Origin of the sequence: Mesorhizobium sp. BAC0120, from assembly GCF_033542235.1 — a bacterium.
Lineage (GTDB): Bacteria > Pseudomonadota > Alphaproteobacteria > Rhizobiales > Rhizobiaceae > JAWRCU01.
Window position 1 is genome coordinate 1 of the sequence record NZ_JAWRCU010000009.1, and the last position, 56,686, is coordinate 56,686.

The following is a 56,686-nucleotide window of genomic DNA, read 5'->3' on the forward strand; positions in this document are numbered from 1 at the left end:
GATTTTCCGTCTACCTTCTGGTTGTCGAGACTCAGAAAGGGGACGGGGCATGCGCTTTTCACCTAGCATTCTTGGCAAGCTGGTTGAACCGATCAATCGCCGTCGCTTCCAGGCGATTGTGGATAGCCATGACGGGAACGCCTACGACAAGGCGTTCAAGAGCTGGGACCATCTGATGGCGCTCATCTATGCCCAGTTCAGCGGTGCGGGGAGCCTGCGCGGCCTTGTCGCCGGCTGGAACGCCAACTGCCAGCATCACTATCATCTGGGCAGCGGCCGACTGGCGCGCTCGACGTTGTCGGATGCCAACCTGCGCCGCCCCGTCGCGGTCTTTGCCGATCTCTTCAGCCTGCTTGCCGACCAGCTTGATCGGCTGACACGGCGCGAGAGCACACAAATGGTGCAGCTGATCGATTCCACCCCGATCCCGCTCGGCAAGCTGTGCGAGTGGGCCAAGTCGAACGGCCGCATCCGCGGCATGAAGATGCACGTCGTCTATGACCCCGACAGCGACTGCCCGCGCATCCTCGACATCACCGATGCCAACGTCAACGACGCCCAGGTCGGCCGCACGGTGACGATCAAGAAAGGCGCCACCTATGTCTTCGACAAGGGCTACTGCCACTACGGCTGGTGGACGGCGATGGCCAATGCCGAAGCCTTCTTCGTCACCCGGCCCAAGTTGAACATGGGCCTCGACGTGCTGAACAGGCGCAGCCTCGCAACGGCCGAAGGTGACGGCTTCACCGTTGTCGAGGATGCCGAGGTGAAGCTCGCCAGCAAAGGCCATGCCAAGCTGCCGATCCCCTTGCGCCGCATCATCGTGAAGCGAGACAACGGCGACACCATCACGCTCTTGACCAACGATCTCCAGCGAACGGCCGTCGAGATCGCAGCCCTCTACAAGGGCCGCTGGCTGATCGAGCTGTTGTTCCGCTGGATCAAGCAGCATCTGAAGATCCGCAAGTTCATCGGCAACAACGACAACGCCATCCGCCTGCAGCTCCTGGCTGCCATGATCGCCTATGTGTTGCTCAGGATTGCCGCCCGCCTTCATCGCGTCGCCTTGCCGATCCTGCGCTTCACCGACCTCGTCGCCTGCTGTCTCTTCGAGCGCCGCCACATCGGCGCAATCGAACGCCCACCGCCCGTCAATCCAAGCAAAAGGAAGCCGACTTGCTCCCCGCATCAGATGAGCTTCGCATATGCATAATTTTCCCCGGACAGCCCTGCGCAAGCGGGGAGAGAGACGCCGGCCGCGATGAAGGCGCTCGTTCTGCAGCGTCGGCGATTGGCGAAATGAAGGCGGCAGTCGTGCCTCTCCCCGTTTACGGGGAGAGGATGCCGGCAGGCAGGTGAGGGGCAGCGCCAACGAGGCGGTAGAATCCCCCCGGTCCAGATGGCCAGCGATATGAAGCGCTGCGCCTTGCGACCAGCAGAACCCTCTACGCAGCGCGGGGAGCCCGCTTCATATGCTCGGCGTTTACGCAGTTCATCAGGACGCCTTCGCGCAGATAGCTGACGATCACCTCGATCGCCTTGCGCTGCATATCTTCCAGGGCGGAGGGGCTATAGAAGGCCGAGTGCGGCGACAGCATCAGCCGTCCTTCAGTCCAAGCCTCGCGCTGCCTGTAGGCCTTGATCAGCGGGTGGTCCGAATCGGCTGGTTCTTTCGGCAGCACGTCCAGACCGGCACCGGCGATGCGAGCCGTCTTCAATGCTTCGCCCAATGCGTCCAGATCCACAATCGGTCCGCGGGCGGTGTTGATCACGATCAGCCCCGGCTTGGCCTTGGCCAGCAGATCTACACCGACCATGCCCCGGGTCTCGTCGTTGAGGGGCGTATGAATCGACAGGATGTCGGCGCGGGCCATGACCTCCTCGATCCTGCGCACGCGCTCGTAGCCCGCGGCGAGCTCTGCGCCATTCGGCAGATAGGGATCGTAGAAGATGACCTTCATGTCGAAGGCAGCGGCACGCCGGGCCGCTGCAAGCCCGATGCGGCCGAGGCCGAGCACTGCGAAAGTCTGACCGCGCAAACGCCGCACCAGGGGGGCTGCGTCATAGCGCCAGCCGTCGGAGCGGTCCCGCACGGCCTCCTGATAGCTGCTGGTACCGCGCGTCAGGGCAAGAAGCAGGGCCAGCGCATGGTCGGCCACCTCCGTGGTGCCGTAGTCAGGCACGTTGCAGACCGGAACGCCACGCGCTCCCCAGCCGGCGAGGTCCATCGTGTCATAGCCGACGCCTTCGCGAACGGCGATCCTGCAACGCTCGAAATGCTCGGCGCCAACGCCGATCGGCAGCGTCGCTGAGCAGTTGATGACGGCATCGGCGGCGCGGCATCGGTCGAGCGAGGGAGGCTCCGAAGGGTCGCGATGGATATCGAACACGACGTCAGGACCGAACGCCTGGTACAGCGCCGTATCGGGAGCGTAAGTGTTAACTTTCAGAATGCGCATTGATCCTCTCTTCTCTCGCAGGCCTCTGCCGGGACTGGCGAACTTCTTTCGTTGACTGTATCCAAATGACAATGAGCGACGATGCCTTCGACTTCGAACCCAAGCCGCGCCGGGTTCTCACAGATGACGTGGTTGACGCCATCCGTGGCGCGATCCTCGCCGGCAAGATCAAACCGGGCGCGCGGCTCATCGAGGAGGACCTCGCCGCTTCGCTGAAGGTGAGCCGCGGACCAGTCCGGCAAGCCATCTTCCGCTTGCAGCAGGAAGGTTTGGTCGTTCACGAGACGCATCGCGGCGCAACCGTGGCGCAAATCTCCGAGGACGATGTATCCGAGATCTACAGCCTCAGACTTGCGCTGGAGCGGCTTGCCATCGAGCAGGCAATCCGCAAAGCCGGCGCCCGGGAACTGGCGGAGATCGAGGCCGTGCTCACCCGCTTTAGCGGTATGCCGCGCGCGACCGTGACGCGACGGCTGGTGGCGGAGCTCGACGTCGAATTCCACGACGCCATTTTCCGCGCTGCCGGCAGCTCGCGGCTCTATCGGGCCTGGGAGACGCTGCGCTCGCAACTCATGATGTTCCTGATGCTGCGCGATGCGCTGCCGGAGGACTATCTCGACAGCTGGCATCGCGACCACCTGCGTCTGGTGGAGGTCATCCGCGCCGGCGATCCGGCAGCTGCACAGGCCATGATCGAGGAGCACATCAACGGCGCCCGCGCACGCCTGCTTGCGATTCTGCAAGCGAGCGGACGGCTGTCGTCGATTTCCTGATAGCTGTTGCCTTGACACTGGGCAGTTCCAGACTCTACTCTTCGATTGTAAACAATAAACAGTTCCCGGTGCAACCCGCTGTCTAGGGAAACCGGCGCCGGGGGAGGAGACGGAGGAGTGGCATGCCGCAAGACCGGCGCAATGACCGCAGGACGTCAGCATTGATCTCGAAGGCAACCGTTTCACGCCGCGGCTTCATGGCCGGCGCCGCTGCGCTCGGCGCCGCGGCAGCCGTGCCGACCACGGCGAGGCGCGGCTTTGCGCAGGATCGCGTGACGCTTAAGGTTATGAGTTGGGAGCAGTTCCAGCCCGGCGAAAAGGATGGCTGGAACGCACTGTTCGACAAGTTCAACCAATCGCAATCGAAGTACAAGCTCGAGTGGACCGGCTGGCCAGTTGCACAATATGCAGCCAACGTCGTGATCCAGGCACAGGCCGGCGGCATCGATGCCGACGTCCTGATGGGCCTGCCCGATCTCGCTGCCCAGATGATCCGCAAGTTCAAGGTCGTGGAGCCGCTCGATCCGATCGTGGCCGATCTCGGCATCACGCTGAGCGGCGGCCACGAGTTCCTCAAGCAGGACGGCAAGCTCTATGGCCTGTCGGCGATCGATGTGAATTTCGCGCTGGTTTACAACAAGAAGCTCTTCGGCGATGCCGGGCTCAAGCCTCCCACGACGGCCGACGAGTGGGTCGATGCGACGGGCAAGCTTACCAAACGTCCCGATCAATTCGGCATCGCCCTCCTCAATACCATCGCGGACGGCGGGGAGTGGTGGTTCCAGCTGCAGAATTTCTGTCTGCCCTTCGACGGCAAATGGGCGGAGGGCAAGACGCCGCTCGCCAATTCGCCGGAAACTGTGAAGGGAATGGAGCTCTGGAAACAGCTCTATGATGCGGGCGCACCGCAGGGCACGGCGATGGGTGCCATCATGAAGCTCGCAGCCGATGGCCGCATCGCCCAGGCGTTTGGCGTCAACCCGACCGTGGTGGTGTTGCGCGCGACGAACCCGGAGATCTATCCGAACCTGCTGTCGGCTGCGCCGCCATGGGCGAGCAAGCGCTCGCTTGACCGCATCCATCCGCTGATGGCGCTGAGCACGAGCAAGAATGTCGACGGCGCGATGGAATTCATCAAATTCGCCATGACGCCCGAGGTGATGGCCGATCTGATGGAGACAAACCTCTACGTGATCCCGCCTTACGACCTTGCAGCCAAGTCTGACAAGTTCAAGAACTTCCTGGCCGACAAGCCATGGGTGACGGGCTACAATGAGGCCAAGCAGGTCTCGCCGATCGACGTGATGGGCGATTTTGCTTTTGTCGACGATCAGTTCGGCCGCATCATCATGCAGAATTTCCAGAGCGCACTGCAGCCCGGCGGCCGCTCGGTCAAGGAAGCCATGGACGCGGCGCAGCGGCAGCTCGAGGCGCTGGCCGCGAGGATTTGAGACTTAGTTTCGAGCGGCAAGTACAGGATTGGAAATGTTGGCGCTGCCCCTCACTGTCCTGCCGGACATCTCTCCCCGCAAGCGGGGAGAGAGACGCCTGCCGATATGAAAGCGTCGATTTCTGCAATGTCGGCGGTTGGCGAAATCGTCGATGAAGGCGTCCTTCTCCCCGCTCTGCGGGGAGAAGATGGCGGCAGCCAGATGAGGGGCGGCGCCTACGGTGAGCCGCTATCGTGGTCGTCGAGGCAGCCTTGACCTCCGCCGCAATCGCTCACGACGCCCCCGCCCGACCATTACGCCGCGGCCTGATCGACGGCGCTGCGCTGCCTTATCTGCTGATCCTGCCGGCGCTGCTGCTGGAATGCGTCTTCGTCCTCTATCCGATCCTGCGTGGCAGCTTGGTAAGCCTCGAGAATTTCGACGGCAGCCTGGGCCTCGACAACTACCGCTTCATGTGGAGCGATCCGGACTTCTGGCGGATGCTCGGCCACACGCTGATCTATACGCTGACGGTCGATGTTCTCGTCCTGGTCGTGGCTCTGGCGGTGGCGCTCTTGATGAACTGGAGCTTTCCCGGCCGGGGCGTGGTCCGCAGCATCCTGACCGTGCCTTGGGCTATCCCCGACGTGCCGGTGGCGATCGCCTTCGTGTTCATGCTCGACCCGAGCTTCGGGGTCTTCAACCGGCTCGTGCGCTTGCTGCCGTTCGTCGATCAGAATCAGAACTGGCTGCTTGACCCGACGCTTGCCATGGCCGCGGTCATCATCGTCACCGTGTGGAAGGGCTTTCCGTTCTATTCACTGGTTCTGCTCGCCGCGCTTCAGAACGTGCCGGATGAACTCTACGACGCGGCGCGCGTGGACGGGGCAGGCCCGATCGGTCAGTTCCTCCATGTCACCATACCCGGCATTCGCGACACCATCGCACTGCTGGCGGTGCTGGCGTTCATTTTCGCCACCCAGCAGTTCACGCTGATCTGGCTGATCACAGGTGGCGGCCCGGTCGACGCGACGACGACGCTTGCGCCGGCGATCTATATGCAGGCCTTCCGCTTCTACAATTTCGGCTATGCCGGCGCGATCGCGGTCGTCGGCTTCTTCATCTCGGCGCTGGCGACGATCGCCTTCATCTTCATTCAGCGCCGGCTGGCGAGGGAGACATGAGGGTAGCCGACAGTTCGGCGTCGCAGAGTGCTGGCGGCGTCCATTGGGCCAGGCTGCTCAGGGTGTGTGCCATCATTGTCGTATGCCTGGTCGTCTTCTTTCCCGTCTACTGGATGCTCCTCTCCTCCATCCAGCCGACGCAATATTCGCTGTCCTTCCCGCCGCCTCTCTACCCGAAGGGCTTGAACCTGGCGGCCTATGCGCAGCTCTTCCGTGAAAAGCCGATCGGGCATTGGCTGGCCGTTTCGACCTTCGTCGCTGCAATCACCGTGATCGCAACTCTGATATTCGTGATTCCGGCCGCCTATGCGCTGTCCGGGCTGCACTGGCATGGCCGCTCGGCATTCGGGTTGCTGCTCCTGTTCACGCAGATCATGCCGGCCGCAATCGTAGTGGCCCCGGTGCTGGCGCTCTATCGCAGCTTCGGATGGACCAACAATCTCACAGCCCTTGCCGTTCTGCACACGGCCTTCGTCGTTCCGCTATGCGCCTGGGTGCTCAAAAGCGCCTTCGACGCCGTTCCGAAGGAGGTGGTCGAGGCTGCCCTCATCGACGGCTGCAACCGACTTTCCGTGTTGCCGCGCGTCTACCTGCCGCTGGCGAAGCCCGGCCTTGTCGCGGTGAGCGTGATCGCCTTCTTTGCCAGCTGGAACGAGTTCCTCTTCGCCTCGACGCTGATCATCGACAGCGACCTCTACACGGCCTCGCTCGGTATCGCCACGCTGATGACCCAGCTCGACACGCCGCTCTTCCAGCTGATGGCTGCGGGGGTAGTGTTCTCGGTGCTTCCGGTGCTGTTCTACATGGCCATCCAGCGCCACGTGCTGCGCGGCCTGACCGCCGGCTCGGTAAAGGGATAGGGGAGTAAAATGCGGATCACGAAGATCGAGACGATCTGGTTCGAGGCGGTCCCGGCAGCCGTTTGGGAGCAAGATAATCCGAAGGCGCGGCAGGCGCTGCCCAACAATCTCTGGGTACGGGTGCATACCGACACCGGACTGTCCGGCATCGGCGAGACCTATTACCTGCCACGGGCGGTCGCCGCCATCATTCATGACGTCTATGCACCGCTCCTCATCGGCCGCGATCCACGCGACATCGAGAACCACTGGCAGAACATGTTCGCGCTGACGAATTTCTGCGGCGTCATGGGCGCCGAGATGCGTGCCATCTCGGCCCTCGACGTGGCGCTCTGGGATCTGGTCGGGCAGATCTCCGGGCTGCCGATCTATGCTCTGCTCGGCGGCCGCAGCCGCGACCGCATCCGCGTCTACAACACTTGCGTTGGCTTCGGAAAATATCCCGACCTCGACGCATGGCTGAACGGCAGGGCAGGAGAGCTTGCGCAGGACCTGCTCGATCAGGGCATCACGGCCATGAAGATCTGGCCGTTCGACCAGTTCGGACCCGGCATTGCGGGGCCCGAGAACGAACGCGGCCAGACCAAGGTCTGGGGCGCCGTGACCGCGGCCGGCACGCGTGGCCTTGGCATCTCCAATGACGACCTTAGGGCTGGCGTGGCGATCGTGGAGGACATCCGCCGAGCCGTGGGCGACAAGATGCAGATCGCCATCGAAGGCCATTGCCGCTGGGACCTGCCGTCATCGGTGAAGATCGCCAAGGCGCTCGAGCCACTTGACGTCATGTGGCTCGAAGAGATCATGCCACCCGACAATGTCGACGCCTTTGTGCGGCTGAAGGCCGAAACGACTGTGCCGATCTGCCAGAGCGAGCGCGTCTTCACGCGCTTCGGCTTCCGGCCGTGGATCGAAAGGGGCGCGATGGACATCGCGATGATGGATCTTTCCTGGGGCGGCGGGCTGACGGAGGGGCGCAAGGTCGCTGCCATGGCCGACACGGCATTCCTGCCCTTTACCTGCCACGACACGATCGGCCCGGTGGCGCTCTGGGCCGCCACCCACATGATGCTTAACGCGCCGAACGGGCTGATCATGGAGATCGTCCGCGGCTATGTCGACGGCTGGTACAATGATGTGCTGGAAGATCGCATGCAGCTTGCCGATGGCAGGCTGACGCTGGCCGACCGGCCTGGACTGGGAACACGTCTTCGCGAGGATCTCTTCAGCCGGCCCAATGCGCGCATCGAAACCACCACCGAAGAGAGCCTGAAGGTGTGGTGATGCCCCCCTTCACCGTGAACTACACGGGCGACTACCTGGACGAGAGCGGCCGGCTCGCCGTGCCGGACATCGCGCTCGACCTTTATGAGGATCTGCCCTTCATTCGGCAGGACTATCTGAGGGACCAGAGCCCTCGGCCGGGCGACACCGGCTATTGGGACAGACTTTATTCGCTGGAGATCACGCCTGCGCAGGTCGAGCAATCGGATGCGATCGTCATCTTCCGGCCATGGGTGAGGGCGTCCGCCTTCGCTGGCAGCGCCGAGCGGCTGACGGTGATCGGCAGGGCCGGCGCGGGATACGACAAGATCGACCTTGCCGCCTGCACCGAGAACGATGTCGCCGTCTTCAACGCCCCCGACACGCTCACCCATGCCACCGCCTCATCGGCCTTCCTGCTGATCCTGGCGCTCGCCAAGCGGCTCAAAGAGCAGGAGGGCCTCGTGCGCCGCGGCCGCTGGGACTTGCAGGCCGCAACAATGGGCGTCGACCTGCCCGGCAAGGTGTTGGGCATTGTCGGGCTTGGCGCCAGCGGCCGCGAGCTGGCGCGCCTTGCCCAGCCCTGGGGCATGCAGGTGATCGCCTTTTCGCCACGCGCCAGGGCTGACGACGCAGCGGCGCTCGGCGTTCGGCTGGTGCCGACGTTGGCGGAGCTGCTGGAAGCTTCGGACTTCGTCAGCCTGCACAATCGGCTCGATGCCACCACACGTGCGATGATCGGAGCGAGCGATTTCCGGCGCATGAAGCGCAGCGCCTATTTCGTCAACGTGGCGCGCGGTGAGATCGTGCGCGAGGCCGAGCTCATAGAGGCGCTCCAGGATGGCACGATCGCCGGCGCGGGCCTTGACGTGTTCGAGCATGAGCCGATCCCCTCCGATCACCCGCTGACGAAGCTCGACAATGTCATCCTGACGCCGCACTGGCTGCCCTCGACGCGCGATGCCGCGCGGATGACGATGGTCTCCGTCGCCGAAGGCATTATCAGCGCGAGCCAGGGGCTGGTGCCGGACAATGTCGTCAACCCTGACGTGCTCGAACGCCCGGGCTTCCGCGCGAAGCTCGCTCGCTTCGCCGCCAACCGCAATTCGTAACCATCCAATCAGGACAGACGATGTTTCGCCCCAATCGACTGAAAGCGCGCATTCGTGCCGGCCAGAAGAGCTTCGGCACATGGTTGCAAAGTGCTTCGCCGGCATTTGCCGAGATGGCCGCTGTCGCCGGCTTCGATTTCATCATCATGGACGAAGAACACGGTATGGGCGGATTGCAGCATGCGGTCGACATGATGCGGGCTGCCGCTTGCACGGACGCGACTTTCATCGTGCGCGTTCCCTCGTCCGATCCGACCTATCTGCGCCGGCTGGTCGATGCCGGCGTGGAAGGGCTGTTGGTGCCGATGGTGGAGACGGCCGAGCAGGCCAGCGCGATCGTCGAAGCCGTACGCTTTCCGCCGCGGGGCAGGCGCGGCAACGCCTTCGATATCACTCGCTCGTCGAGCTTCGGCCTGGTGCCCGATTACTACGGCCGCGCCGACGACAATCTGCTGATCATCGTGCAGATCGAGACTGCGCTCGGCGTCGAGAACGCCCGGGCCATAGCCGAAGTCGACGGCGTCGATGTTGTCTTCATCGGGCCGACCGACCTTTCCGGCAGCCTCGGCATGCCGGGGCAGACCGGCGCGCCGGAGGTGAATGCCGCGATCGAGAAGGCGACGGCGGCGACCCGCGCCGCCGGCAAGCCGCTCGCCACCGTGCCGCGGATCGGCCGCACGGCGAACCAGCTGTTCGACGAAGGCTTTCTCCTCGTGGCGACCGGGAGCGAGATCTATTTCTACCGACTCGGGATCACCGAGTTGATGAAGGAATGGCGGGCTTATAGCGCCCAGCAGGCTGCGCGAGAGGCGGGGAAGTCTGCTTATGGGCGGTAGACCGTTAGGTTGACGCAGGCTTTATGCCACATGACCATTTGGACTGGCGGAGGGGATTTCCAGCGGCCGCAAGGTTGGCTGTTGGCGCTGCCCCTCATCCCCCTGCCGGGGACTTCTCCCCGTAAACGGGGAGAAGAACGACTGCCGTTTTGATTTCGCCAATCGCCGACGTTGCAGAACGAGCGCCTTCATTGCGGCCGGCGTCCTTCTCCCCGTTCTACGGGGAGAAGTCCCCGGCAGGGGGATGAGGGGCAGCGCCAACGCTCCGAGTCTACCATCAGGGCTGCCGCGCCTGAGTCAAGCGTATTGCAGAACGCTCTGGGCTAATGGCCGCTGCCAGCTCCAGACCTCCTCAAAACATGAACCCCGCTGTCCAGCCGCCGTCGACCATCAGCAGGTGGCCCGTCATGTAGGAGTTGGACGGCTCGCAGAGGAATAGGATCCCTTCGGCGATCTCCTCGACATCCGCCGGCCGGCCGAGCGGAACATGCTGCATGAAGCCCGCCATCTGGGCGCGGAACGTGCCGTCTTCACCGTAAAACAGCTTCTTGGTGCCTTCCGTGAGCACGGAGCCGGGCGCGAGCGAATTGACGAGGATGCCTTTCGGTCCAAGCTCCAGCGCCATCGAGCGGGTCAAATGGATCACGCCGGCCTTGGCCGCCACGAAGGCGCTTTGCAGCCGCATGGCGGTGACGCCCACCACGGAGGCGATGTTGACGATACGGCCCCGTCCGCGCTCGATCATCGGCCGGACGACCGCGCGGCTCACGACATAGAGACCGTCCAGGTCGATGGAGACCACGCGGTGCCACTCCTCCTCCGGGAAGGCATCGATGTCGACGCGGTCCTTGAAGGTGTTGACCCCCGCATTGTTGACCAGCACGTCGATCCGGCCGAAGCGCTCAAGCGTTGCTTCGACCGCCCGCTCGGCGTCGGCCGCCTTGCGCACGTCGAGCGAGACCGCCAGCGCGGAGGGCAGCTCGGCAGCGACGCGCTCGGCCCCAGCCTTGTCGATGTCGGCAACCACGATCGAGGCGCCCTCGCGCGCCAGCCGGCGCGCCGTTGCACTGCCGATGCCGCCCGCGGCGCCCGTGATGAAGATGACCTGGCCGGTGAGATCAGTGCGCATGGTTCGTCCCCGCAGCGCCTTCGGATTCAGAAATTGCGCGCATAGCCAGCCGCCCAGCCGCCATCGACATTGATCGTATGGCCGGTCATGTAGCTGTTGTCGGGATCGGCCAGAAACAGAACCGCCGCGGTGACCTCGCTCAGCGAAGCAGGCCGCTTCACAGCCGTATGGCTCAGCAACCGGCCGCTTTGCGCACCGCCTTCGGCATCGAAGGCGCCCACCGACACCGCATTCACCACCGTTGACGGCCCGAGCTCCATGCCCAGCGTGCGCGTCAGCGAAGCAAGGCCTGCCTGTTCGGCCGAGAAATCGGCCAGACCTCTCACCGGCACCAGCCCCGCTGAGGAGAACAGGATGACGACACGCTTCAGCTTCGGCGCAAGGCGCCTGGCTATACGCGTAAACTCCGCCTGTTCGGTTCCGAACGCCTGGTCCGTGCCCGGCAGGCCATTGGCGCCTTTGCTGATAAGGATGAGCAGGAATGGCTCGTCGTCGACGGAGCGACCCAACGCTTCTGCGTCTGCAACGAGATCGATATGCACGACCTCAGCGCCATTTTCAGTAAGCGCATTCCTCACCGCCTCACCGAGTGAACCTTCTCCGCCTGCCATAAGCGCGAGCTTGCCGTTCAGGTCTATGTTCACGCTGTGGCCTCCTTCCCGCTGGACGTCGGCCTGGAAGGGGGCACGGTGCAACCGTACCGCTCGGCCGTTTCGGCCAGGGAAGCCCAGGTCGTGCGATCGATCGGGATGCCGTTGGCGGCCCTGCGCGCTGCTTCGGCCTTCTCCACATCGCCCGGCGCCATCACCTTCTGCCCGGGCTGCGCCGGCTGGCGGCGAAGGTCGGCCAGGAAGGCGCCTACACGAGCGTCGAACGTAGCGAGGGCTTGGAAGATGGCCGGGTTGAGGATCAGGAAGAAATGGCCGATCGGGATGGTTTTGGTGTAGTCGGTGCCCGCCAGCGGATCGATCGTGAAGCCATGGCCCATGCCGGAAAAGGCTGAGCAAAGAATGTCGACCATGGCGGCGAGCCCGGCGCCCTTGTAGCCGAAGCCGGCGCCGCCGACGGGCAGCACGGCCGTCGCCTTGAAGGGATCGGTGGTGACTTCTCCCTGGGGTGTTACAGCGACGTCGGGGGGAAGCGGCGTGCCTGTGGAGCGGCGCAGGAAGATGCGATTATAGGGTATGGAGCTGGTCGCCATGTCGAGCAGCATCGGCTCCTCGCCGGGCGCGGGAACTGCGAAACTGATCGGATTGGTGCCGTAGAACGGCTTCGTTCCCCCGAACGGTACGACTGCGGGATCGGCATGCGTCATACTGATGGCCGCAAAGCCGGCGCGCGCCGCAGCGAGCGCATAGACGCCGGACGCGCCGTGATGCGTGGACCGGCCTGCGGTGACGGCCGCAACGCCGCATTCGCGAGCCAGCGCGATTCCTTCCTCGATGGCGCGGAAGCTGGCCAGATGGCCGAAGCCATTGTCGGCATCGACATGGCCGACCGCAGCCGCCTTCTTCGTAAAGGTGACGTTCGGCGTCTTGTTGACGCGGCCGCCCTCCAGCATCTGAATATACCAGGGGACGAGCCGGACCCCGTGAGTGTCGACGCCACGCGAGGATGCGTCGACGACGGCCCTGGCTACGGCTTCCGCGCTCTCCGAGCTTGCTCCGCCTGCCTGGAGGAGGGCCGCGATATATTCGGACAGGTCCGCCGCGGAGCTCAGAAACCCTTCGATCGGCTCGATCGCCATTGCTCCTCCAATCCTGCTGTTCCGGCCTGGTCGAACCCTCTAGACCAAAAGTCGGAACGGCGCCTCAACAAGATCCCTGAAATTTGCCAGGCACGATTCGGCATCCTGGTCGCTGATTCTTGCAGGATCGTAAGTCAGCAGGCAATCGGCAGTGCCGTGCTTGTCCGGCGCTCCCACGACCAATCGCGCCGGGGCGCTGTCGATCAGTCGCGCCGCCACAGGACGGATGCCGGGCTTGCCGACGAACGATATGGCGAGCCCCGCCGGGCCCTCGTCCTGCGTGCCTGATCGCATGGCCGCAATGGCGCTTAGAGAGGCATCCGCAAGCCCAGTAAGGAATCGCCTCTGGTCGCCGGCGAGCAGGATGACGGTGTCTTTCGGCTCTGGTGAAGGCAAGGCCTGCAGCAGAAACCCTGCTGCCTTGAGGCAAATGTCCTCGCGCGCAACCTCCGCCCGCACCTCGGCGATACGGGCAAGCAAGGCCTCCGCCGCCCCGAATTCGACGGAGACGACGATAGCAGCCGGAACGGGCGCTGTCGCCGATGCCAAGCGCTCGGAACTCTGCGGTTGCACGACGGCCGATCGGATCTCGGCCGGCTCGGTCGTCTTAGCTTCTGGCCGATAAACGGCGATGTCATCGCCGGTGATGCGACCGTTCGGGCCGCTGCCCGAGATGGCCGACAGGGGAACGCCGCGTTCGCGGGCCAGCCGTCTGGCATACGGGGTAGCGACAATGCGCGGCGCAAGCGCGGCGGGGAGGGCAGCCGATGGGGCGGTCATGGCGGCGTCAGTATACGGCACCGATACGGCCGCCCATGGGCACGACAGTGCCCTCGGGCTTCTCGATCGCGAGCCTCCCGGCAACGGGCGCCTCGATTTCGACGACTGCCTTGTCGGTCTCGATCTCTGCGACGAGGTCCCCGCTCTTCACGGCTTCGCCGTCGGTCTTGACCCAGCGCACGATCGTACCTTCGCTGACCGTGAGATCGCCGAACGGCATGGTGATCGCCTCACCCTCTGCCGCGTCGGTGGTGGGAGGAGGGGGATTTGCTGCCGAAGCGGCAGTGGCAGGCGCGTTGGTGTTGGCTGCCGCGGGGGCTGGCGAGGGGACCGCTGCAACAGGGGCTGCCTCGACGCCGGGGAAGCGCCAGTGCCACGGCACCGGTGCGCGCCCCTCTACAACGCCTTTGGCCGCAGCCACGATCTTGTCCGTGCTGACCAGCATCATGCGCTCCAGCGAAGGGGCAAGCGGATGTGATACCGGCTCCGTGTGCAGTCGGCCGACAGGCGCGTCGAGATCGTCGAAGGCGATCTCGTTCATGGCCTGGCCGAGCTCGGCGCCGACCCCGCACATCGCCCACCCTTCATCGACGATCAGAAGCCTGTGCGTCTTGGCAACGCTCTCGGCAACCGTCTTCACGTCGAGCGGCACGATCGTCCTCAGATCGATCACCTCGCAGTCGATGCCCTGTCCGGCAAGCGTCTCCGCCGCTTCCAGGCTGCGATGCACGAGCTGGCCAGCGGAGACGATCGTCAGGTCCTTGCCGGATCTCGCGATACGCGCCACGCCGAATGGCACCAGATGTTCGCCTTCCGGCACTTCGCCTTTCGTCGCGAAAAGTGCCTTCATCTCGAGCATCAGCACTGGATCTGAACTGCGCAACGCGGTTTTCATCAGGCCCTTGGCGTCGGCCGGCGTCGAGGGCAGGCAGACGATCAGGCCGGGCACATGCGCCCAGACAGGATGATAGGCGCCGGAGTGGTGAGGACCGGCGCTACGAACGGCGCCGGCACCGACACGCACGACCATCGGCGCGTTCATCTGATTGTTAGACATATAGCGGAGCTTGGCTGCCTGAAGCACGATCTGGCCGGCGGCCTCGAACATGAAATCGGCAAACATCAGGTCAGCGATCGTCCGCGCGCCAGTCGCGGAGGCGCCGAGCGCGGCACCTGTGAAGCCCTGCTCCGAAATCGGCGTGTCGACCATGCGCTGCGCCCCGAACTCTGCCCACAGGCCTTTGGTATGCGCAAAGGTGCCGCCGCGCTCGCCGGTGCCCTCGCCGAAATAGAGGATCGCCGAATTGCGACGCATTTCTTCGGCGATGCCGTCACGAACGGCGTCGAGCCAGCTCGTGACCGGCCCGCCGGTCCTGGGCCGGTGAGCCAGGGCTTCCGAAGGATTGAGCGGCTCGGCGAAGACATGGTGGAAGGCGGTGGAGGAGTCCGGCTCGGGCGACTTCCGGGCGAACTCCAAAGCTTCCTGCACGATCTGTTCGACACGGCCGTCTATCTTGTCGATCTCGCCGGCGGCAACGGCTTCGAAATCCTCGATCAGCTTCTTGCGGAAGGTCGCAACCGGATCCTTCCTAGCCCATTCGTCGACCTCGGCCTGGGTGCGGTAGGTGCCGGTGACCGGGTCGCCTTCGTGGTGGCCGACGGTGCGGTAGGTCTTTGCCTCGATCAGGGTAGGGCCGTCGCCGCGGCGGGCGCGGTGCACGGCCTCGCCCATTGCCTCGTACATGGCGAGCACGTCGTTGCCGTCGACCGCCACGCCAGGGATGCCGTAGGCGGCCGCTCGGGTCGCGATCTCCGGGTTCAGCGTCGCGGTCTTCAGCGGCGTGGCCGTGGCGTAGAGGTTGTTTTCGCAGACGAACACGACCGGCGCGCGCTGTATCCCCGCGAAGTTGATCCCTTCATGGAAACCGGCATGGTTCGTTGCACCGTCACCGAAGAAAGCGACCCCGATATCGTCGCGGCCCTGGGCGCGGGCGCTCATCCCGACCCCGACGGCATGGCTGATGCCGGCCGCGACAATGCCGTTGGTACCAAACAGGCCGATCGAGCGGTCGTAGAGATGCATGGTGCCGCCGCGTCCGCCGCAGCATCCGTCGCGCTTGCCGAACAACTCGGCCATGAGGATCTTCGGATCCATCCCCTTGGCCAAGGCATGACCGTGGCCACGATGGGTCGAGGTGATCCAGTCGGTAGGCCTCAGATGTGCGCAGACTCCGACGGCGGTCGCTTCCTCGCCGATATAGAGATGGAGGAAGCCGGGCGTCTCGCCCTTGCGGCAGGCGATTTGCGCGACCGATTCGAACCGTCGCAGCAACTGCATCTGCTCGTAGAGCTTGAGGAGCAACGGAACATCGAGATTGCGCTTCGCGCGGCTGGAAGTTTTGCCGGCAAGGGCGCTGTTTGATCGGGCCATTTCCCACCTTCTGCGTGCCAACCATCAACCGGATCGGGGCACATGCTCTTATAATAGTATTATACCGTTATCGGGCTACGCGCAAACGTCACACATGCCGTGGACGCGTCTCTTCCACTTCTTTCCCGGATCAGCTTCGCGGTTTTGTAAACAGTTTCCAATCCGTGGACAACGCCAAATTATTATAATAGCATCACTGATGAATCAGGAGGTCGCTTGCGCTCTGCTGTCTGTAAAGCGCCTTCGATATTTGAGCAGAAGCGCGCCGCGGCACCGGAGGGGCGCGGACGTTTCACATCGATTGCATGGGAGGAGAAAAATGCGAATACGTACAGGTTTCACAAAGATCGGTGTCATGTTCGGGGCATGGCTGCTCGTCGCAGCCGCCGCTCTGCTGTCACCCGCCAACGCGCAGACCGTCGACGAGATCATCTCGCGCGGCAAGCTCATCGTGGCGATCGACACGACGACACCGCCCTATGGTTTCCTCGACGCCGACCTGAAGCCCACCGGCTTCGACATCGAAGTCGCGCAGAAAATGGGTGAGGCGCTCGGCGTGCCCGTCGAGTTCGTCACCGTGACATCGCCCGGCCGCATTCCGGCGCTGCTGACAAAGCAGGTCGATGCCGTGATCTCGATTTTCTCGATCACGCCGCAGCGCGCCATCCAGATCGACTACTCGATCCCCTATGCGGGCCAGTCGTCGGTCGTGATTGCCCCCAAGGGCACGGTCATCAAGGGGCCTGAGGATCTGGTCGGCAAGAAGGTCGGCGTCACGCGCGGCACCGGCGAAGATGGGCTGGTGACCAAAGCTGCCGAACAGCACCCCGGCATCGAGATACTGCGCTTCGACGATTATTCGTCGCTGATGCAGGCGGTGCTTTCGGGTCAGCTCGATGCGGTGGGCGGCGGCGACTATGGCGAAATCTATCTGAAGAAAAGCGCATCCGGCGACGAGTTCGAGCAGAAATATGTGCTCAAATCGTTCTATTTCGGGATCGGCGTGGCGAAGGGCAACGACGACCTGCGCCAATGGATCAACACCTGGCTGATGACGGTCAAGGCAGACGGCACACTCGAGGGGCTGTCGCAGAAATACAGACACCAGCCACTGCCGCCGCTTCCGGTGTTCTAGCGCATCGGACCGAAAAGTGCGCAGCGGTTTTCGGACAAATCCGATGCGTAAACAAAGAGATAGAGCGGCGTGGCGATCCAATTGAACGCACGCCGCTCTAGTCGAAACAGGCTAGGCAGCAACCGATAGCCGGGACCGCCAGCAGTCCCGGCTATCATCGTACGGACGGGAGCTCCATGACAACCGCCCTGCAATTCGGCCCGGTTCTCGTGCATCTCGACAGGTTGCTCTGGGGCCTGTCGCAGACCATCGTCTACGCGGCGCTGTCCATCGTCTTCGGCACGATTGTCGGAATATTCGGAGCCGTTGGTCGCAGCTATGGCCCGCGCTGGCTGTCGCGGCTGATCGGCCTCTATGTCGAGCTCATCCGCAACACGCCGTTGCTCATCCAGCTCTACATCGTTTTCTTCTCGCTTCCGCTGATCGGAATGAAGTTCACGCCGGGGACCTCGGCCGTGATCGCGCTGTCGATCCATCTTGGCGCCTATGCCACCGAGATCCTGCGCGCCGGCGTCGAATCCATTCCTGCTGGCCAGGTCGAGGCGGCCAAATCGCTGGGCTTGAGCCCTTATCGGATTGTGCGCCATGTCGTCCTCGCCCCCGCAGTGCGGGCGGTTTACCCGTCACTATCGGCGCAGTTCATCCTGCAGCTGATGGGTACATCGATTGTCGGCGCCATCGCCGCGGAGGAGCTCACGGCCATCGCCAACAATCTGGTCATGCAGACCTTCCGGAGCTTCGAGGTCTACATCGTGGTGGCTGTCATCTATTTCGTGGCCGTGCAGCTCGCGAGCCTGCTGTTTGCGGGGGTCGGGCGGTTTCTGTTCCGGTGGAAGCAATGAGCCTGCGTGATTTTGGCCCCAATGAGCTGATGTTCATCTTGCTCGCCGCACGCTGGACCATCGTGCTTGCACTGATCGCCTTCATCGGCGGCGGCGTGCTTGGCATGGTGATCGCCGCGCTCCGCGTCGCGCCGGTGGGGGCGCTGCGCTGGCTGGCTGCTGTCTACATCCAGTTCTTCATGGGAACGCCGCTGCTCATCCAGCTCTTCATGGCCTATTACGGCTCGTCGCTGCTCGGCTATCGGCCTGATGTCTGGACCGCCGCCGCGCTCACCTTCTGCCTGAACGGCGGGGCGTTCTTCGGCGAGATCTTTCGGGGTGCCATCGAGGCGATCCCGAAGGGACAGTGGGAGGCTTCCACGGCGCTCGGCTTCCGCTTCCTGCGCACTCTGCGGCTGGTGATCGTCCCGCAGGCGGTGCGGCTGATGCTACCGCCGGCAGTCGGATTCATGGTGCAGATCGTGAAGTCGACATCCGTCGCTTCGCTGATCGGCTTCACGGAGGTCGCCCGCGCCTCGGTGCAGATCAACACCGTCACATTCGAGCCGGTGCTGGTGTTCGGCACTGCCTCGGCGATCTATTTCGCGTTGTGCTGGCCGCTCTCGCTCCTGTCCACCCGGCTTGAAAGGCGGTTCGCCGTCGGTGTCGCGCGCAAGCTCGAGCAGCCGCTCGTGATGTCCGCGTGAGGCGAGGGGCTCAGGCAGCTACGCTCGGACTTTCGCTCCGCTCGCCCAATTTCTTGCAGCTATTGTGACTGCTTTGCAGCTCCCTGCCGTGTGCCGAGCCGCTTCTCCCATCCCTTCGCATGCACGTTGAGATAGGCGTCCGGATCGTAAGGGTGAGCCTCGATGGCCTCGATATTGAGATCGATGCCGAGCCCTGGAGCGTCCGGCAACGACAGATGGCCATTCGCCGGTTCGATCGTCGGATGCCAGGTGACGAGATCACGCGTCCAAGGGTCGTTGAAGGCGTCGAAATGCTCCTGGATCAGGAAGTTGGGAACCGCCGCGGCGAGTTGCAGGCAGACCGCGGTCGCCACAGGTCCGCCGCTCTGGTGGGGGGCGATGTAGCTGCCATGCGCAAGGGCGAGATTTGCGACCTGCAACGTAGGCCCTATGCCCCCAAGCGACATCGGCTCCGGCTGGAATATGTTGACGCCGCCGCCGGCCGCCAGCGTGTAGAACTGGCCGACCGTATCGTACATCTCGCCCGTGGCGACAGGGATTGGCGAGCGGTGCGCAACTTCATGCACGGTCTCCTGACGATCGCGCGACGTCGGCTCCTCCCACCAGTAGATGTCGAGGTCGGCAAACCTCTGCGCGGCTTGCAGCGCCGCTATCTCGGTGAAGCGCGCATGCACGTCGATAAGGATCAGCGTGTCGGCGGGCAGTCGTTCGCGCAACGTCCGGCAGATCTCGTAGGACAGATCGAGCTCCTCGCGGGAAATAAATCCCTGGGCCGTGCCGAACGGATCGAGCTTGAACGCCTTGAAGCCCTTGGCCAGCACAGCCCGGGCTGCTTCCAGGAACGCCTCCGGCGTCCGCTCCGTACGGTACCAGCCGTTCGCATAGCCGAGGACCGAGCCGCGCACGCGGCCGCCCAGCAGCTGATGAATCGGCACGCCGAGGCTCTTGCCGAGAATGTCCCAGCAAGCGACTTCGATTGCGGCAATCACCGTCCTGTGGATGTGGCCGCCGTCGAGCGAGACGCTGTCCAGCAGGCGCTTGGCCAACTCCGTGATGCGGAGCGGATCCTGCCCGACGGCCAGATGCCTCAGCTCGTGAACGCCCGCTTCGGTTGTTCTGATGAAGCCGTTGAGCGTGCCTTCTCCGATGCCGTGGATCCCCTGATCCGTATGGACTTTGACGAAGAGCCAGTTCTTCCAGCCGGCCCCGACGGTAAAGGTCTCGATGTCGGTGATCTTCATGGCAGACGACTCATGTGAGTTCGGCGATACTGGCCACGACCGCCTCGGTCGTCAGGCCATAGCGCGCCTGCAGGGTTGGGACAGCGCCGCATTCGATATACCGGTCAGGCAGCCCGATGCGCGTGACCTTGCGAGCGATGCCGGCATCGAACAGGGTCTCTACCACCAGGCTCGCCAGGCCGCCGACCGCAACATGGTTCTCGGCGGTGACGACGCGATCGACTCCTGCGGCGAATGCTGCCACTGCCTCGGCATCGAAGGGCTTGATGGTCGGCACGTGCAGGACCGCGACCGAGGCCACCTCTTTTGCCAGGATCTCGGCCGCATCCAGCGCACGTTCGGTCATGAAACCGGTCGAGATGATGCCGACATCCTTGCCCTCGCGCAGCTGCCGTGCCTTGCCGATCTCGAACCTGTAGCCCGGATCGAAGACCGCCGGCACGGCGCCGCGCAGGAGGCGCATGTAGACCGGGCCGTGATAGGCGGCGATCGCTTCCGTAGCCGCCTCGATCTCGATGGCATCACACGGGTCGATGATCGTCAGGCCGGGAATCATCCGCATCAATGCGAGATCTTCGATCGCCTGGTGGGTGCCGCCATAGCCGGTGGTGAGGCCCGGCAGGCCGGCGATGATCTTGACGTTGAGGTTCGAATGGGCGAGCGCGATCGCGACGAAGTCGAAGGCGCGCCGGCTGGCGAACACGCCGTAAGTCGTCGCAAACGGAACCAGCCCGGTGCGGGCTAGGCCGGCGGCGACCGCGACAAGGTTCTGTTCCGCCATGCCGATATTGAAGAAGCGCTCAGGGAAGGCATCCCGGAACGGGAGGATATCGGTGTATTTGCCAAGGTCGGCCGTGAGCCCGACAATCTCGGGGCGCTCGTGGCCAAGCCGCGTCAGCGCTCGGCCGAAGGGCGCATCGATGGTCGGCCGTGCTGCGCCAACTGCCTCGTTCTCGCCCATGGCGAGTGTCCTTGCTGGTGCGCTCATTGCAGGGCTCCCACGCTGCGCTCGAAATCGGCGATGATGCCGTCCCATTCGCGGACATCGACACGAAAGAAATGCGATTTCTCGCTGGTTTCGATGCGCGGCACACCCTTTCCGGGCAAGGTGCGGAGCACGATTGCCTTCGGCCGGCCGTCGCGTGCGCGCGCCGAGGCCAGGGCGGCAACCACAGCTTCCATGTCGTTGCCGTCGACCTCGGAAACATCCCAGCCGAAAGCGCGCCACTTGTCCGCAACGGGCTCCATGTCGAGCACGACCGGACCGTCGGCCTGAATGCCGTTGCAGTCGACCAGCGCCACCAGCCTGTCGAGCTTGAAATGGCTGGCCGACATCGCGGCCTCCCAGGTCGATCCTTCCTGCATTTCCCCATCCGACAGTTCGACGAACACCCGCGCGTCGGAGCCGAGAAGCCTGAGGCCGAGTGCCTGCCCGACGCCTTGGCCGAGACCGTGCCCAAGCGAGCCGCCGATCACCTCCACTCCAGGGGTGGTGTCTAGCGTCGACATCTCCAGCCGACTGTCATCGGCGCCGTAAGTGACGAGCTCTTCGACGGGGATGATTCCGGCCTCGGCAAGCGCCGCCCATAGAGCGATCGAATAATGGCCGGTCGAAAGCAGAAACCGGTCTCGCTCTGCCCAGGCGAGATTTTCCGGATCATAGCGCAGCTCATGGAAGTAAAGGGCTGCCAGGACATCCGCTATGCCAAGTCCCTGGCCGATATAACCCTGGCCCTGGCCGCGCGCCATGGTCAGCATATGGCGGCGAAGGTTTGTTGCCCGGGCGCGCAGGGCGGCGATATCGGGCTGGCCGGGGGGAGAGTTGCGCAGCATCTTGCTCAATCCTTGTCCAGTCCGCCCGACATGTTGAGCCGCTCGGCCGTCATATATTGAGGGGCATCGAGTGCGAGCCATACGACTGCATCGGCGACTTCGGCGATCTCGGCGCGGCGGCCAAGCGGAATGCGGCGCGTTCGCTCGTCAAGGAAAGCCTGCAGGTCGTCGCGGCCGTTGACGCGGGCGAGGTCGATCTCGGTCGAACGCTGCATCTCGGTATCCATCATGCCGGGCGCCAGGCTGTTGACCAGCACGCCGTATGGGGCGAGGGCGACTGCGGCCGCACGAGTGATGGAATCGACGCCCGCCTTGCTCGCCGTGTAGGCCGTATAGTCAGGCAGCGCCATGCGCGAACCAGGCGAGGTGATGTTCACGATGCGGCCGGACCGCTGGTCGCGCATCACCCGGCCGGCCGCCTTGCAAGCCATGGCAAGCGCGGTGACGTTGAGAGCAAGCGTCCGGGTCCAGGCTTTGTGAGTCGCTTCCAGAAACGGTTCGATGACGCCATAGCCGGCATTGTTGACCAGGACATCGATCCCGCCCCAGCGCTCGACAACTCTCTGGATGGCTGCTTCCGGCGCACCCTCGAGGGTAAGGTCGGAGACGATCTCCTCGATTTCAACGCCGTGGCTGCGTGCCAGCTGAGCGGTTTCGGCGGTTCCGGCAGCGTTGATGTCGGCAATGCCGACGGCGCAACCTCTTGCGGCAAGCTGGATTACGACCTCGCGGCCGAGGCCCCCGGCAGCGCCGGTCACCAGGGCCCGTGCGCGCCATTTCTGCGTTCGACTAGACACTCGTCTCCTCCCAGCGAATTCGCCTTCGATGTGTTGTTACCGGTACCATATGTCTGCTGTCAATCGTGTCGTTTATGGTGCTGCCATCGTCGCAGACGCTTCGTTTCGGGCGGTAGTCCCGCTGGTCTGGCGGTCCGGAAGCTATTATAATGGGTTAGCAAAACGATATTCGCGCTTATGGATCATCCCGTTTCAACTGTTGATTTTCTTCCGCGGCGCTCGCTCTTGCGCGTCAACGGTCCGCTGTATCGGCAAGTTGCCGATATCCTGCGCGAGCCGATCGGTAACGGGTCGTTTCCCGTCGGCAGCGAATTGCCGAAGGAAGCGGCGATCGCCGAGCACTTCGGCGTCAGCCTTATCACTGTGCGACAGGCCCTGCGTGACCTCGAGGGAGACGGGCTGATTCGCAAGCGCTCGGCCAAACCGGCGGTTGTCGTTGCCCGCAGTCCCTCGGTTAGCCTGAGCTGGAACTTCAAGAATTTCGCCGATATGGCCGCCTTCACCAAGGATGCGCAACTCACGATCAAGTCCTATCGTAAGGAGAAATCGCCCGTCCTGTCCCGCCACCTGGGCGTTCCGAGAGGCGATGCCGGCTATTGCCTGCGCAGCGTTCTGTCCGTAGGCGAACAGAAGAAGGCGCATGTCACGACTTATTTTCCGCCGGATGTCGGCGCACGGCTGAAGCGCGAAGATTTCTCCGACGTGCTGATCTTCCGCTCCGTGCAGAACCAGCTCGGCTTGCGCCTCGTGGTCGCTCACGTCACCGTTCGCGCAGAACTCGCCGACGAGGCGCTCGCCGCTGATCTCGACATAGCGGCAGGCGATCCGATCCTTACGGTCGAAATGCTCTATCAGTCGGCCGATCAACGGAATATCGAGTTCTCGATCGCGCGCCATCCCGCCGAGAAATTCAGCATCACCTGGGATGCGCCGAACAATCTGACTTGAAGTCACAGACAGTCGAGAATCGCGGTATGGACTGGCTCATAAAATTATAATAGCATCATAGCTAGTGGGCCGTTACGGGAGGATCGCAATCGCCGAATCAATTCTTCTGGTGATGAGGGAGCTCAGCCTCACATTGACAAGGCAAATTGGTACCGGTATCAAACCAGAGTCAACAAAGGTGGCGAAGACTGCCGGGAGCGTGCAGGAAACGCAGGAGGAGAAGCTATGAAGATGAGGAATCTCTGCGCGGGATTCGCGGCAGCTGCCGTGATCGCCGCCGCGATCGGTGCGGCACCAGCCGTCCGAGCGGAAGACAAGAAGCCTTACGTTATCTATCTCTCGAACAACTTCGTCGGCAACGACTGGCGCCAGCAGATGGAGCGCGTCGCGACGGTCTCGGTGAACAAGGGACCTCTTAAAGGTCGCGTCGATCTCAAGATCGAGAATGTCGACAACACCGTTCAGGCCCAGATCAACTCGCTGAATAACATCATCAGGCAAAAGCCCGACGCCATTCTGGTCGACGCAGGTTCGGATTCGGCGCTGAATCCGACGATCAAGAAGGCCTGCGCCGCCGGCATCGTGGTCATCAGTTTCGACCAGGTCGTGACGGAGCCCTGCGCGCTGGCGGTCGCCTCCGACTGGGATCGCATTCCGGCGGTGCTGGCCGAATGGATGGTCAAGCAACTCGGCGGAAAAGGTAATGTCATCGTCGATCGCGGTCTTGCCGGCGCGCCGATTTCTGCCCAACTGCAGAATGGCTACGAGAAAGTGCTGTCGAAGTACCCCGACATCAAGATCGTCGGCTACTACAATGGCGAGTACGCGCTCGGACCCGAGCAGTCCGGCGTTGCCTCGCTGCTTGCCGCCAACCCGAAGGTGGACGGCATACTGACACAGGGCTACGGCTCCGGCGCCATTCAGGCGTTGAAGGATGCCGGCCGCCCGATCGTGCCGGTAGTCGGCTTTTCGTATAACGGGTCTGCGCTCGCCTGCGCTCAGACCCAGGGCGCGAAATGCATCCTCGGCTCAAATCCGGCCTATCTGTCATCCGAGGCAATCAAGCTCGCCGTCGACATCCTTGATACGGGCAAGAAGCCCGCGGATCGTTCGGTGTCCGTCAAAGGCGACTTCGTGACCACCGACCCGTTTGAGTCCGAGCTCTATCCGGGCACCAAGATGATCAAGATCAAGATTGGCGAGAACGCCTTTCCGGATCAGCCGCCCGGCCTCACTCTGCCCATCACGCCTGATTGGGTAGAGATCACGGCCGCCGAAGCTGCCGGCACAAAGTAAGTTGGGGCTGTAGGACTTGCCTCCCGGCGCGGTCAGCGCCGGGAGGTCTTTTGGGCAAAGCCAATGGACCTCATCATCGCCAACAGCCTGTCGAAACGCTTTGGCGGTATCGTCGCTCTGGACCGGGTGGAGTTCAGCGCTCGCGCCGGGGAAGTGCATGCGCTGCTCGGCGAAAACGGTGCGGGCAAGAGTACATTCATCCAGATTCTGTCCGGCGCATTGCGACATGACGACGGCGCCATTCTTCTCGATGGCCAGGATTACCGGCCTGCCGATCCGGATGCTGCACGGGCGCGAGGCATCGCCGCCGTGTTCCAGGAGCTGTCACTGATACCCGACCTCACGGTCGAGCAGAATATCTGGTTCCGGCAGGAGCCGCTGACATCCTTCGGCACTGCCAACCGCAGCGAGATCCGGCGCAGGACACTCGAACTCTTCGCAAAGTACCATTTTCCGACCCTGCGTCCTGACCTGGAGGTCAGTCGGCTGTCGCTGGCTGAGCGTCAAATCGTCGAGATTGCCAAGGCCCTGGCCAAGCAACCGCGTGTGCTCATCCTCGACGAAGCGACATCGGCGCTTCCCGCACGGGAGGCCGAATGGCTGCTCAGGCTTACGCGACAACTTGCGGCGCAAGGGCTACTGGTCATCTTCATCTCGCATCGAATGGCCGAAGTCCGGGCCGTCGCCGACCGTCTCACGATCTTCCGCAACGGGCGCACGATCGCGATGCACGAGTCCAGCGCGGTCGGTGACGCCGAGATCGTCTCGCAGATGATCGGGCGCAATCTCGGCCGGCTCTACCCCGAACGGATTTCGACCGCGACCGGACGGGTCGCGCTGAAGGTGAGCAGTTTCTCCAGCGGCAACCGGTTGAAGAACGTCGAGTTCGATCTCCTCGAGGGCGAAGTTCTCGGTGTGGGTGGCCTGCAGGGACACGGTCAGCGTGAGCTGTTCCAGGCGCTCTTCGGCGCAAGCAAGGCGACCGGCAGCATCGAACTCTGGGGCAAGCCGGCCGCCATCAGCAGCCCCCGCGCGGCACTCACCGGACGCGACGGCATCGCATTGGTGCCGGAGGATCGGCGCGGCCAGGGCCTGCTGCTTGCCAAGAGCGTGCGCGAGAACCTTACTCTCGCAGTAATCAGGCGGTTCACGGAAAATGGGCTGCTCAACGGCAGGAAGGAGGCCGCCCTCGTCGGGGAAATGGTCGATTTCCTGCGCATCAAGACCCGGACGCCGGAGCAGCTTGCCGGCACGCTCTCAGGCGGGAACCAGCAAAAGGTCATCTTCGGCAAGATGCTGCTGACCGAGGCGCGGGTCCTGCTGCTTTATGACCCGACCCGGGGCGTCGATGTCGGCACGAAGGGCGAGATCTTCCAGCTCATGCGCGATCTCGCCGCAAAAGGATATGCGATCCTTTTTCATTCCAGTGACATGGAGGAGCTTGTGCATGTCGCCGATCGCGTTCTCGTCATGCGCAACGGCCGGGTCGCGGCGACGCTCGCGGGCGAGCGCATTTCCGAAGAGGGCATATTGAGCGCCGCGATCCTCGAAAGCGAGGCGGCGTGAGGCGATGTCGGTGACGATCGAGCAGGCACAAGCAGGGATCGAGAGCCGGAGCGGTGCTGACTGGCGAGGCTGGGTGCTGGACCGGGCGCCATTCGTCGTGGCTTGCATCATGCTTGCCGTCATCATAGCGATCTATGGCAGCTATCAAAGTGGCGTCTTCACGCTGGACGAGCTCAATCTCGATACTGCGGCAGCCATGACCCTGATGCTCGCCGGCACCGGGCAGACCATCGTGCTGATGCGTGGCGGCATCGATCTCTCGATCGGTGGCATGATCAGCCTCGGCACGGTCATCGCAGCAACGCGCTTCACCGACGACCCCGGGACGGTATTGCTGTGGTCATCCGCGATCCTGGCGCTTGGGCTGGGCATCGGGGCGCTCAACGGCCTGCTGATCTCATTGCTGAAGCTGCAGCCCTTTCTGGTGACGCTGGCGACCTGGTCGATCCTGGGCGGTGTGGCCATGATCATTCTGCCAACGGACGGCGGCAGCGTGCCCGGCTGGTGGCTTGGATTCGGCTATTTGGAGCTGCTTGGTCTATCGAGCCCGGTCTGGATGCTGCTCGGACTTCTCCTGTTCTGGTGGTGGTTCCGGTCGACGAGGATCGGCATCACTATTCAGGCGACCGGCTCGAACGAGAAGTCGGCATTCCTGTCCGGCGTTTCGATCACTCGCGTAAATGTCCTGACATACGGCCTGTCCGGATTGTTCGCGGCGGGCGCCGCGCTTTACCTGACGACACAGACAGGGGCCGGATCGCCGACCATCGGCAAGGACTACATCTTGCCGTCAGTCGCCGCGGCAGTCATCGGCGGTGTCAGCCTGTTCGGAGGGCGAGGACATCTTGCCGGCACCCTCATCGGAGCATTTATCCTTACCCTCATCGGCAATCTCGTCTTCGTGCTCAAGGTGTCGAGCTACTGGCAGCCGGTCGCCTCAGGGGTGATCCTGCTTCTTTCCGTGCTGGCGAGTTCCATCGCCGAGAAGGCGGCTCGGGGGAGGGGGGCGTGAGAGCTTTCCTCGCCCGCAACCGGCTGATCCTGCTTGCCTATCTGGGCATGCTTCTGCTGCTGCTAATTACGGCGCTGTTCTCGCCTGGCTTCCTGTCCGCCTCGAACCTGCGCTCCACAGTGGTGCTCGCCGCTTTCGTCGGCATCGTGGCGCTCGGCCAGACATTCGTCATCATAGGCGGCGGCATCGATCTCTCGGTGCCTTGGGTGCTGAACTCCGCCGCCGTCGTGATGGCGCTGCTTTGCGCGGGACAAAACATGCCGCTTCTCTGGGTGGCGCCGCTGATGCTCGCTGGCGGAGCGCTGGTCGGTTTCATCAATGGCCTTGGCGTCGCGCAGTTCGGGGTTCCGCCGATCATCATGACGCTTGCCGCCAATGTCATTCTGCAAGGCCTGATCCTGGTGCTGACCGGCGGCTCCCCAAGTCCCACGGCTCCCGACCTGATCAAGTTCCTCTCAGTGGGGCGCGTCGGCGGGATCCCTGTCATCGCCCTGATCTGGCTGGCGCTCGCCCTTGTCGCCACAGTGCTGCTCTCCAAAGCCGCTTTCGGCCGGCACCTCTATGCGCTGGGCTCCAGCCCGACCGTCGCCGAATTCTCAGGCGTGCCGACGGCCCGTACAACCGTGCTCACTTACGTCATCTCCGGGCTGACGGCATCGCTCGCCGGCATGCTGCTCACGGGCTATTCCGGCCAGGCCTATCTCGGCATGGGCGATTCATATCTGTTCACATCGGTTGCGGCTGTCGCGATCGGCGGCGCGTCGATCCTGGGAGGCAGCGGCCACTATCTCGGCACGGTCGCGGGCGCGCTTGTGCTGACCATCCTTACCGGTCTGTTGCCGGCGCTCAATCTGTCGAGTGGAGCGCTCCTGGTCGTCTACGGCGCGGTGATCCTGGTCACCGTGTCCATCGGCAGCGAGGCTTTCGCCGGCCTCGGCAGCAGCTTGTGGAACCGCAAGAGCAGGGAAGCTTAGGGGGTTAGCATGGTCGAGATCACATGCGTCGTCGATGCAAAGGCAGAATTGGGCGAAAGCACGCTTTGGGATCCCGAAGCGGGCGTGCTCTGGTGGATCGACATCTGGAGCAAGCTGATCCATCGCTACGATCCGGCGACCGGCAGGGACGACACTTTCGAAGCGCCTGAATATCTCGGCTGCCTCGGCCTGCGGAAGAAAGGTGGCCTGGTGCTGACGATGGCCAGCGGGTTCTATTTCTTCGACCCGGCCACCGGCAAATTCGACGCGATCATCGATCCCGAGGCGGGTCGACCGGAAACGCGCTTCAACGACGGCAAGCCCGACCGGCAGGGCAGGTTTTGGTCGGGTTCCATGTTCGAGGTGCCTGGCAAGCCGGTCGAGTTCGTCGGCGCGCTCTACCGGATGGACCCCGACCTGTCGGTCCACAAGATGATCGACGGTGTCGGCTGCTGCAACGGCCTGGCGTTCAGCCCCGACAGCAAGGTCATGTATTTTTCGGATAGCCATTCGGGTCGGGTGGATGCCTATGACTTCGATCCGGCGACGGGCGACATCGAGAACCGGCGTACCTTCATCGATATGACGGTGACGGGCGGCGTAGCGGATGGCGCGACCGTCGACGCCGAGGGCTGTTACTGGGTGACTGTACCGGTAACCAGCAAGGTCTGCCGTTATGATCCCAAGGGCAAGCTCATGCAGACGATCGTGCTTCCGACCGACCTCCCGACCTGCTGCGAGTTCGGCGGCAAGGATCTCGACATTCTCTACGTGACTTCCGCAGTGCTGAAGCGGCCGAAGGAACACTTTGCAGGCCAGCGGAACCCCGGTGGTTTGTTCGCCATCGACGCTGGCGTGAAGGGCCTGACGCTGCCGCCATTTGCCGGCTGAATGTAATTTGCCGGCCGTTTAAGGGGCGGTGGCTGGAGCGGGTGGCGGGAATTGCTCAGGGCTGGTTTGCGGGCGTCTGGCGGGAGTTGGCTTCAATCCCGATCCTTTGGATCTGATCAGTGCCTTGTCGTGCCTGCCTATCCGGGCATCAGGCTCGGTTCGGCGTCCAGGTCCACCCACCATCGTCAGCATATTCGAGAACTGCGTTGAAGAGTTCGCGCCCACCGGAAACGTCGCCATTGTGAATGCAGGCGATTGACCGCTCCGAAAGCATCCTCAAGGCTTTCGCGAATTGCTCAGGCCCGAGGGTCGCCGCGACCCGGTCCAGAAAGGCGAAACGTGGTGGCGCGAGGAAAATCCTGGCAAGGGCGAGCAACTGCTGATCGGACAAGGACAAGGATGCCCCCCACCACTCCTGCTCCTTGTCCAGCCCGCCAGCCTCGCTCACAACCTGTTCCAGGCCAAGTTCATGCAGCAGGTGAAGAATGGCGCCATCTGAAATCTTACTCGCATCCCCCCGCGGAACGAGAATCTGACGCAGTGTGCCTGGCGGCAGATAGGGGCGTTGCGCGAGAAAAGTGATCTCGGCTGGAGCGGGCCGAATTATGCGACCGCTGCCTGAGGTCGGAAGGCCGGCTGTCGCCCTGAATAAGGTCGTGCCAGCCAATTGACCGGAGCCCGTGAGCAGAACGACGGCCCCGGGGGAGATTGATGCCGAAAGGTCCTTCAGTAGCGGTACGCCGCTCGAGGATAGCAAAGTGAGCCCCTGGTAGGCCAAGCACGCATCCCGCTCGATTATTTCAATCTCGGTCGGCGTGGGCTCCTTAGATCTTTCGAAGGCTTCCACCAGCGAACCCAGCCGAGCAACGACAGCCGCAAAGTTGGAAATGGAGTTGAATTGCGTGACGATCAACGAGAATGCGCTCACCAGCATCGCGAAAGCTGCAGCTGATTGCGTGATGACACCGAACTCGACTTCTCCCCTCATGTAGGCAGGAGCAACGATGAGTGCCGGAATGATCTGGATCATCCAGTTGTAGCCGGTGGTGAAAAAGCTGAGATTCCGGTTGACGCCGACGATCCGACGGAGGTTGGCGACCAATTGGTCAACTCTGTTGAACAAGAGGCGCTGGTGATGCCCCTCATCGCGTGCCAGCATGATCGACTCGGCGTTCTCCCGAACATGAATCAGCGCCGAGCGGAAGTTCGCCTCCTTGTCGAGTTGATCGTAGTTGAGCCTGATAAGCGGCCGCCCGAATATGAGCGTCAAAAGAGTGCCGCAGGCTGCGTACAGCATAGCCACGACAAACAGCGCCGGATCAATCGCCCACAGCACGCCGGCAAAGCTGAGGAGCGTGAGACTGCTATTGAACACCATCAGCACGTATGTCAGCGTTGTGCTGGTGAATGCCTTAATGTCCTCGGCGATCCGCTGGTCCGGGTTGGTCAGTTGGTGCGCCGCGTCGAGCCGGTAATAGCTAGTGTTGGCTAGGTAGAGCGCGACCACGTTTCGGGTCAGGACTTCGCGCCAAAGCAGGCCGAGCCGCTCCTCTGCGAAGCGGGCAATGACGGACACAAGCGTCAACGAAGCGAACACGCCTGTGTAGAAAATTGCTTGCCGGACGAACTCAGAAGTCTGGCGATCGGCGATCGCGCTCATGAAGTTGCGACCTACATAGCTGTTGAGAACGTTCAGGCCATTTACTCCGCACAACATCACGAAAAGCCCGGCGAAGATGAGCTTTGCCTTCCCGCCAACTTCGGACTTCACTAGGTATCGGACGGCGCCAGCCAATCGAGCTGCGACCTCCTTCAATGGGATCTGCTGTTCATCCATGTCGCTCCCTCCCGCCTGTCAGGGGCAGGAATTGCTGGCCAGGACTTAGAACAAGGGGAGGCGAGTCGCCCCGTTAATCCCGGATCATGCCGCTCACGTTGGTTCTCCAATACGGCGATGCCCATCCGCTGCGCACCGCCGCGGACGAGCGCACTCTGCTAGGGGCGATCTTCATAGGTCGATCCCCTTCTGAGAGGACCGGCGTTGAGCTTCACCCGATCGCCCTACGCCCGCTCTTTCGTCGAACGAAATCCTCTTACGATCGACAGGGCTGCAGGAATGAGCAGCTTCTGCGCAGCCGTATCCAACGGACTGCGGATGAGCTGCGTGACGTTAGCCTTCAGGTCTTTCATTTCCAGTCCCAGGGCATCGATCGTCAGCTTGACATCGCGTGCGTCTGCCTGGATTGAGTCGACAGCCATTTTGCGGATCTCGAATGCAAGTTCGAGCTCGGGCCCTGGCTGGGATCGAACAGCGACCAGCAACACAACGGCCGCAATCGCTAGATCGATCAGCGCGATTATAGTTGCCGCCCACACGGCGCCCACGGATGCCTGCAAGCCGTAGAAGCCGGCGACGTTTGCCATTCCGAGCCCGAACACCGCGATCAGCCCTGCCAATGCAACTAGACCGAATCGCCGCAGCAAGAGATTCAGCCAGATCTTGCCGATGAGAAGGTCTGCTTTACGCAGGACCTGCAGGTCACGAAGAAGATTGTCGATCATCGACCAGCCCTCAGCGCCTTCCCAGCATACGACCGATCAGTATCCCAACCAGCAGTGCGCCGACGACGCTCTGGGTCGGATGGGCCGCGATGTTCTTCTCGGCCTCGTCAAAGAAGCCGGTGACCTCACTGACCAACTGATTGAGCTGTTCGAGCAGCTCTCGTTCCTCCGGCGTCTCCTCGGCCGGCTCGACAGGGTTGGCCGGCTCTGACGGCGATATGGCGGCAGCTTCTTTCTGCTCTCGCCGAGGGACCGAAAGCTCGGCTCGGAGCGACTGCAACTCACGCGACACGACCACATCGGCTGCCATACCGGCACCTGTTCACATTGTTGAGCTAGGGCGCGTAAGTTGGGTCAGGATTTCCGCGGAGCCGCACGCTTGAATGCCTCCCAAGCCTCCTGGTTTGCGCGATCGAAGGCCTTGCGCGCCTCTGCTAATCCCGCGCTCAGCGCCACCCAGGAGTCGCTCCCTGCCTGTCTCAGCTTCTGCAATCGTGCTTCCGCCTCCGCAGCCTCCGTCCTCATCTGCTCGAGCGCAGCATCGATATCGGCGCGCTTTGCCGTAGCGACCTTGCCGGCTTCGGCATGCAGCTTATCCGCCGACTCGCCCCAGGCTTTCGCTTGTGCAGCGGCAACCTGCTGGAAAGTGGCCTGTTGCTGTGCGACTTGCTTGCCAACTGTCTCGAAATAGGCCTTGAGCTGCGCCTCGAAGCTGTGCCACTGCGATTCCAGCTGAGCTGCACTGGCCTGCATGGCGTCTTCGCCAGCTTGGGCCTGTGCTTCGACTTTGGTTTGGAACTCATCTCGACGTTTTCTCAAGTCGGCGGCCAATTGCTCGGCCTTGGCTTTTGAATCGGCCTTGACTTGGCCGGCCATGGCCTCAAGCGACGCCAGTGTGGCGTCCATTTCGTCAATTCGCTCCTTCGTCCAGCTCAGGTAAGAATGCATGCTGCTTTGCTCTGGCATGACTGCCTCCGCTTGTGCGACGATTTTATGAATGATGCACGAATGGGGTCCAACTCACCTTGATTGGGATCAAAGCGGTACATCGCCGTTTCCGGGAGCGTGCTCGAAACATATACAGCGCGGTCACAAAGGTCGCGGGCCTGGTGGCCTCTTAGGCTCGATCCGTGGGAGGATTTATGTGGAAATGAACCCAGCCTACATTTCAGCGCTGTCCGCGCTAGCCGGCTCCGCAATCGGTGCTTTGGCTTCGTTCGGCACAACCTGGCTCACGCAGCGTCACCAGGATCGCGCGGAGCGCCTCGACAAGCAAGCATCGCGTCGCGAGCGGCTGTTCGCCGAGTTTATCGACCAGGCGTCGCATATCTTTGTCGACGCAATAGTTCAGGACGGCTTGGATAGCCCGGCCAAATTGGTTCCGATGTATGCCACTATGAGCAAGCTTCGCCTCTTCGCCACGCAACGTACGATTAGAGCTGCGGAGGCGGTTCTGGAGGGTATAGTGGACACCTATCAAGCGCCTCCGACTTTGCCGCAGGCCACCAAACCAGATGGACTCGCAGCGCACGACATCCTGCGTGCCTTCGCGGAATCGTGTCGGGAGGAACTGACGGCGCTGCGATAACATGGCGGCCAGCCGCACAAACGGTCTGGAGATCGAGCCGGAGTGCTGCCGCGATGAGCGCCTCGAGCTTATTCATGCGGCTCGTGTGAAACTGTGTGTTCGGCTAATGATGTTCGACAAGAGGCGAATGGGGAAGGCGTCTCTGCGCTGGAGACCGAAGGATGGTACCTGGTGATGTCATCAAACGCTTTCGGGTGAAAGACGGGGACAAGTTCCGTCTTGCCGACTACGATCCTGGTGACACGCTCGGCCTCGACATCGAGAAGGATCTGGCCCAGCAGTTGCTCGGGGCCGGCGTGGACCGGTTGCGAGGTTTGCAGGAGCAACTCTACGCGGAGGCGCGTTGGTCGGTGCTCATAATCCTGCAAGCGATGGACGCTGCGGGCAAGGACAGCACCGTCGAGCACGTCATGTCCGGCGTCAATCCGCAGGGCTGCCATGTGATCGCATTCAAGGCGCCAAGCTCAACCGAGCTGCGCCACGATTTCCTGTGGCGGACGACCTGCGCGCTGCCCGAGCGCGGCAGGATCGGTATATTCAACCGCTCATATTACGAGGAGGTGCTGGTCGTGCGCGTTCACCGCGAACTGCTGGCCAAACAGAAGCTGCCGAAGAAGCTGATCGGCGACAATATATGGAAGGAGCGCTTCGCCAGCATCCGCGACTTCGAACGGCATCTGGCGCGCAACGGCACGGCTATCCTGAAATTCTTCCTTCACGTGTCCAGGGACGAGCAGCGCCGACGCTTTCTCGATCGCATGGAAGAGCCGGACAAAAAGTGGAAATTCGCAGTCGGTGACGTTGCGGAGCGGCGCTGCTGGACTGACTACATGGACGCATATGAGGATGCCATCCGCAACACCGCGACAAAACATGCGCCATGGTACGTCGTGCCCGCCGATAACAAATGGTTCTCGCGCCTCATTGTGGCCGCAGCCATTGTGGACCGACTGGAGAAGCTCGATCCCAAGTTCCCTCATCTTGACCAGGACGCGTTGAGCGCGCTCGAACGGGCTCGAAAGCAGCTGGAAAGCGAAAATGGCAAGGCCGGGTCTGGCAGAGGGAACAAGGAGAAGGAGGATAGCTCTCGTGCGTGAGGCACCAGGTCACTTAGAAAACGGGCCTGCCCGAATATGAAGACTAGGAAACTGCCCACCGAAGCCAGCAGCCCGCCGGCTGCCCGACGCTCTAATCGAATCGCCGCTGACTACTTGTCGAGCGCTATCCTGCTTTTACTTCTGCACCCGCTCATCCGGCTTAGATGCACGCGGCGGGATGCGGCGGTCCTGTCCTTCGCTGTTCTCTATGCCTGGCTCAGCCTGGTGAACCTTGTCAGTGCCGAGAACCTCCAGCACAAAAGAGTCGTTGATATGTCGTCCCTCAGCTGTGGCGAACTCCTGCGTAAGCCCTTGCCGGAAGCGCTGGTCGCGGTGGGCTGGATCGGAGGGTTTTACGCAGGCCTCAAGAACGATGCGAAAGTGAACGTGCCGGTGTTTTGCGGATAAGGCGGACCAAATCATCGCCCTCTGCCGTGGAAACGAATCCACCAGCGTTATGGTGTTGGTCGAGCAGATATTCCATTCCCGTTAAGCGCCCGAACTCCTTCCAGCTGTTCGACCGCGGTTGCCAGGATGCCGTCTATCGGCGGATGGTCAGGAAAGCCGGTTGCCTACTGACTCGCAACGAGGGTCCGGCGGAAACGCAGGCCTGAGATGGCGAAGATCACACCGCTGATGACAGTCATCGCCACGAGTTGCGGCCAGACGATGTCCAGGCCCGCCCCGCGATAGAGCACAGCCTGGGCGAAGCTGACGAAATGCGTCGTGGGAGCGATCTGCATGATGTTCTGTAGCCAGATCGGCATGGTTTCGAGAGGCGTGCTGGAGCCCGACAGCAGCTGCAGGATCACAAGGATCGGGATGCACAACAGCCCGAACTGCGCCATCGAGGTGGTGAAGGTAGCGATCAGGATGCCGAGCGCCGTCACCGAGAATTGGTACAGCAGCGTTCCGGCCAGGAACAGCCATAGCGAGCCGGCGATCGGGACCTGAAGAACGAGTTGTACAACGGCCTTCATGGACAGTGCGGCCGCCAGCACGATGATCACGCCGTTCGCCCAGATCTTGGCGAGCATGACGTCGTTGGGCGTCACTGGCATGGCGAGCAGGTGCTCGATCGTGCCGTGTTCGCGCTCGCGTATCAAAGCGGCGCCCGTCAATATGACCGACAACATGGTGATGTTGTTGATGATCTGCATTACCGATGTGAACCAGTGCGACTGCAGGTTTGGATTGAACATGACACGGATGACGAAATTGACCGGCAGGTCGGCGGATCCGCTGGCATTGCTCAGGTAGCTCACCACCTGCTGGCCGATGATCTGCTGCAGGTCGCCCACGCCGTTGCCCGCAACGGCGATCGCGGTTGCATCGGCATTGATCTCAATGCTCGGCCTGCGATTTGAAACCAGGTCGGATTCGAAGTTCGCCGGAATTTCGATGGCGAAGATGAAGCGGTTGGAATCCATGGTCGGACCGATTTCGTTAGCCGAAATTTCCTGCGGCTCCTTGAAGAAGGGCGGCAGGATGGCTTCCTGGATGCGCCGCGAAATTTCCGAATGGTCCTCATCGACGATGGCGACGGAGGCGTCATGGACCTCGAGCCTGGCGCCGGTCGCCACCGCATAGACGGCGTAGCTGAAGGTGTAGATGATCAGCACCAGCATCACAGGATCGGCGCGGATGCTGTATAGTTCCTTGACCCCTAGCGCCAAAATATTGATGAGCCGTTTTCGCATCAGGCCTCCTGCTTCCTGAGGATCAGGCTGGCTGCGGCAATAAAGCCGAAGACGAAGGCCGCGAGCATCAGGTGATTGGGCCAAAGGTCGGAGAATCCAAGTGCCTTGTTGAACGTGCCCATGCTGATCTGTTGGAACCATGATGCAGGAAAGGCGAGGCCGATTGCTCTTCCCGCGCCTGAAAGCGAGGAGACGGGAACCAGCAGCCCCGAGAACTGTGACGTCGGGACCAGTGCGATAACCGAGGTAGCGAACACCGCGGCCACTTGCGTGCGGGTAAGGGTCGACACAACCAGGCCAAACGCGGTGGAGGCCCCGAGGTAAACGACGGCGCCAACGATCAGGGCCAACCACGAGCCTGTGACCGGCACGACGAACACGAACAGGGCCAGCACAATCAGGGTCGCGAAGCTGATGAGACCGATAACAAGATACGGCGCCTGCTTTCCGAGCAGGAACTCGAGACTGGTCAGCGGCGTGGAGCGGAAATTGGCGATCGATCCGGTTTCGACTTCGCGCACGACGCCGAGCGCCGTCATGATCGCAGGGATCAAGATCAGCATCATCATGATGACGCTAGGCACCATAGAGTAGACGCTCTTTAGGGACTGATTGTAGCGAAAGCGGGTTTCGATGTTGACGGGCAGGGCCGATGGTTCAGTGCCGGTGCTGGGCAAGGCAGAGCCGTTGCCCAAGTGACGCCCGACCAGCTTGGCAAGATAATCGAGCGTGAGCCCGCCTAAATAGGTGCGGGTGGTCTCGGCCCTGTTCGGCATGTCTCCGTTGATCCAGATGCCGATCTCCGGGCGGCGTTCCCTCAGGAGATCGCTGCCGTAGAGAGGCGGGATTTCGAGCGCGAATTTCAAATCGCCGCTACGCAGCCGTGTCTGTATCTCGTCGGGTGCGGTGATATCGGGCTGCCGGCTCCAGAAGCGCGAGCCATCGAAGCTCTCCAGAAACTCCCGGCTTTCGGGCGATTGGCTCTGGTCGAGGACCGCGAAGCGAAGATGCTCGACGTCGAATGAAATGCCGTATCCGAACGCGAACATCAGGAGCACGGGACTTAGCAGCGCGAAGGCGATGCGCACCGGGTCGCGCATGATTTCGACCGCCTCTCGGCGCGCGCAGGCCCATAGCCGGGTAACACTGAAACCCGAGGCGCTGGGTTTGGCGGATGAGTATGCGGTGATGGTCGGCGCGGACTCAGGTTCGCTTGCTGGCGCTGGCTTCTTGCTGGCGGCGGCCGCGTCCTCAAGATAGGCGATGAACGCGTCTTCGAGCGTCTTGGAATGTCGGGTTTCGGTTAGCGCGCGCGGCGTGTCCGCCGCCAGTACCTTGCCAGCATGCATCAGCGAGATGCGATCGCAACGCTCCGCCTCGTTCATGAAGTGTGTTGAAAGAAAGATCGTCACGCCATCGTTGCGGGAAAGATCGATCAGATTCTGCCAGAACTGGTCGCGGGCCACGGGATCGACCCCCGATGTCGGCTCATCCAAAATGAGCATCTCGGGGCGGTGCTGTACCGCAACCGCAAGCTGCAGCCGCTGGCGTATGCCGAGTGGAAGACTCTCCGGCGAAGTATCTGCCGCCTCCCGCAGCCCGAACCGCTCGAGCATCTCGTCCACGCGCGGACCCTGCTCGGCGGCGGGCAGGTCGAAGAGCTTCGCGTGCAAGACAAGATTCTGTCGGACCGTGAGCTCCGTGTAGAGCGAGAACGCCTGCGACATGTAGCCGACCCGCCGGCGCGTCTCGATGTCCTGCCCGTCCACCGGACGACCGAACAGGGATGCTTTGCCTTCGGACGCAGGCAGCAGGCCGGTGAGCATCTTCATTGTCGTTGATTTGCCGCAGCCGTTGGAGCCGAGGAATCCGAAAATCTCGCCCTTCTCGATGCGGAAGCTCACGTGGTCGACAGCTACGAACGGACCGAACTGCTTTGTGAGCCCCTGGGCTTCGATTGCAGGCGGCCCGGACTGAGGTGCACGCTGTGGTATAGTTAGGCCCTTGTGCTCGCCCTGTTTTTCTCTGGGCAGAAGTGAAATGAACGCTTCCTCGAGAGTCTTTGCGCCGGTGCGTGCCTTGATCTCGGCCGGCGCACCGGTTGCGATGACATGCCCGGCGTCCATGGCAGCGAGCCAAGCGAACTGATCCGCCTCTTCCATGTAGGCGGTCGCGACTATGACACTCATTTGCGGCCGGCGAGCACGGATTCGATCAATCAGCTCCCAGAACTGCCGGCGCGACAGCGGGTCGACTCCGGTCGTTGGTTCATCGAGTATGAGAAGGTCCGGATCGTGGATCAGCGCGCCGCACAGCGACAACTTCTGCTTCATGCCGCCGGAAAGCTTGCCGGCCGGCCTGTCCGGAAAAGGATCGAGACCAGTACTGCGCAAGAGATCGTCGATGCGCGCCTTCCGCTCGGCGGCCGATTGACCAAACAGCCGCCCCACGAAATCGAGGTTTTCGAACACGCTGAGCGTGGGATAGAGGTTGCGGCCCAGTCCCTGCGGCATGTACGCCACGCGCGCATAGCTGCGACGACGATGCGCCCCGTCACGCATATCGCCGCCCAGCGCCCAGACCGATCCTGTTTGGATCTTTCGCACGCCCGAGACCAGGGCCAGCAAGGTCGATTTGCCGACGCCGTCGGGGCCGATGAGCCCGGTCATGCAGCCCCCGGGGATTTCCACTGTCACGTCGTCTAGGGCGACGCTCTTGCCGTAACGGTGCGAGACACCCTCAAGCGAGGCGGCAATCACGGTGCCGGCGTCTCGAGCATTCGCCCTGAGCAATTCGTTCATTTTGGCGGAAGCCTGACAGAAAGCTTGGCGGGCCACACGGCCGCAGGGTCTACGCGAACATACCCGATGCCGCGCAGGCCCGCTTTGACCTGCTCTTCAAGGCCTTTGAGCAAATCGGGTGGCGCGTGAAGCTTTACCCGGAAATATAGCTGTTCGCGCTCCGACTGGGTCTCGACCGTCTTCGGAGTGAACTGCGATTCGGGCGCCACGAACGAGACGGCGGCCGGAAAGACGAATTCCGGAACGGCATCGACCACTACGCGCGCTTCGTCACCAACAGTGAGCCGCCCGGCGACGCTGGCCGGGACGAAGATGGTCATGTAGACGTCCGACAGGTCGAGCACAGTGGCGATACGCCCCCCCGCCGACAACACTGCTCCCGGCTCGACGAGCCGGTACTGCACTCGGCCCCGTACGGGCGAGGTAATAGTCGCGTCCGCGAGGTTAGTCTTAAGTCGATCCACCTGAGCATCATACGCCGCGATGGCGGCACGAGCCTCATCGACCTGCGCGTTAGCCGCCTTGAGGGCCGCGGTCGCACTGTCCGCTTCCTGCCTCCGCTGATCGACCTTTTCGACCGTTCCATAGCCTCTATCCAGCAACTGTGAAGCGCGTTGGAGTTCCTGATTGGCAAAGGTCAGCTCGGCCTCACGGCTCTTGACGACAGCCTGTGCTGCCGCGAAGGATTGTCTCGCTCGCTGTGCCTCGGCTTCCGTTTGATGCAGTGCAGCTTCGAGCTCGGCCTGATCGAGGCGGGCAGCGACGCTCCCTGCTTCCACGATGTCTCCCTCATGCGGAACGATTTGGATCACGCGGCCAGCGATCTTTGTGGCGATGTCGACCTGAGTAGCCTCTACGCGGCCGTTGGTACTGACGATGCCCTCCGGCAAAGCGCCGGCAGCCTGATGTCTCCAGTAGAGATAGCCTCCGCCGCCGGCGAGGCCGAGCCCGATCAGCACGGCAGCTATGGTCACATAGCGCTTGAGGTGCGACTTCTTTACAGGTTTAGCCGGCGGCGGCGCGGGCTGCACCTTCAGCATTGGCTCCGCTTCTGCCGGGGCTGGGGGCTGCGGCTCTTTCGCGTACTTCGCGGCCGGCAGCAGAACGATCGGCGACATGACACGCCCCTTCTATGGTGGGGTTCTCGGCGGCTCTGCTAGCGTGTCTCAAGCATAGCGCCACACCCCGAGGCCGCTTTGATTTGCATCAATGGCCGAGTTCTTTGGAGACGACGATATCGACGACGGATTGATCGATTGCCGGGGGGAGCCAAGCCGGGAATGCGGTGCGTATGTGGAAATGTGCTCGATTCCGTAGTCAAGGACGCGGAAAAGGGGCTCCTAAGTGGCCGATCCACCATCAGTTAAGCCCGCAGTGCGCCGGGAGACATCGCCTCCGCCCACAAAGCCAACATTCGCAAGCCGACACGCGATCATTTCTGGTGAGGGTCCTGCTGCTTGGACTGAATTGCGCCAAGGGCTCGAAGCACCGTCTCAACAGCCTGGCGCGTCAATTCGGGTCGGGCGCCTCGCTCGAGGATGCCGCGCGTCACTTGGAGCCATATGCCGATCACGACGTCTACTGCCAACTCTGGGTCCCGAACGCTCACGCGGCCCTGCACAATTGCCTCGACAATGTCCTTCTTGAGGTTGGTCCGGATACCGCGCGCAAACTCGCTGCGTGACTGAGAACTCTGAACCACCAGCCGCGCCCAGTCAGGGCTCGAGATTGCCTTCTCCAAGAACTGCGTGAAGGCGAAGGAGAGGCGCTCGATCGGATCCTGCAGTTCGAGGCGCGCAGGGGTCAGCACGGCGTCAAAGCTCTCCCCAAGTTTCTCCCCCACAGCCGCTGCCAGTTCATCAACGCTCTGAAAGTGATAATAGAACGTCCCCTTGGCGACGCCGGCTGCCTCCACAACCGCGTCGACCGTAAGGCCCTCGCGAGGCCGATCTGCCAGCAGCATCGTCCCGGCCTGTACGAGTTGTGTGCGCGTTCGTTCCCGCCTCTCGCGTCCGATCTCCGCCCTGCGTGCCAGATCAATGTTTGCCATTCGTCATGCCTCTTGCCTGGTAAGATTGCGCGTTCTCGTGTCGACTATATAGTCGAATTGACCTAACAGTGCAAACTGAAATCGAGCGCCGACAGTCGTCGGCTTCGCGGGCGTCTGGATTGCTCCCGCCCTGGTTCCGGGATGGCGCTTCCGTGCATTGGTTCGCGCGGTCGACGCTGCTTGCGTCGCGCTTGGTGCTTGCCTTGCGCTCGGGGATGATCTGACGCTGCTGCTTAATCGGGCGAGAGGCTTGCAGCTAACAGCACACTGAAGCTGCAACAGGGCGCGCCCGTCCTTGGCGGCGTCCTCACACCGCCTCGTCGGCTTCACTCATTGCGGCAATTGATCCAGATCAACATTGTCCAAACTCAAGCGCGCTATCATACAAGTGACAAGTGGCTCACCGCTGGACATATAAACAAGTATAATAAGCAACGCGCGCATGAATAGCCGCGCGCTCTTGCGTTTTCGCCTAAGAATTTGACCAACTTAGAAATGGCGTAAAGCGGCCAGCCACCTCCATCGTCCAAAAAACGGACGGAGCTTGCTCATGGTCGAGAGCCCTGTACTTGCAATCCTGATCTGGACGCCAAAGCATCAAATACCCCCCGCTAACGACCATAGATCGGGAGACCAGCTCGCGGTGCGGCCGGCTAGGCCTAGCGCTTGCCACGGCTTGGCCCACGCGAACGGCGCGGCCCTTTCTATGCCTGCGTCTCGCCTGACAATCTCCGTCTGCGCGCGAAGCTTGTCTTCCATGGGTCATTTTCCCGTTGCGCGGCGAAATCACCCGATTCTCATATTGACTATATAGTCGAATTGACTTATAAGTTCAAGTCGAGATCGAGCTGGTTGGACGCTCGCCAGACATAGGAGATCACGATGAGACGCCCCGATTCTCAGCGACTTGGAGGCACCATGTGCGGTTCCTTTCTTCGCCGACCTGCGAGTTTCGGCCTTCTTGCCTCGTTGGCGGCGTGTGCTCCTGCGCAACCGGAATCTTCCCAACCGGTACCGAGCACGCCGCCGCCGCCGGTGGGGATCGTCCAGGCCGCGCGCCATCCGGTAACCTCGAGCTACGAGTTCATGGGTCGAGTCGAGGCGACCGATCGGGTCGATCTCGTGGCTCGCGTAAACGCCTTTCTGGAGAAGCAGTTCTTCACCGAGGGAACCGAAGTAAAAAGTGGCGACCTGTTGTACCTCATTGAACAACCGCCCTATCAGGCAGACCTCGCGGCCAAGCAGGCCGCGGTCGCTCAGGCGCAGGCACAGCTTACGAATGCCGACACGCAACTCCAGCGCGCGCAGGAACTCCTCAAGTCCCAAACAGGCTCGGTAGCGCGGCGCGACGATGCCCTAACCGCGCAGCTAAGCGCGGCAGCGCAGCTCAAGGCGGCGCAGGCGGCAGAACGCCAGTCCGAGATCAATTTGGGCTACACCGAGATCAGGGCGCCCATCGGCGGCCGCATCAGCCGTTCGTCCGTAACCATAGGCAACGTGGTCGGACCCATTTCCGGGAACCTGGCGAAGATCGTCAGCCAAGATCCGATGTATGTCACATTCCCGGTCCCGACGCGTACTGCAGTCGATCTCCGGAACCGCTATGCCGCGAAGGGCGGTTTCAATGCCGTCGCGGTCAAGATCCGTCTGCCGGACGGCCGCATGTACGGACAAACGGGCGCTCTCAACTTCGCCGATGTCAGCATTGGCCAGGACACCGACTCCCTCACCTTGCGAGGCAGCATACCTAACCCTGTCCTGCCCGGCGCGCAGCTCGGCGGCACGAGCGTACGCGAGCTCGCGGACGGTGAATTCGTGACCGTCGTTCTCGAGGCGGCGCAGCCCGTCGAGCAACTGACCCTGCCCCGCGAGGCCGTTCTATCGGATCAGCGCGGCGACTTCGTGTACGTGGTCGGTGCGGACAACAAAGTAGAATGGCGTGCCGTCAAGGTCGGGCAGTCGACGGCCGAGACCGCCGTGATTTCGGATGGGCTGAAAGAAGGCGAGCGCGTCGTGCTGGAGGGTGTGCAGCGCGTGAAGCCGGGGATCGAGGTTGCTCCGGCAGCCGCGGATACGACTTCGCCAACCGTCAATACTTCCCCGGCCAGCAGGAGCTGATGTCATGTTTTCCGCCACGTTCATCGATCGGCCGAGGCTGGCTATCGTAGTTGCTCTCGTGACCACCATTGCCGGTGCCCTTGCGCTGATGCGCATTCCCGTCGCCCAGCTCCCTAACATCGTGCCGCCGCAGGTCTCGGTAACGGCTGTCTATCCCGGCGCCTCTGCCGAAGTCTTGGAATCGACAGTGGCGCAGCCGATCGAGTCCAAGGTCCTGGGCGTCGACAAAATGCTCTATATGAAGAGCACCAGCGGCAACGACGGCAGCTATACCCTGACCGCCAGCTTCGAGCTTGGCACCGATCCCGACATCAACACCGTCAACGTGAACAATCGCGTCCAGACGGCTCTGTCGCAGCTCCCGCAGGAGGTTCAGCTGCAGGGCGTAACGGTTCAGAAGAAGTCGTCGTCGCTGCTGCAATTCCTCGCCATGTACAGCGACTCCGATCAGTATGATCAGCTTTTCCTCACCAATACTGCTGTCATCAACGTTCTTGATGAGCTGTCGCGCACGCCCGGCGTCGGGCAGGCGACGATTTTCGGCCGGCTCAAATACTCGATGCGGATTTGGTTCGACACCGACCGGCTGGTAAGCCTGAATCTTTCGCCATCGGACATCATCAAGGCGATTCAGGCCCAGAACATCCAGGCTCCGGTCGGCCGGCTGGGAGCCCGTCCTGTTGCGGACGACCAGCGTCTGCAAATGAACCTGCAGACAGAGGGGCGCCTGACAAATGCCGAGCAGTTCGGCGCGATCGTTCTGCGCGCCAATCCGGATGGCTCGGTGCTGCGCGTGCGCGATGTCGCGCGTGTCGAACTGGGAGCCGAAAACGAGGACACCTACGCCCGCATCAACGGCAAGCCTGCAGTCGGTATCGGCATCTATCTCTCACCCGGCGCTAACGCCGTGAATACGGCGAAAGCCGTCAGGGAGACTCTCGCGAAGATCAAGGATCGCATTCCAGATGGCGTCACGCTCCGCGCAATCTACGATTCCACCGATTTCGTCAACGCGACGGTCGAGGTCGTGCTGCACACGCTTGTCGAGGCGTTCCTGATCGTGGCAGCGGTCGTGTTCCTGTTCCTGGGGAACTGGCGCGCCACGCTGATCCCCATGATCGCCGTCCCGGTCAGCATTATTGGCACTTTCGCGGTACTGCTTGCCTTGGGCTACTCCGCAAACACGGTGTCCCTGCTGGCCATGGTTCTTGCGATAGGCATCGTGGTCGACGACGCCATCGTCGTGGTCGAAAATGTCGAGCGTGTAATGGAGGAGGAGCCCGAGCTCTCTCCGGCCGCGGCCACCAAGAAAGCTATGGGGCAGATCACTGCGCCAATCATAGCTATTACGCTGGTGCTGCTGTCCGTGTTTGTGCCACTCGCCTTCATTCCCGGGATTTCCGGCGAGCTCTTTCGTCAGTTCTCGGTCACAATCGTCGGGGCCATGCTGCTTTCCGCCGTCAATTCGCTTACGCTCTCACCGGCGCTCTGCGGTGTTCTGCTGCGGCATACGGGTACCAGGCGCGGGATCATGGCCTGGGTATCCCGCCGCATCGACAATGTGCGCGATGGCTATGCCGCAATCGTCGGAAAGATATTGCGTCTGTCCGTTCTGTCGCTGGCGCTGGTCGTGGCCTTCGGCGCTGGCGTCTATCTCCTCTCGCTCCGGACGCCGACAGGGTTTTTGCCGGAAGAGGACCAGGGCACCTTCTTCGTCGTGGTGCAGCTGCCGGATGCCGCCTCGGTCGCCCGCACCGAAAAGGTGGTCAGCCAGGTGGAGGGTATCCTGAGGGCCATGCCGCAGATCAAGGACGTGAGCTCGGTCGTGGGCTATTCGTTTCTCGACGAGTTCTCGGCCAGCAACTCGGCCTTCATGATCGCCACGCTCAAGCCGTTCGAGGATCGCAAAGCGGTAGTGGACTCGGCACAGGCGCTGATCGGCAAGACATTCGGGCTGGTTGTTCAGCAGGTCCGCGCCGCCAACGTGCTGCCGTTCAACCTGCCTCCGGTGATTGGTCTCTCCACCACCGGCGGCTTCGAATACATGCTGGAAAGCCTGCAGGGGGCCGATCCGGCGGCCATGGGCAGCACAATGCGCGCTCTCGTCGGAGCGGCCAACGCGGATCCGCGGCTGACACGTGTGTTCTCGACCTACACCGCAGCAGCGCCATCCGTTTACCTCGATATCGATCGCGCCAAGGCGCAGGCGCTTGGTCTTAACATGAGCGAAGTGTTCAACACGCTGCAATCGACGCTCGGCGGCTATTACGTCAACAACTTCAACCTGTATGGGCGCACCTGGCAGGTCAACCTTCAGGGTGAGGCAGCAAATCGGCGAGACGTTGAGGATCTCTGGAACCTGAAGATCCGGAACAGCAACGGCGACGAGGTGCCGCTGCGGTCGATCGCCTCCGTCCGTACGGTAACGGGCCCGCAGGTTATCACGCGCTACAACAACTACCGTGCAGTCACCATCAACGGAAGTCCCGCACCGGGCGTGTCGTCGGGCGGCGCGTTGGCCGCGATGGCGGCCGTCTCGGCGAAAACCTTGCCGGCCGGTTACGCCTACGATTGGAGCGGAACCGCCTTCCAGGAGCAGCGCGCAAGCGGGCAGACCGGCATCATCCTCGGTCTTGCGATCCTGTTCGCCTACCTGTTCCTGGTTGCCCTCTACGAGAGCTGGGTAATCCCTGTTCCGGTGCTGTTGTCGGTCACGACCGGCGTGACCGCGGCCTTTGCCGGCGTCCTGTGGGCGGGTCTGACGCTTGATCTTTATGGCCAGGTCGGGCTCGTCGTGCTCATCGCGCTTGCCGCGAAGAACGGCATCCTGATCGTCGAGTTCGCGAAGGAACAGCGCGAGAGCGGCGCCCCGATCCGAGACGCCGCAGCGAAAGCCGCCCGGCTGCGGTTCCGTGCGATCATGATGACGTCGCTGGCCTTCATCGTGAGCCTCGTTCCATTGGTGTGGGCGAAGGGTGCGGCCGAGGTTGCCCGCCACAACGTGAGCACGCCGGTTTTCGCAGGCATGATCGGTGCCAGCACCATCGGCATCTTCCTGATCCCGATGCTCTATGTAGTCTTCCAGAGTATGCGCGAGTGGGTCCGCGCCAAATTCGGCCATACGAACAAGGAAGATGCGCATGCCGCTATGCACGTCGCGAGGTGAAGGTCGAAACAAAGGTGGAGAGTCCGGGATGCTGGCGCGTGCCGAGGCCCCGTGTCCCGACAATGAGAAGGGAGTCAGCGATGCCGAAGCCGTCCATTCTGCTCGGCCGCTCCCTTGGCCGGAAGCACGGACCCAAATTGTCGAATTGACGAATAGGTCATAGCGACGACGAAAGTGAGGAACTTGAAAAGTGACGCTGGGGGTAGCAATGCTCTGAGTGGAGAGAATGATGGATACGACTGCTGTCGAATTATCGAATCTACTGCCGACTGCAATCCAAGCGAGAGAAAAGCTCGCTCTAGCCGAGGCCGAGAAGGCGGCGGCGGCCTTGCGCCAGAAGGAGAGGGCAGATGCCGAAAAGAAGGCCTTGATCGAGGCGCTGTCAAAGCCCACGGGCATTTCCGAAGAAGAAGCGTTCAAGCGGGCGGCCGCCTTCATCAGCCGGGCGATCGGCGACGGGTTGACCGAAGTCGAGGTCCTCCGCTTTCCCTGCGCCCTCTGCACCGACGACGGACGGGCCATTAACAACCAAGAGCCGGGCTGGGAGACGACGCTAACCGGCCTGCCCAAGGAAATGTACGACTTCTGGCACAAGCACTTGCGGTCGCGAGGCTACAAGGCCAAGGCCGAGGTCGTGACTTTTCCGAACGGGATTCCCGGCGACATCGGGATGACCGTGAGCTGGCTGTGAGCGGACACCGTTAGTCGCGGTCACTGGGAGCGGATCGGCATAAGGCTGAGCCGTAGTCGCACGGAGGATCCACGCTCCGCTGCGTACCTAGCCAAGTGAAGGCAGAACGACCGTGGAACCAGCCGCAAATTCGAATCTCGGCGCACCCGGAGAAGCAGCAGGGAAAAGTGTATGCGGGAGACGTCGCCCACATGAATGTTTGCAAGGGCTGAACTCGAGCGGTCTCGCTTGACCCTTCGGCCAACGTCTTATTCCGCCGCGTGGGGCGAGTTTTGGCTCGGCGATTACACGTCCATTGCCAAGCTGGCGCCCCACCGGAACTTTCCAGAGGGAGTCATCACTATGGATCCAGCGACGATCTCGGCTCTATCGGCGTTAGCCGGCTCCGCCATCGGTGCATTGGTGTCCGTCGCAACGACTTGGCTCACACACCGCCATCTGGGTCACATGCAGCGGCTCATGCAGGAACGCTCACGTCGTGAGTGGGTGTTTGGATGACCCTGCCAAGCTTGTTCCCATGTATGGCACCATGAACAAACTCCGGCTTTTTGCGACTTCGGGCACGATGCGCGCTGCCGAAGCAGCGCTCGAGCGTATCGTGGAGACATACGAGTCGCCTTCGACTGCTCGGGAGGCGCGGAACGCACGAATTACAGCCCATGATATCTTGCGCACGTTCGCGGAGTCTTGCCGAGCGGAGATCATTCACCTACGATGATGTCCGGGGGAACCTTCCATGCCACTCGCCTGCGGTTAGGAGGGGGTCCGCGTGTGCTACGCTCTATTGGCGGCTGTTCATTGTTTTTTGTCGCGCGCCAGCGACGCGATGCGACGCTTCAGGATACCGGAACGTCTGCTGAGGATCATCTTCCTTGGCCTATTCGCAACTCAGCTCACAGCCTGCATCGTGGCATATCCACGTAATGGTGTGCCCGTACGATACATGGCCACAGCCGAAGTGAGTGGCTATCCCGGCCACATACGTGACTGGGGCGATTCCTATGCAAGTTTCCCGACTGATCGGCTCGTCGTACTTCGCGACCAACGGATCAGGGCGGCTAGGCATGACCCATCCATAAGCCTGCGTAAGCTCGATGCGCTGACACTTTCGGGCGGTGGAAGTAATGGCGCCTTCGGTGCTGGAATTCTCGCGGGCTGGGCTAAGGCCGGCACCAGGCCCAAGTTCGACATCGTCACCGGTGTCAGTGCTGGAGCTTTGATTGCGCCATTCGCGTTTCTTGGCCCGGCTTATGACGATGAGATCAAGCAGGGCTTCAGTACAATCAACGAGGCCAACATCTATACGAAACACAGCATCTTCGGCGTGCTGTCGAGCGCTTCCCTCACCAGCAACGCCCCGCTTGCCAAGATGCTCGATGAACACATCACGCAGGACATGCTCGATAAGATCGCTCGAGAGTCAAGCAAGGGGCGGCGGCTCTTCATCGGAACGACCAACCTCGACGCGGATCGGCCGGTAATCTGGGATATGGGTGCCATTGCCGCAAGCAACCAGCCGGACCGTTTGAAGCTTTTCAAGGAAGTCATCCTGGCTTCCACGTCTATCCCAGCCATCTTTCCGCCCGTCGAGGTGAAGGTGACCGCGGCGGGTAAGACCTATCAGGAGATGCATGTCGATGGTGGCACCAGCAACCAAGTCTTTTTGATGCCCGCGGGGCTTAGACTGCGCGAGCTTGAGCAGACATTCCACGCGAGCGTAAAGGCGCGCCTCTACATCATCCGAAACGGCAGGACGACGCCGGAACCAAGCATTGTCAAAGCCACACTGCCCGATGTGGCCGAAAAGGGCGTGTCTTCCCTCATCAAGGCGGACGGGATCGGAGATCTCTATCGACTTTACGCGATCGCCAAGCGCGACGGCATCGACTACAATTACATTGACATCCCGATCGACTTCGCTCTCGAACCAAAAAGCCCGTTCGACGGCAACTACATACGTGCGTTGTACGAGAAAGGCTACGAAATGGGCCGTAACGGCGTGCCGTGGAAGAAGGCACCGCCGGAGTTTTTGAGATGAGCCGAATGGACTGGTGAGCGGCCGATCTGGTCATCACATGCACGCTCCGCCAACCAGGCAAATCGCCCTTTCATAGTGGGTCACGGCGATACTGTGGTGCCGCCTACGAGCTGCTTCATGTCCCCATTTTGTTCTGGCATAGAGCGAAATAGGAGGCCAAGGCTTTCATCCTGCGCCGCTGCGGCGCCGGCAGCAGGCGGATGCTGATCGCAACCGGCGCGCCGCTATGCCAGGCGTGAGCTCGAGCGCAAATACAGCCTCTGATTGTAGGGCGCGAGTCGAGATTTAGGCGACCGGCTATACGGACCCCCGACATGTCATCTGGACCGATACCGGCGCACTTCAAGAGATGTGCTTGGTCGAAATCGGGCATGCGATCGACCTGGCGGCTCACACGGGTTTGAGAGTTGGGGAGCTGATCGAGCTCTCATGGTTGGACGTCGGCCAGGACGCCGGTATTCGGGCGCAAAGTCTTGTGGCGCAAGCTGGAGCGGGTAGCGGGAATCGAACCCGCGCGTTCAGCTTGGGAAGCTGACAGGCTACCATTACATCATACCCGCCTGGGGCCGCTGTTGGTTAGCATGGCTGGGTGCCGATCGGCAATCGCAAGATTGCTTTATCCAGCGCCTGCCGCAGGGGTTAGCGCATCGGCCGAAAACTGCGAAGCGGTTTTCGGACGAATCCGATGCGCAAACAAAGAGATAGCGCGGCGTGGTGGTTCAATTTGAACGCACGCCGCTCTGGCGCGGAAAACGCTCGCGGGGACAACTGCCTGGAATCGCCTGCGCTCAATTCGTTGGCGTCAACGAGTCTTTTTTGGGCGATGCGAACTGGATTGCGAAAACCTGGCCGCCGATGCCCTGCGCGATAGAGGGAGAAAATTGCAGCGGGGTGCAGTGTTGCAGGGCGGCTACCGCCTCGTCCAGGAAGTGCTTCTTCGCCTGTTCGTCACCGGCCACGCTGATGTTGGTCGGCCTTGGCGGCCCGATCAGCGTCCCGTCGCGCTTGAGGCTGAAGATCAGCGTCACAGAAGAGCCCTTCGAATTCGCCGGCGGGTTCCAGCAGGCAAGCAAAGCCTTACCGACTTCGTTCATCGAGTTGAGGGGAGCAGCCGCCGAGAATGATGTGGCGACGAACAGCAGAGTTCCGGAAACCGCGAGCACCTGAGGAAGTCTACGCATCACGCTCTCCATTGCCTGGCCGGCCGAAACCGGCGACAACCTAACGTCACCTCCGCCAATAGAGATAATATGCCGATTTTCGCAGCTGAACAGAATCGAGCAGATTTGATGGTTAAGTGGCGTGATTCGGGCCAGGTCACGCGCGCAATGTCGCTGGGATCCGCGGCCAATCCTCCCGAAGCTTGAAGAGCTGGCTCACAATGCGTATCTCCCGCGGCGCGCAAACAGCAGGGAAAACATGTCGGTAATCACGCGATTTCTCGGCGACACGCCGCTCAGGGTGGCGCTCAAGCTCATCGTCGTCTCGTTCCTCCTGGGCCTCGTGATGAGCGCCTTCGGCTGGACGCCGTTCGACATACTGCAACAGCTGCGCAATTTCGTGCTCCACATCTGGAACATGGGCTTTGCCGCAATCGAGCGCTTCTTCGATTATTTCCTGCTTGGCGCCGTCGTGGTCGTGCCGCTCTTCATCATTCTGCGCGTCCTGAACTATCGTCGTGGTTGAACGTCCGGCCTGCTCCTGTAGCCGAGAGTTATGGCTGCTTCGAATGAAGTTTGTCCGTATAGCAACGATTACGACCGTGGTGTCTTGTTCGGGATAGGCTGCGATTTCAGCTGAATCGTTCGCGACTATCGCGCATTAGCTTGCGAAAACAGCGAAACGCGTACTTCTTCGTTACTTAATTGCAATCTTCGGGTTGTTGCCCTTCGATCGAGCCGGCACTATGACACTAGAGCCTCAGCACCATTGATATTTGAGTCAGGGTGTCTCTATTGGATCAGAGTTTGAAGACACCCGCGTCATATCGCGGCGACTTCGTCATCAATAACCGCACGGTTCTTGCGATCGCCGTGCCGATGACGCTGGCTTATCTTACCACCCCGCTGATCGGTCTCGTCGGCACCGCGGTTGTCGGTCACATGGGCGACGCGGCCCTGATCGGCGGGCTGGCGGCCGGCGCCATCATCCTCGATATCGTCTTCAATACCTTCAATTTCCTGCGGTCCGGCACGACCGGACTGGTCGCCCAGGCTTTCGGGCGCGACCACCCCAAGGAGGAGAAGGCGGTACTGTTGCGCGCTCTCGCCATATCGCTCGTCATCGGCGGCGCGTTTGCCTTGCTTGGGCCGTTGGTTTCGATGATCGGCGGCTCCTTCATGGCGGCGGAAGAGCGCGTGCTCAAGGCGATGGACACGTATGTCCGCATCAGGCTGCTTGGCGCGCCCTTCGCGCTCGCGAACTATTCCATCCTCGGCTATGTGCTCGGCCGAGGGGAAGGGCGGCTCGGCCTCTTGCTCCAGGCGATCCTCAACGGTTCAAATGTCGCGCTTGCAATCCTGTTCGGCCTTGTGCTCGGCTGGGGCGTCGCGGGCGTGGCCTGGGGGACGGTCGGCGGCGAATTGATCGGCCTACTTGTCGCTATTGCAATTCTGGCGCGGCGCTTCGGCAACTCGGCCTGGCCTTCCCGCAGCCACATCTTCGAGCCGGCCTCTCTGTTGTCCATGATGGCGCTCAACCGCGACATCATGATCCGCTCTTTCGTTCTGCTCGCCGCCTTCGCCCTCTTCACGCGCCAGGGGGCGCAACTCGGGACGCTGACGCTTGCAACGAATTCCGTCTTGATGAACTTCTTCTTCGTGGGCGGTTATTTCCTCGACGGGCTGGCGAGCGCCATCGAGCAGTTGGCCGGCCGCGCCGTCGGTGCCGGAAGCGAGCGCGCATTCCGCAAAGCAATTTCGATCACATTCGTCTGGGGATACGTGCTCGCCGGCATTGCGACCTCCATTTTCCTGGCCTTCGGGACCAGCCTGGTTGCGATGATGACGACGGCCGAGGAGGTCCGCTCAGAAGCCATGAGCTATGTTCCTTGGGCAGCATTCACGGTAATGAGCGGCGTGCTCGCCTGGGAGATGGACGGCATCTTCATTGGCGCAACCTGGTCGCGCGACATGCGCAACATGATGATACTGTCTTTCGTGGCTTACTGCATTGCGCTGTTTCTGCTGGCGCCGACCTACGGCAATTATGGTCTATGGGCGGCGCTGCATGTCTTTCTGTGGACGCGCGGCTTCAGCCTTCTGTCGCGGCTTCCGGTCAGGGCACGCAACGCGTTTTCGTAGATCGTGATCCCGAACCGAAGGCACCGCAGCAAGAAAGTTGCGGAGTTTTTCGGGATAAGATGACGTTTCGAAAATCAGGATGTCAGTCGAGAGGCGTCACCGCCCAGCGGTCAAGTCCGCTGTCGCGAAGATCGCGGATATTGGCGACCTTCTCCCTGTCGCAGGCCTCCGCGAGGCCTTTCACAATGCGGCCGGGGAGCGACGGCCCGGCATAGATCATGCCGGTATAGAGCTGAACGAGATCGGCGCCGGCGCGGATCTTTTCGATCGCAGACTCGGCGGAGTCGATGCCGCCCACTCCGATCAGCGCCATGTCGTTGCCCACCAGCCGGCGCATCCGCGCGAGTGTTGCGGTCGAACGCCTGAACAAGGGCCGCCCGGAAAGGCCGCCAGTCTCCTCGCGATATGTTCTGCCGGTGAGGCCGGAGCGGGAGAGCGTGGTATTGGAGACAATGATGCCGTCGATGCACTTTTCGGTCGCCTCGGCGGCTATGTCGGCGAGTTCCGGCTCCCCGAGGTCCGGCGCGATCTTGAGGAAGACCGGCACCTTCCGGCTGGTCGAAAGAGCCTCGTCCCTTGCGGTCATCACCTGCGTGAGAAGCTCGCCAAGCGCCTCGCGCGACTGCATCGCCCTGAGACCCGGCGTATTGGGGGAAGAAATATTGATCGTGAGATAGGAGGCGACGCCGGCAAATTGGCGCACACCGGCGGCATAGTCCGCGATGCGATCGTCGCTATCCTTGTTCGCGCCGATGTTGACGCCGACGATTCCCGCCCGCGCGCCGCGCGCTTTGAGGCGCTTGAAGGCACGGTCATGCCCCTGGTTGTTGAAACCGAGCCGGTTGATGACCGCGCCGTCCTCGGCAAGCCGAAAGATGCGTGGCTTCGGGTTGCCGGGCTGCGGCCTCGGCGTCACGGTGCCGACTTCGGCGAAGCCGAAGCCGAGCTTCAGCAAAGCGTCCGGCACTTCGGCGTTCTTGTCATAGCCTGCCGCCATGCCGAGCGGGTTGGCAAAATCGAGCCCGGCGAGGCTGACCTTCAGGCGCGGGTCCGTCGCCGGCGTCGGGCAAAGCGGCACGCCGCTCTTCAGCGCTGCGATGGAGAGCCCATGCGCCGTCTCCGGATCGAGCGCAAAGAGCGCGTTCCGGCCGAGCCAATCGAGAACGCTCGTCAACGGGCAAGCTCCGGGAAGACGTGCTTGCCGTCGGTACCGAGCGGCAAGGGCTTCACCCATGCCACCGCGGATAGCGGCAGCGGTCCATAGAGATGCGGAAACATTGCTCCGCCGCGCGAGGGCTCGTAACGCAAAGCGTCGCCGAGCGCCCGCCCGTCTACCGCGATCAGCAGCAGCCGCTCCTGTCCGCCAAAGTGCCGCGCCGCCGTTTCGGCGACCTGATCAGCGGTCGAGAAATGGATGAAGCCGTCGCTCCTGTCGACCGGAGCGCCGTCGAAACGGCCTTTCGCCTCCGCTTCGCGCCAGAGGTCTTCGGGGCAAATCTTGTAGATCGTCGAATGCATTGTCGCGCTATAGCACGATCGCAAAAACTTGCAGACTTTTCGGATCGAGATCATGCGACAAACACAGGATCGGAGCAGGATGAATAGCTCCGCCCCAATTCGTCCTGCTCAATACCCCGAGCAAGTTTCAGCGGTTGAAGGGAACGGTGCCTCCCGCACCACGTTTTTTATCGCATTTCCGGCACAAAACCGGCGTAGACTGGATTGGCTTGCCGGAGGAGGCTGTCATGCGGTCGGTCGTTTTGCTTGTCCCAATCCTGCTCTTTGCCTGGCTTGCCGGATCGGCCAGCGGCGCGGAGGAGCGCTATAGGCTCGAGAGAACCCAAAACGGCTATGTCCGTATGGATACGCAGACTGGCCAAACATCGATCTGCCAGGAGCAGGGCAACGAGCTCATCTGCAGGGCAGCAACGGAACAGGGAGGCAGCGCTCCGAAGGACGAGATCGACCGATTGCAGGCCAGGCTCGATGCGATGGAATCGCGCATCGCCAAGCTCGAGGCGCGGCCCGCCGTTCCCGAGGCCCTGCTGCCGACCGAGCAGCAATTCAATCAATCTATGGACTACATGGAGAAGTTCTTCCACCGCTTCATGGGCATCATGAAGGACTTCGGCAAAGAAAAGAACGGTCCGGAAGCTCAACCTCAGAAGACGTGACGTCCTTGTCTTAAATCTTTGCAATTCGCGATTGAATCCCTCGGCTTGATCGCGCCGAGAATCGGCGCATAGTTCGGCGGGCACCCAAGGCGCAGCGATGGCGCCAGGGGGCTTACGGGAGGGAATGGTTGACGACTGGCTATAAGTTCGTCATCGCCGACGATCATCCGCTGTTCCGCGGCGCGCTGAAGCAGGCCCTGGCTGGGATTGCCGAGCACACGGAGATCCTCGAAGCCGGCGATTTCGACATCGCCAAGTCGCTGGTTACGGCAAATGAGGATCTCGACCTCGTGCTGCTCGATCTCACCATGCCGGGAGCGAGCGGCCTCTCCGGCCTGATCGCGCTGCGCGGGCTAAACCATTCCGTTCCTCTGGTGGTGATCTCCGCACATGACGATCCGGTCACGATTAGGCGTGCGCTCGATCTCGGCGCCTCCGGCTTCATCTCCAAATCCGCGAGCATCGAGGAAATCCGCAGTGCCGTCCAGGCGGTGCTGACAGGTGGCATCGTCTCGCCCGGCAATATCGAGCTCGGCACCGAGCGCGACCCGGAGATCTCCGACCTGATCCGCCGACTGCTCACCCTGACACCGCAGCAGACCCGGGTCCTCGGCATGCTCGCCGAAGGCCTGCTCAACAAGCAGATCGCCTACGAGCTCGATGTGTCCGAGGCGACGATCAAGGCGCATGTGTCGGCGATCCTGCAGAAGCTCGGCGTCGATAGCCGCACCCAGGCCGTGATCCTGTTCGCAAAGATCGGCACGGATCCATTGCAGGTATAGAGCATGACCGCGAAAAGCTGCAGACGCCAGAGCATTTTGCAACCAAGTGGAATCACTTGGCGTTGCACAAAAGCAGCAAAAACAATCAGATAGAGCATAAGCCCGGATTTGTCCCGGGGATCAGCCATTCTTATCCAGCGCGGCCAAGATTCGATATGCGGCCTTCACCCGCTCCGCGATGGGATAGTTCTTGTTGGCCAGCATCACTATGCCGACGCCCTTGGCGGGAATGAAGGCGACATAGGCGCCGAAACCGTTGGTGGAGCCGGTCTTGTTGATCAGCACGCTATCCCGGGGCGGCAGCGGCGGAGAAAGCCGCTCGGCTCGATTGGGCTTAAGCGCCATGTCCCTGGAGTTCCCCGCGAGCAGCCGGGCGAGATCCGTCGGATAGGCATACATCTCCCACCCCAGTCCCTGCACCATGTCGCCCACCTCGTAGTATCCGGTGTGCGTAGCGGCGATGGCGCGTCCCAACGTTTCGTCCAGCTCCGCGCCGCTCATGTTTGCTTCAACGAAGCGGAGCATGTCGGCCGCCGTTGTCTTCACGCCATAGGCTTGCGAGTCCAGAACGCCCGGCGTCACCCGAACGGGCTTGCCATGCCTGGAATATCCGTAAGCGTAGTCGCCCATCCGGTTTTGCGGAACCCTGATGTAGGTGCTGGTCAGGCCGAGCGCGGGGAAGAGCTTCTGCTGCATCAGTTCATCGAAAGGCTCGCCCATGCTTCTGGCGGCCAGATAGCCAAACAGGCCGATGCTCGGGTTCGAATATTGCCGATGCGTTCCTGCGGCAAACGCCGGTCGCCAGCTTCTGAAATACGCGGTCATCTTCTCCTGATCGGTGACATCGTCCGGAAACTGCAAGGGCAGGCCGCCCGCCGTGTAGGTCGCGAGGTCGAGAAGACTGATCTTGTCGAAGCTGCTTCCGGAGAGAGCGGTCCAATGTTTGCTCACCCTGTCCGAGAGAGACAGGTTGCCGAGCGCCTCGGCGTAGGATGCAAGCGTTGCGGTGAAGGTCTTGCTGACCGAGCCGATCTCGAAAATGGTGTCGTTGCCGACCTTTTGCCCGCTCTCCTTGGACGCGACGCCGTAGTTGAAGACATACCGCTCGCCCCGCACCGTGATCGCCACGGCCATGCCGGGAATTCCATTGTCTTTCATGACCGGCCCGACCGCGGCCTGGACAAGGTGGGCGAGCTCGGCCTGGCCGCTGCCCTCTGCGGCATACGCGCTTGTGCTGAAGGACAAGGAAACGCCCGCGGTAATTCCAAGCCCGGCTCGCGTTCCGGTTTGCAGGGTGGCAGCCGGGACAGCGAACAAAGCGCCGGCAAGCACCTGCCGGCGTGACAATAGCCTTGTCATTCCTATCTTCCCCTCCGATTGGTGCAGGATAGAGAG

The 56,686-nt window shown here is 62.1% G+C and carries 50 protein-coding genes and 1 tRNA gene; 28 read left to right on the top strand and 23 right to left on the bottom strand.

The features are described 5' to 3' along the window. Positions 1 to 49 precede the first annotated feature (49 nt). Entirely contained in the window at positions 50 to 1,213 is a 1,164-nt protein-coding gene (locus tag SAZ10_RS19840) for an IS4 family transposase (RefSeq protein ID WP_318611092.1), read from the top strand. Between the two features lie 232 nt (positions 1,214 to 1,445). Here SAZ10_RS19840 and SAZ10_RS19845 read toward each other — a convergent pair whose 3' ends face one another. Further along, the gene (locus tag SAZ10_RS19845) at positions 1,446 to 2,459 is read right to left on the bottom strand and encodes a C-terminal binding protein (RefSeq protein WP_318611093.1); all 1,014 of its coding nucleotides are present in this window, start codon (positions 2,457 to 2,459) and stop codon (positions 1,446 to 1,448) included. Between the two features lie 71 nt (positions 2,460 to 2,530). On the opposite strand from SAZ10_RS19845, the gene SAZ10_RS19850 reads away from it, so the two are divergent. The 7 genes from SAZ10_RS19850 (at position 2,531) to SAZ10_RS19880 (ending at position 9,914) form a co-directional block, all read left to right on the top strand. Further along, positions 2,531 to 3,232, top strand: a complete 702-nt coding sequence (locus SAZ10_RS19850; RefSeq protein ID WP_318611094.1) for a GntR family transcriptional regulator — start codon at positions 2,531 to 2,533, stop codon at positions 3,230 to 3,232. Between the two features lie 122 nt (positions 3,233 to 3,354). After that, complete coding sequence (locus tag SAZ10_RS19855) at positions 3,355 to 4,683, top strand: extracellular solute-binding protein (RefSeq protein WP_318611095.1); 1,329 nt, start codon at positions 3,355 to 3,357, stop codon at positions 4,681 to 4,683. A 251-nt stretch (positions 4,684 to 4,934) separates the two neighbouring features. Continuing rightward, positions 4,935 to 5,846, top strand: a complete 912-nt coding sequence (locus SAZ10_RS19860) for a sugar ABC transporter permease (RefSeq protein WP_318611096.1) — start codon at positions 4,935 to 4,937, stop codon at positions 5,844 to 5,846. After that, the gene (locus tag SAZ10_RS19865) at positions 5,843 to 6,706 is read left to right on the top strand and encodes a carbohydrate ABC transporter permease (protein WP_318611097.1); all 864 of its coding nucleotides are present in this window, start codon (positions 5,843 to 5,845) and stop codon (positions 6,704 to 6,706) included. Before SAZ10_RS19860 ends, SAZ10_RS19865 begins: the two co-directional genes overlap by 4 nt. Positions 6,707 to 6,715: 9 nt before the next feature. Next, positions 6,716 to 7,987, top strand: coding sequence for a mandelate racemase/muconate lactonizing enzyme family protein (locus SAZ10_RS19870; protein ID WP_318611098.1), 1,272 nt, complete (start codon positions 6,716 to 6,718; stop codon positions 7,985 to 7,987). Then, positions 7,987 to 9,078: an NAD(P)-dependent oxidoreductase gene (locus SAZ10_RS19875; protein WP_318611099.1), complete on the top strand. Its 1,092-nt coding sequence runs from the start codon at positions 7,987 to 7,989 to the stop codon at positions 9,076 to 9,078. Before SAZ10_RS19870 ends, SAZ10_RS19875 begins: the two co-directional genes overlap by 1 nt. 20 nt (positions 9,079 to 9,098) lie before the next feature. Beyond that, positions 9,099 to 9,914, top strand: coding sequence for an HpcH/HpaI aldolase family protein (locus SAZ10_RS19880; protein WP_318611100.1), 816 nt, complete (start codon positions 9,099 to 9,101; stop codon positions 9,912 to 9,914). Between the two features lie 352 nt (positions 9,915 to 10,266). Here SAZ10_RS19880 and SAZ10_RS19885 read toward each other — a convergent pair whose 3' ends face one another. From SAZ10_RS19885 to SAZ10_RS19905, 5 genes are read right to left on the bottom strand one after another with little or no spacing between them, the layout of a single operon-like run. After that, positions 10,267 to 11,043, bottom strand: coding sequence for an SDR family NAD(P)-dependent oxidoreductase (locus SAZ10_RS19885; RefSeq protein ID WP_318611101.1), 777 nt, complete (start codon positions 11,041 to 11,043; stop codon positions 10,267 to 10,269). A gap of 26 nt (positions 11,044 to 11,069) precedes the next feature. After that, complete coding sequence (locus tag SAZ10_RS19890) at positions 11,070 to 11,687, bottom strand: SDR family NAD(P)-dependent oxidoreductase (protein ID WP_318611102.1); 618 nt, start codon at positions 11,685 to 11,687, stop codon at positions 11,070 to 11,072. Continuing rightward, the gene (locus SAZ10_RS19895; RefSeq protein WP_318611103.1) at positions 11,684 to 12,790 is read right to left on the bottom strand and encodes an Ldh family oxidoreductase; all 1,107 of its coding nucleotides are present in this window, start codon (positions 12,788 to 12,790) and stop codon (positions 11,684 to 11,686) included. Before SAZ10_RS19895 ends, SAZ10_RS19890 begins: the two co-directional genes overlap by 4 nt. A gap of 39 nt (positions 12,791 to 12,829) precedes the next feature. Next, positions 12,830 to 13,570 carry an E3 binding domain-containing protein gene (locus tag SAZ10_RS19900; RefSeq protein WP_318611104.1) on the bottom strand — a complete coding sequence of 247 codons (741 nt, stop codon included), beginning with the start codon at positions 13,568 to 13,570 and terminating at the stop codon, positions 12,830 to 12,832. 7 nt (positions 13,571 to 13,577) lie between these two features. Then, positions 13,578 to 16,001, bottom strand: a complete 2,424-nt coding sequence (locus SAZ10_RS19905) for a thiamine pyrophosphate-dependent enzyme (RefSeq protein WP_318611105.1) — start codon at positions 15,999 to 16,001, stop codon at positions 13,578 to 13,580. A 319-nt stretch (positions 16,002 to 16,320) separates the two neighbouring features. Between SAZ10_RS19905 and SAZ10_RS19910 the strand changes: the two genes are divergently transcribed. The 3 genes from SAZ10_RS19910 (at position 16,321) to SAZ10_RS19920 (ending at position 18,664) form a co-directional block, all read left to right on the top strand. Further along, complete coding sequence (locus SAZ10_RS19910; protein WP_318611106.1) at positions 16,321 to 17,136, top strand: transporter substrate-binding domain-containing protein; 816 nt, start codon at positions 16,321 to 16,323, stop codon at positions 17,134 to 17,136. Between the two features lie 176 nt (positions 17,137 to 17,312). After that, positions 17,313 to 17,978 (top strand): amino acid ABC transporter permease, encoded by a 666-nt coding sequence (locus SAZ10_RS19915; protein ID WP_318611107.1) that lies wholly within the window; start codon positions 17,313 to 17,315, stop codon positions 17,976 to 17,978. Beyond that, positions 17,975 to 18,664 carry an amino acid ABC transporter permease gene (locus SAZ10_RS19920; RefSeq protein WP_318611108.1) on the top strand — a complete coding sequence of 230 codons (690 nt, stop codon included), beginning with the start codon at positions 17,975 to 17,977 and terminating at the stop codon, positions 18,662 to 18,664. The genes SAZ10_RS19915 and SAZ10_RS19920 overlap by 4 nt, the downstream gene beginning before the upstream one ends. Before the next feature lie 59 nt (positions 18,665 to 18,723). Here SAZ10_RS19920 and SAZ10_RS19925 read toward each other — a convergent pair whose 3' ends face one another. Genes SAZ10_RS19925 through SAZ10_RS19940 form a run of 4 tightly spaced genes read right to left on the bottom strand, consistent with a single transcriptional unit; the run spans position 18,724 to position 22,535 of the window. After that, positions 18,724 to 19,905, bottom strand: coding sequence for a mandelate racemase/muconate lactonizing enzyme family protein (locus tag SAZ10_RS19925; RefSeq protein ID WP_318611109.1), 1,182 nt, complete (start codon positions 19,903 to 19,905; stop codon positions 18,724 to 18,726). 10 nt (positions 19,906 to 19,915) lie between these two features. Beyond that, positions 19,916 to 20,893: a transketolase family protein gene (locus tag SAZ10_RS19930; protein WP_318611110.1), complete on the bottom strand. Its 978-nt coding sequence runs from the start codon at positions 20,891 to 20,893 to the stop codon at positions 19,916 to 19,918. Continuing rightward, entirely contained in the window at positions 20,890 to 21,738 is an 849-nt protein-coding gene (locus SAZ10_RS19935) for a transketolase (protein ID WP_318611326.1), read from the bottom strand. The genes SAZ10_RS19930 and SAZ10_RS19935 overlap by 4 nt, the downstream gene beginning before the upstream one ends. Positions 21,739 to 21,743: 5 nt before the next feature. Then, a complete protein-coding gene (locus SAZ10_RS19940) occupies positions 21,744 to 22,535 on the bottom strand; it encodes an SDR family oxidoreductase (protein WP_318611111.1) in 792 nt (263 codons plus the stop codon). A 225-nt stretch (positions 22,536 to 22,760) separates the two neighbouring features. On the opposite strand from SAZ10_RS19940, the gene SAZ10_RS19945 reads away from it, so the two are divergent. From SAZ10_RS19945 to SAZ10_RS19970, 6 genes are all read left to right on the top strand, one after another. Continuing rightward, complete coding sequence (locus SAZ10_RS19945) at positions 22,761 to 23,483, top strand: GntR family transcriptional regulator (RefSeq protein WP_318611112.1); 723 nt, start codon at positions 22,761 to 22,763, stop codon at positions 23,481 to 23,483. Positions 23,484 to 23,708: 225 nt separating this feature from the next. Further along, a complete protein-coding gene (locus tag SAZ10_RS19950) occupies positions 23,709 to 24,779 on the top strand; it encodes a sugar ABC transporter substrate-binding protein (RefSeq protein ID WP_318611113.1) in 1,071 nt (356 codons plus the stop codon). 63 nt (positions 24,780 to 24,842) lie between these two features. Next, a complete protein-coding gene (locus SAZ10_RS19955; protein WP_318611114.1) occupies positions 24,843 to 26,345 on the top strand; it encodes a sugar ABC transporter ATP-binding protein in 1,503 nt (500 codons plus the stop codon). Positions 26,346 to 26,349: 4 nt separating this feature from the next. Then, positions 26,350 to 27,357 carry an ABC transporter permease gene (locus SAZ10_RS19960; RefSeq protein ID WP_318611115.1) on the top strand — a complete coding sequence of 336 codons (1,008 nt, stop codon included), beginning with the start codon at positions 26,350 to 26,352 and terminating at the stop codon, positions 27,355 to 27,357. Continuing rightward, complete coding sequence (locus SAZ10_RS19965; RefSeq protein ID WP_318611116.1) at positions 27,354 to 28,331, top strand: ABC transporter permease; 978 nt, start codon at positions 27,354 to 27,356, stop codon at positions 28,329 to 28,331. The genes SAZ10_RS19960 and SAZ10_RS19965 overlap by 4 nt, the downstream gene beginning before the upstream one ends. Before the next feature lie 9 nt (positions 28,332 to 28,340). Continuing rightward, on the top strand, positions 28,341 to 29,222 hold the full coding sequence (locus SAZ10_RS19970) for an SMP-30/gluconolactonase/LRE family protein (RefSeq protein WP_318611117.1): 882 nt from the start codon (positions 28,341 to 28,343) through the stop codon (positions 29,220 to 29,222). A 148-nt stretch (positions 29,223 to 29,370) separates the two neighbouring features. On the opposite strand, the gene SAZ10_RS19975 is transcribed toward SAZ10_RS19970, so the two are convergent. The 4 genes from SAZ10_RS19975 to SAZ10_RS19990 all read right to left on the bottom strand — a co-directional run bounded on the left by SAZ10_RS19975 (position 29,371) and on the right by SAZ10_RS19990 (position 32,750). Further along, positions 29,371 to 31,059, bottom strand: a complete 1,689-nt coding sequence (locus tag SAZ10_RS19975) for an ABC transporter ATP-binding protein/permease (RefSeq protein WP_318611118.1) — start codon at positions 31,057 to 31,059, stop codon at positions 29,371 to 29,373. 224 nt (positions 31,060 to 31,283) lie between these two features. Then, positions 31,284 to 31,784 carry a phage holin family protein gene (locus tag SAZ10_RS19980; RefSeq protein ID WP_318611119.1) on the bottom strand — a complete coding sequence of 167 codons (501 nt, stop codon included), beginning with the start codon at positions 31,782 to 31,784 and terminating at the stop codon, positions 31,284 to 31,286. A gap of 10 nt (positions 31,785 to 31,794) precedes the next feature. Continuing rightward, positions 31,795 to 32,094: a hypothetical protein gene (locus SAZ10_RS19985; RefSeq protein WP_318611120.1), complete on the bottom strand. Its 300-nt coding sequence runs from the start codon at positions 32,092 to 32,094 to the stop codon at positions 31,795 to 31,797. 44 nt (positions 32,095 to 32,138) lie between these two features. Further along, positions 32,139 to 32,750, bottom strand: coding sequence for a hypothetical protein (locus SAZ10_RS19990; RefSeq protein ID WP_318611121.1), 612 nt, complete (start codon positions 32,748 to 32,750; stop codon positions 32,139 to 32,141). Between the two features lie 184 nt (positions 32,751 to 32,934). Between SAZ10_RS19990 and SAZ10_RS19995 the strand changes: the two genes are divergently transcribed. The 3 genes from SAZ10_RS19995 to SAZ10_RS20005 all read left to right on the top strand — a co-directional run bounded on the left by SAZ10_RS19995 (position 32,935) and on the right by SAZ10_RS20005 (position 34,877). Next, the gene (locus SAZ10_RS19995) at positions 32,935 to 33,372 is read left to right on the top strand and encodes a hypothetical protein (protein ID WP_318611122.1); all 438 of its coding nucleotides are present in this window, start codon (positions 32,935 to 32,937) and stop codon (positions 33,370 to 33,372) included. Between the two features lie 161 nt (positions 33,373 to 33,533). Beyond that, positions 33,534 to 34,469, top strand: a complete 936-nt coding sequence (locus tag SAZ10_RS20000; RefSeq protein WP_318611123.1) for a polyphosphate kinase 2 family protein — start codon at positions 33,534 to 33,536, stop codon at positions 34,467 to 34,469. Positions 34,470 to 34,505: 36 nt separating this feature from the next. After that, entirely contained in the window at positions 34,506 to 34,877 is a 372-nt protein-coding gene (locus SAZ10_RS20005) for a hypothetical protein (protein WP_318611124.1), read from the top strand. Between the two features lie 164 nt (positions 34,878 to 35,041). Here SAZ10_RS20005 and SAZ10_RS20010 read toward each other — a convergent pair whose 3' ends face one another. The 4 genes from SAZ10_RS20010 to SAZ10_RS20025 form a co-directional block, all read right to left on the bottom strand. Next, positions 35,042 to 36,169 carry an ABC transporter permease gene (locus SAZ10_RS20010; RefSeq protein WP_318611125.1) on the bottom strand — a complete coding sequence of 376 codons (1,128 nt, stop codon included), beginning with the start codon at positions 36,167 to 36,169 and terminating at the stop codon, positions 35,042 to 35,044. Further along, entirely contained in the window at positions 36,169 to 38,970 is a 2,802-nt protein-coding gene (gene rbbA, locus SAZ10_RS20015) for a ribosome-associated ATPase/putative transporter RbbA (RefSeq protein WP_318611126.1), read from the bottom strand. Before rbbA ends, SAZ10_RS20010 begins: the two co-directional genes overlap by 1 nt. Then, positions 38,967 to 40,088 (bottom strand): HlyD family secretion protein, encoded by a 1,122-nt coding sequence (locus SAZ10_RS20020; protein ID WP_318611127.1) that lies wholly within the window; start codon positions 40,086 to 40,088, stop codon positions 38,967 to 38,969. Before SAZ10_RS20020 ends, rbbA begins: the two co-directional genes overlap by 4 nt. A gap of 314 nt (positions 40,089 to 40,402) precedes the next feature. Next, positions 40,403 to 41,020: a TetR/AcrR family transcriptional regulator gene (locus SAZ10_RS20025; RefSeq protein ID WP_318611128.1), complete on the bottom strand. Its 618-nt coding sequence runs from the start codon at positions 41,018 to 41,020 to the stop codon at positions 40,403 to 40,405. An 882-nt stretch (positions 41,021 to 41,902) separates the two neighbouring features. Between SAZ10_RS20025 and SAZ10_RS20030 the strand changes: the two genes are divergently transcribed. The 4 genes from SAZ10_RS20030 to SAZ10_RS20045 all read left to right on the top strand — a co-directional run bounded on the left by SAZ10_RS20030 (position 41,903) and on the right by SAZ10_RS20045 (position 49,033). After that, positions 41,903 to 43,138, top strand: coding sequence for an efflux RND transporter periplasmic adaptor subunit (locus SAZ10_RS20030; RefSeq protein ID WP_318611129.1), 1,236 nt, complete (start codon positions 41,903 to 41,905; stop codon positions 43,136 to 43,138). 4 nt (positions 43,139 to 43,142) lie between these two features. Beyond that, on the top strand, positions 43,143 to 46,304 hold the full coding sequence (locus tag SAZ10_RS20035) for a multidrug efflux RND transporter permease subunit (RefSeq protein WP_318611130.1): 3,162 nt from the start codon (positions 43,143 to 43,145) through the stop codon (positions 46,302 to 46,304). Between the two features lie 367 nt (positions 46,305 to 46,671). After that, entirely contained in the window at positions 46,672 to 46,995 is a 324-nt protein-coding gene (locus SAZ10_RS20040) for a hypothetical protein (RefSeq protein ID WP_318611131.1), read from the top strand. A gap of 769 nt (positions 46,996 to 47,764) precedes the next feature. Further along, positions 47,765 to 49,033 carry a patatin-like phospholipase family protein gene (locus SAZ10_RS20045; protein ID WP_318611132.1) on the top strand — a complete coding sequence of 423 codons (1,269 nt, stop codon included), beginning with the start codon at positions 47,765 to 47,767 and terminating at the stop codon, positions 49,031 to 49,033. 486 nt (positions 49,034 to 49,519) lie between these two features. On the opposite strand, the gene SAZ10_RS20050 is transcribed toward SAZ10_RS20045, so the two are convergent. Together SAZ10_RS20050 and SAZ10_RS20055 are read right to left on the bottom strand one after the other, a co-directional pair. Continuing rightward, positions 49,520 to 49,593, bottom strand: a tRNA-Gly gene (locus tag SAZ10_RS20050). 228 nt (positions 49,594 to 49,821) lie between these two features. Further along, entirely contained in the window at positions 49,822 to 50,226 is a 405-nt protein-coding gene (locus tag SAZ10_RS20055; protein ID WP_318611133.1) for a hypothetical protein, read from the bottom strand. A gap of 226 nt (positions 50,227 to 50,452) precedes the next feature. Between SAZ10_RS20055 and SAZ10_RS20060 the strand changes: the two genes are divergently transcribed. After that, positions 50,453 to 50,719, top strand: coding sequence for a DUF6460 domain-containing protein (locus SAZ10_RS20060; RefSeq protein ID WP_318611134.1), 267 nt, complete (start codon positions 50,453 to 50,455; stop codon positions 50,717 to 50,719). A gap of 353 nt (positions 50,720 to 51,072) precedes the next feature. Further along, entirely contained in the window at positions 51,073 to 52,335 is a 1,263-nt protein-coding gene (locus SAZ10_RS20065; RefSeq protein WP_318611327.1) for an MATE family efflux transporter, read from the top strand. A gap of 82 nt (positions 52,336 to 52,417) precedes the next feature. Here SAZ10_RS20065 and SAZ10_RS20070 read toward each other — a convergent pair whose 3' ends face one another. Beyond that, complete coding sequence (locus SAZ10_RS20070) at positions 52,418 to 53,509, bottom strand: quinone-dependent dihydroorotate dehydrogenase (RefSeq protein ID WP_318611135.1); 1,092 nt, start codon at positions 53,507 to 53,509, stop codon at positions 52,418 to 52,420. After that, positions 53,506 to 53,853, bottom strand: coding sequence for a DUF952 domain-containing protein (locus tag SAZ10_RS20075; RefSeq protein WP_318611136.1), 348 nt, complete (start codon positions 53,851 to 53,853; stop codon positions 53,506 to 53,508). The genes SAZ10_RS20070 and SAZ10_RS20075 overlap by 4 nt, the downstream gene beginning before the upstream one ends. A 227-nt stretch (positions 53,854 to 54,080) precedes the next feature. Here SAZ10_RS20075 and SAZ10_RS20080 point away from each other — a divergent pair, with 227 nt between their 5' ends. Both SAZ10_RS20080 and SAZ10_RS20085 read left to right on the top strand, forming a co-directional pair. Continuing rightward, a complete protein-coding gene (locus SAZ10_RS20080; protein WP_318611137.1) occupies positions 54,081 to 54,509 on the top strand; it encodes a hypothetical protein in 429 nt (142 codons plus the stop codon). 128 nt (positions 54,510 to 54,637) lie between these two features. Then, positions 54,638 to 55,291: a response regulator transcription factor gene (locus tag SAZ10_RS20085; RefSeq protein WP_318611138.1), complete on the top strand. Its 654-nt coding sequence runs from the start codon at positions 54,638 to 54,640 to the stop codon at positions 55,289 to 55,291. Positions 55,292 to 55,411: 120 nt separating this feature from the next. On the opposite strand, the gene ampC is transcribed toward SAZ10_RS20085, so the two are convergent. After that, the gene (gene ampC, locus SAZ10_RS20090; RefSeq protein WP_412535258.1) at positions 55,412 to 56,584 is read right to left on the bottom strand and encodes a class C beta-lactamase; all 1,173 of its coding nucleotides are present in this window, start codon (positions 56,582 to 56,584) and stop codon (positions 55,412 to 55,414) included. Between the last annotated feature and the right edge of the window lie 102 nt (positions 56,585 to 56,686).

What these genes read in the sequence shown, in the direction of transcription:
- SAZ10_RS19840 (WP_318611092.1), top strand. Translation starts at nt 50, where the DNA reads ATGCGCTTTTCACCTAGCATTCTTGGCAAGCTGGTTGAACCGATCAAT.
- SAZ10_RS19845 (WP_318611093.1), bottom strand. Translation starts at nt 2,459, where the DNA reads ATGCGCATTCTGAAAGTTAACACTTACGCTCCCGATACGGCGCTGTAC.
- SAZ10_RS19850 (WP_318611094.1), top strand. Translation starts at nt 2,531, where the DNA reads ATGAGCGACGATGCCTTCGACTTCGAACCCAAGCCGCGCCGGGTTCTC.
- SAZ10_RS19855 (WP_318611095.1), top strand. Translation starts at nt 3,355, where the DNA reads ATGCCGCAAGACCGGCGCAATGACCGCAGGACGTCAGCATTGATCTCG.
- SAZ10_RS19865 (WP_318611097.1), top strand. Translation starts at nt 5,843, where the DNA reads ATGAGGGTAGCCGACAGTTCGGCGTCGCAGAGTGCTGGCGGCGTCCAT.
- SAZ10_RS19870 (WP_318611098.1), top strand. Translation starts at nt 6,716, where the DNA reads ATGCGGATCACGAAGATCGAGACGATCTGGTTCGAGGCGGTCCCGGCA.
- SAZ10_RS19875 (WP_318611099.1), top strand. Translation starts at nt 7,987, where the DNA reads ATGCCCCCCTTCACCGTGAACTACACGGGCGACTACCTGGACGAGAGC.
- SAZ10_RS19880 (WP_318611100.1), top strand. Translation starts at nt 9,099, where the DNA reads ATGTTTCGCCCCAATCGACTGAAAGCGCGCATTCGTGCCGGCCAGAAG.
- SAZ10_RS19885 (WP_318611101.1), bottom strand. Translation starts at nt 11,043, where the DNA reads ATGCGCACTGATCTCACCGGCCAGGTCATCTTCATCACGGGCGCCGCG.
- SAZ10_RS19895 (WP_318611103.1), bottom strand. Translation starts at nt 12,790, where the DNA reads ATGGCGATCGAGCCGATCGAAGGGTTTCTGAGCTCCGCGGCGGACCTG.
- SAZ10_RS19900 (WP_318611104.1), bottom strand. Translation starts at nt 13,570, where the DNA reads ATGACCGCCCCATCGGCTGCCCTCCCCGCCGCGCTTGCGCCGCGCATT.
- SAZ10_RS19905 (WP_318611105.1), bottom strand. Translation starts at nt 16,001, where the DNA reads ATGGCCCGATCAAACAGCGCCCTTGCCGGCAAAACTTCCAGCCGCGCG.
- SAZ10_RS19910 (WP_318611106.1), top strand. Translation starts at nt 16,321, where the DNA reads ATGCGAATACGTACAGGTTTCACAAAGATCGGTGTCATGTTCGGGGCA.
- SAZ10_RS19915 (WP_318611107.1), top strand. Translation starts at nt 17,313, where the DNA reads ATGACAACCGCCCTGCAATTCGGCCCGGTTCTCGTGCATCTCGACAGG.
- SAZ10_RS19920 (WP_318611108.1), top strand. Translation starts at nt 17,975, where the DNA reads ATGAGCCTGCGTGATTTTGGCCCCAATGAGCTGATGTTCATCTTGCTC.
- SAZ10_RS19925 (WP_318611109.1), bottom strand. Translation starts at nt 19,905, where the DNA reads ATGAAGATCACCGACATCGAGACCTTTACCGTCGGGGCCGGCTGGAAG.
- SAZ10_RS19930 (WP_318611110.1), bottom strand. Translation starts at nt 20,893, where the DNA reads ATGAGCGCACCAGCAAGGACACTCGCCATGGGCGAGAACGAGGCAGTT.
- SAZ10_RS19935 (WP_318611326.1), bottom strand. Translation starts at nt 21,738, where the DNA reads ATGCTGCGCAACTCTCCCCCCGGCCAGCCCGATATCGCCGCCCTGCGC.
- SAZ10_RS19950 (WP_318611113.1), top strand. Translation starts at nt 23,709, where the DNA reads ATGAAGATGAGGAATCTCTGCGCGGGATTCGCGGCAGCTGCCGTGATC.
- SAZ10_RS19955 (WP_318611114.1), top strand. Translation starts at nt 24,843, where the DNA reads ATGGACCTCATCATCGCCAACAGCCTGTCGAAACGCTTTGGCGGTATC.
- SAZ10_RS19960 (WP_318611115.1), top strand. Translation starts at nt 26,350, where the DNA reads ATGTCGGTGACGATCGAGCAGGCACAAGCAGGGATCGAGAGCCGGAGC.
- SAZ10_RS19970 (WP_318611117.1), top strand. Translation starts at nt 28,341, where the DNA reads ATGGTCGAGATCACATGCGTCGTCGATGCAAAGGCAGAATTGGGCGAA.
- SAZ10_RS19975 (WP_318611118.1), bottom strand. Translation starts at nt 31,059, where the DNA reads ATGGATGAACAGCAGATCCCATTGAAGGAGGTCGCAGCTCGATTGGCT.
- SAZ10_RS19980 (WP_318611119.1), bottom strand. Translation starts at nt 31,784, where the DNA reads ATGATCGACAATCTTCTTCGTGACCTGCAGGTCCTGCGTAAAGCAGAC.
- SAZ10_RS19985 (WP_318611120.1), bottom strand. Translation starts at nt 32,094, where the DNA reads ATGGCAGCCGATGTGGTCGTGTCGCGTGAGTTGCAGTCGCTCCGAGCC.
- SAZ10_RS19990 (WP_318611121.1), bottom strand. Translation starts at nt 32,750, where the DNA reads ATGCCAGAGCAAAGCAGCATGCATTCTTACCTGAGCTGGACGAAGGAG.
- SAZ10_RS19995 (WP_318611122.1), top strand. Translation starts at nt 32,935, where the DNA reads ATGAACCCAGCCTACATTTCAGCGCTGTCCGCGCTAGCCGGCTCCGCA.
- SAZ10_RS20000 (WP_318611123.1), top strand. Translation starts at nt 33,534, where the DNA reads ATGGTACCTGGTGATGTCATCAAACGCTTTCGGGTGAAAGACGGGGAC.
- SAZ10_RS20005 (WP_318611124.1), top strand. Translation starts at nt 34,506, where the DNA reads ATGAAGACTAGGAAACTGCCCACCGAAGCCAGCAGCCCGCCGGCTGCC.
- SAZ10_RS20010 (WP_318611125.1), bottom strand. Translation starts at nt 36,169, where the DNA reads ATGCGAAAACGGCTCATCAATATTTTGGCGCTAGGGGTCAAGGAACTA.
- rbbA (WP_318611126.1), bottom strand. Translation starts at nt 38,970, where the DNA reads ATGAACGAATTGCTCAGGGCGAATGCTCGAGACGCCGGCACCGTGATT.
- SAZ10_RS20020 (WP_318611127.1), bottom strand. Translation starts at nt 40,088, where the DNA reads ATGTCGCCGATCGTTCTGCTGCCGGCCGCGAAGTACGCGAAAGAGCCG.
- SAZ10_RS20025 (WP_318611128.1), bottom strand. Translation starts at nt 41,020, where the DNA reads ATGGCAAACATTGATCTGGCACGCAGGGCGGAGATCGGACGCGAGAGG.
- SAZ10_RS20030 (WP_318611129.1), top strand. Translation starts at nt 41,903, where the DNA reads ATGAGACGCCCCGATTCTCAGCGACTTGGAGGCACCATGTGCGGTTCC.
- SAZ10_RS20035 (WP_318611130.1), top strand. Translation starts at nt 43,143, where the DNA reads ATGTTTTCCGCCACGTTCATCGATCGGCCGAGGCTGGCTATCGTAGTT.
- SAZ10_RS20055 (WP_318611133.1), bottom strand. Translation starts at nt 50,226, where the DNA reads ATGGAGAGCGTGATGCGTAGACTTCCTCAGGTGCTCGCGGTTTCCGGA.
- SAZ10_RS20060 (WP_318611134.1), top strand. Translation starts at nt 50,453, where the DNA reads ATGTCGGTAATCACGCGATTTCTCGGCGACACGCCGCTCAGGGTGGCG.
- SAZ10_RS20065 (WP_318611327.1), top strand. Translation starts at nt 51,073, where the DNA reads ATGACGCTGGCTTATCTTACCACCCCGCTGATCGGTCTCGTCGGCACC.
- SAZ10_RS20075 (WP_318611136.1), bottom strand. Translation starts at nt 53,853, where the DNA reads ATGCATTCGACGATCTACAAGATTTGCCCCGAAGACCTCTGGCGCGAA.
- SAZ10_RS20080 (WP_318611137.1), top strand. Translation starts at nt 54,081, where the DNA reads ATGCGGTCGGTCGTTTTGCTTGTCCCAATCCTGCTCTTTGCCTGGCTT.